This window comes from Streptomyces sp. NPDC004542 (assembly GCF_040610035.1).
Lineage (GTDB): Bacteria > Actinomycetota > Actinomycetes > Streptomycetales > Streptomycetaceae > Streptomyces.
Genome location: NZ_JBEXLP010000039.1, coordinates 1 through 56,796, shown reverse-complemented (window position 1 = coordinate 56,796; position 56,796 = coordinate 1). Strand labels below are relative to the sequence as shown.

The window sequence follows — 56,796 nt, the reverse complement described above, 5'->3', positions numbered from 1 at the left end:
AGGTTGTGGTAGTTGTCCAGTCCGACGAACTGGAACGCCCCGACGCCCGTGTAGTTCGTGAAGGAGTAGACGAGCCCGATCACCGCCGGCCACACGAAGAACAGCGCGAAGAGCACGACATTGGCCGCGATGAGAACGAGCGGCGCAATGATGTAGCGATTGCGTCTCCTGGGCGGGCTCGCGGACACGTCCGAGGCGCGTTTTGTCATCTTCCTGACTCCGTGCTGGTGGAATGGATTGCTGTGGGCTCATGCCCTGGGCCGGGCGGCGTGGTCGAGACGCCGCCGCCCGGCCCGCCGGCCTACGACGCGCCGCCGACCTGCTGGTTGTAGCCGTCCACGATGTTCTGGAGGGCCTTGTCCACCGACTGCTGGCCGTTGACCGCCTTGCCGAGCTCCGTCTTGGTCGGGTCGGTGGTGAGGCTCTTGCCCTTCAGCACCCAGTTGGTCTGCGCGCCGTTGAAGTAGCCCGAGATCGGGGCGTAGAGCGGGATCTCCTCGTTGTAGAGCTTGAACGCCGCCTGCGCCGCGTCGGAGGTGAAGGGGTACTTCGGGGTCAGACCGCTCTCGACCGGCAGGAACCCGGAGGTCTCGACCAGCTCGGTGTACTGCTTCGGGTCGTACACCCAGGACAGGAACTTCTTCGCGGCGGTGGCCGCGGCACCGTTGTTGTTGAAGCCCACCATCATGCCGCCGCTGTTGACGTCACTGGCCTGCACCGGCTGGGCGGGGGTCGGGACGCTCGCCCAGTCGAACTTCTTGATGCTCTCCGCGAAGGAGGCGACCTGCCAGACGCCGGACCAGTAGGCGACCACGTCACCGCTCTGGAACATGGCGGACGGGTCGGCGCCGCTGGTCCACACCGACTTCGGCATGGTCTTGTCGTCGTTCAGTCCGACGAAGTACTTCACGGCCTTCTTGGTCGCCGCGTCCACCGAGAACGTGCCGGAGGAGTCCGCGTGGACGTACTTGCCGCCCATCTCGTACACCATGGCGCGCAGCCGGGACGGCGACTGGTCGAAGGTCAGGGAGTACTTGGCGCCGGTCTTCTCCCGGACCTTGTTCGCCGCCTTGATGAACTCGGTCCAGGTCCAGGTCTTCTGGGGCGAGGTCGGGAAGGAGACACCGGCCTTCTTGAACAGCGTCTCGTTGATGAACAGGCCGGACGCGGTGACGTCCGAGGGGATGGACAGCACCTTCCCGGACGAGTCCTTGGCGAGGAAGTTGGCGTTGATGTTGTAGCTCTTGTCGTTGGCGATGGAGCTGAGGTCGATCAGCTTGTTCGACCAGATCGGGTCCAGCGCCGGCACGTCCGCGACGTCGGGAAGGGCGTTCGCCTGCGCGGCGTTGTGCAGCTTCGTCGGGTAGCCGTCGTAGGGGATGTTGACGAGCTTGACCTTGACGCCGGTTTCCTTCTTGTACTGCGCGACCAGCTTCTTCCAGCCGGCGTCCTGCCCGGGGACCGTGGAGATCCAGAACGTCAGCGACTTCGCGTTGCCACCGGACCCCGAGTCCGACCCCGACCCGCAGGCGGTCAGGAGCAGGGCCGCCGCCGTGGCCACCGCGGCCGCGGGCGCCAGTCGACGGACTGCGCCGCCCGGTCGGCGGGAGCGCCGCACACCCACACAGATCATCATTGATCCCTTCGTCGTAGCGGACGGAGCACGGCGCCGGCCGCTGGCAGTAGCAGGTGCCCGTTTCTTATCACTGTGATGAAAAAACCCACAAGCATCTGACCACTTCTCGTTACCTATCCGATGCTTGACGCCGCCATGGCTGCAGAAAAGGCCTGTTAGTCTCTGGCTTCTAGACAGGCGGGGGCGGCAGACTGACTTTGACATCAGTGCGATGGGTATCTGGGGGAACAGGGGAGTGTTGTGAAACCACGGGCGCCGCGCACCGCGACGACACGGCACGTCACCGCAATCAACCGGACCGCGATCCTCGACGTTCTACGCGAGCACGGACCTCTGTCAAGACGCGATATCCAGGAGCGCACCGGGCTCGGCTCCGCCACCGTGGAACGGCTGTGCTCGGCGCTCATCGAGGAGGGCGCGGTGGAGGTCGCGGGGCAGATGCGCTCCTCGGTCGGCAGGCCCTCGTCGCTGCTGCGGTTCGCGTCGTCGGCCCGCGCCATCATGGCGGTCGACGTCACCGAGTACACGGCACGAGGGCGCGTGGTCAACCTCGGCGGGACCACTCTGTACGAGGAGAGCCTCAGCTTCGATCTGGACGGCGCGGACGCCGGCGCGGCCCGCATCGAAGGGCTGCTCCAGCTCGTGGACCGGCTGTCCTCCGCGCAGACGGGTGTGACGTCGCCGATCATCGCCGTCGGCATCACGGTTCCCGGCATCGTGCACGCGGGAGTGGTGTCGAAGGCGGTGGAACTCGACTGGCGGGAGCTGCCGCTCGCCGACATCGTGTCGGCCCGGTGCGGCCTTCCGGTGCATGTCGAGAACGACGCCAACGCCACCGCCTACGGCGAGTGGTCGAGCGGCGCCCTCGCGGACGCGCACAGTGCCGTCGCCTTCGTGCTCGGGGCGAGGCTCAGCGCGGGAATCCTCAACGACGGGCGTCTGTACCGGGGGCACCGGTCGGCCGCCGGTGAGATCGGTTTCCTGCTGTCCTCCAGCGCGTCGTTCACCCGCTACTTCACGGAGCAGGGGGACATCGAGTCCAGTCTGGCGGCGCTGGTCCTTCCGTTCGCCGCGAGGGAAGGCCTGCACGGCAGGCGCATCGGTCCCGCGTTCCGCGCCATGATGGCCCACTGCCGGGCGGGCGACAGCGAGGCCGGGCGAGCCCGTGACGCGTTCTTCGACCTGATGGCCCTCACCCTCGTCGCCATCTCGGTCGTGCTCTCGCCCCAGGTCATCGTGCTCGCCGGGGCGTTCGCCCAGTACAGCGAGGAGTCCGCCGAGCAGCTCACCAGGCGCCTCGTCGGCCGGATCCCCTGGGTGCCGCGGATCGCGGTGAGCGAGCTCGGCTTCGACGCGGCGATCACCGGCGTGAGCGCGCTGACGATCGAACACGCCCGGTCCGCGACGTACCTCGCTTGACCGGTCACCGGGCGGGAGTACGGACCGGGTCACCGGTCACGGCCCGGATTCCGCGGGCGACGGCGAGCCGGGCCGCGCCGGCCACCGTACCGCGGTCGCCGACCTCGCTGGTGACGACCTCGGTGGGCCAGCTCAGCCGGGCGAGCTCGGCCCGCACCCCGGGCAGGAGCTGCGGCTCGGCGCCGACGGCACCGCCGAGGACGATCAGGCCGGGGTCGAGGACGGCGGTCACCGCGGCGGCGAGCCTGCCGACGTCGGCGGCATGAGCGGCGACCACGGCACGGGCCGTGGCGTGGCCCTGCCCGGAGAGGGCGAAGAGCCGCTTCGCGGTGCGGGGGCGGACGCCGTCGCCGTCCTGCCAGGCCAGGGCCGCGCGGCGCAGCAGGGAGCGGGCCCCCATGTGCCGCTCCAGGGCCTCCGGGCCTGGTTCGCGGCCCTCGTCCCAGGGGTAGGGCAGGCGGGCCACCTCCCCGGCGGCGCCGTTCACGCCGCGCAGCACCCGGCCGCCGACGACGATGCCGAGCCCGATACCCACGCCGATGCGCAGAAAGCCGAAGGTGTCGCGGCCGCGGGCGGCCCCTTCGTGCAGTTCGGCGAGGGCGGCGCAGTTGACGTTGTTCTCCGGGTGGACGGGCACGCCCTCCGGCAGTGCGACGGCCAGGGCGTCGAAGGCGGGGCCGGCCTTGGCCGTGGCCGGACGCATGCCGGTGCCGTCCCGGTCCAGGGCGGTGACATCGCCGACGGCGACGACGACGGCCCGCAGCGGGGCGTCGGCGGGCAGTGCTGCGAGGACCTCGCGGACGGTGCCGGCGGCACCCGGCCGGGTGCCGGCGCTCTGGGCGAGCAGGGTGCCGTCCAGGGCACAGCCGCGCACCCGCGTCCGGGTGGGGCCCAGGTCGACGGCGAGTACGGCACCCGCGGCCCGGCCCAGACCGTAGACGGCGGCGGAACGGCCGGTGGCACCCGAGGCGGTGCCCGAGCGCGCGGCGAGCCCGGCCGCCTCCAGCTCGGCCACGGCCAGGGAGACGGTCGGCTTGGAAAGGCCCGCACCGGCGGCGAGCTGGGGACGGGTCGCCGTGGCCGCCCCGGCCAGTACCTCGAACACCAGACGGGCGCTCTCGCTCAGGTGCATGCTCTCCCCGCTCTCGTGCCGCGGCGAGGGGCCGCGACGATCACCCGGTATCGGGATTCCCCGCCTCTTGACGCACCCTACTTCGTTAGTTAATTTCCTAACGAACCTCACGGTACAGCTCTGCTGCCGTGGTCCGCACGAGGCCGCCTGGGGGTTTCCCGATGCCTCCCGTTCGCCGGGGCACGTTCTGCGGTCGCGGCAAGGCGCGACGACGAAAGAGGATCCGTGCGCAACTCCACGCCCCTGGTGGTCGGCATCGACGTGGGCGGCACCAAGACCCATCTGCGCGCCACAGCGCCGGACGGCCATGTCGCCGACCACGTCCGCACCAGCGGCGGCTGGCGGCCGCACGACCCCGCGGCCGCCGCCGACTGGCTGGCCGTCCTGCTCCACGAGGCACTGCCGGCCGGTGCCCGCCCCTCCGCGCTCGCCGTGGGCGGCCACGCCTGTGAGACACCCCGCCAGTGCGAGGAGATCCGCGCCGCGCTCCTCGAACGCCTCCCGGTGCCCGCGTCGGTGGTGGGCGACGCCGAACTCCTCGTCCCCGCAGCCGGCCTGGACAAGGGCGTCGGCCTGGTGGCCGGCACCGGCTCCGTCGCGGTCGGCCATCTCGCCGACGGCACCCCCGTCCAGGTCGGCGGGTGGGGCGCGGTGCTCGGCGACGAGGGCGGCTCGGCCGGTCTCGTCCGGGAGGCCGCGCGGGCCGTCTGGGCCGCGCACGACCGCGGGGAGCCGCCGGACGCACTGGCCCGCGGCCTGATCGCCGCGTTCGGCGTCGCGGAGGTTCCGGCACTCGGCGCGGCCCTGGAGAGCGCCTCCAGCCCCTCCGCCGCATGGGGCCGGCACGCGCCGGCCGTGTTCGCCGCCGCCGAGGCGGGCTCGGTGCTCGCCCGCACGGTGATCTCCGAGGGCGGCCGGGCGCTGGCCGCGCTGGTCGGACGGCTCGCCGCACGCGGGATCCCGGTGGACGACGTCGTGGTGGCGGGCGGCACCGTCCTCGCCCAGCCCGCCCTGTACGACGCCTTCGCCTCGGCACTCGCCGGTCTCGTGCCCGGCGCCCGGCCCCAGCCCCTGCGGGTGCCGCCGGTCGAGGGCGCGCTGGCGCTGGCCCGCTCGTTGCTGTGAACCGCGTGGCCCGCGTTCACCCGCGGGCCACGTCCCGGCCGCCGGACCCTCGCCGCCGGGACACGGCTTCCTCATAGATCTTCGCTTGTTCGACTTTCCCCCCCACGCGACCGGCACGCCCGGCCCGCACCCGAGGGCCCGCCGGCCGCCTGCTCTCCCAGGCCGCCGGGCCGAACAGCACAAGACAAGAGAGGCACACCTATGCCGTCACCTGCCGGGCACCCCTCCCCTTCCCCGGTCTCCCCGGTCCGCGAACGCGCCGTCGGCCGGCGCGGATTCCTGAAGACCTCGCTCGGCGCCTCGGCGGGCGTGCTCGCGGCGCCGACGTTCGCCGGCTGGCTGGCCGCCGCCGACGCCAAGGCCGCGACCGCCCCCCTCGCGTTCGTCGACGACTACAAGACCAACGTCTCGGCGAACCGCACCCCCGAGACCAACGCGGTGGTCCGCGTCCTCGACGGCTTCGCCCAGGTGTGGAAGACGGGCTCCGCCTGGAACACCGGCGCCGTGCTGCGGCCCGAGGTGCTGCGCGCCAACATGCGCTACTGCGCCCGCGTCACGGCCGCGCGCACGGACGCCGAGGCGAAGGAGGCGTTCATCCACGACCGGCAGCACCAGAGCTACGCGGTGATCGCGGGCCTGGGCCCGCTGGCCGACCTCTACAAGGCGGGCGCCAGGGCGGTCACCTCGATCACCGCCGCCCCCGACGGCACCCCGCCGGCCAAGGTCGAGGACGCCGTGCCCGCCGACGCACCGGCGGGGTCGGCGCTGGGCGCGGGCTCGCACGACTCCGCGCTCGGCAAGGTGGCCGAACTGGTCGACACCGTGCGCGGCCCCTACGCCTCCGGCAACCCGTCCAAGTACGCCTACCAGTACCCGCGCCCGTGGCGCATGAACGAGGACAGCGAGGTCGTCGACACCGGGCGGACGGACGCGCTCGGCTACCCGGTGTACGACTCCAAGGTGATCGTCGCCCCGCAGCTGCTGCGCCAGCGCAGCACCTCCCCCACCGACGACGGCGGCTTCCCCAGCGGCCACACCAACGCCTTCCACCTGGCGGCCCTCGCCCTCGCGTACGCGGTCCCGGAGCGCTTCCAGGAGCTGGTGACCCGCGCCTTCGAGCTGAGCCACACCCGGATCGTGGCGGGCATGCACTCCACCGTCGACGTCATCGGCGGCCGGATCATGGCCACCGCGCTGGCCGCGGCGACCCTCGCCGACCCGGACAACGCCGCGCTCAAGCAGGCCGCGCGGGCCCAGGCACTGGCCTGGTTCGAGCAGCAGACCGGGACCACCGCCGACACCCTGTACGCCTACGCGCACGCGGCCGGCCCCGACAGCGACCCGTACGCCGACCGGGCCGCCAACGCCCGCGCGGTCACGCCCCGGCTGACGTACGTCCTGACCCGGCACGGCCACAGCGCGCCGCTGACCGTGGCCAAGGGCGCGGAGGTGCTGCTGGAGACCCGGCTGCCGTACCTCGACGCGGCGCAGCGGCGCGAGGTGCTGCGCACCACCGGACTGCCCGCCGGGTACGTCCTGCTCGACGGGTTCGAGCAGTGGGGCCGGCTGAACCTGTTCGCGGCGGCGGACGGCTACGGCGCCTTCGACTCCGACGTGACGGTCACCCTCGACGCGGCCGCCGGCGGCTTCTCGGCGGCCGACATCTGGCGCAACGACATCGACGGGCGCGGGGGCCTCACCAAGCGGGGCACCGGCACGCTCACCCTGACCGGCCGCAACCGGTACACGGGCGGGACCGTGCTGGCCGCGGGCACCCTGGTCGCCGGTTCGGAGGAGGCCCTCGGGCACGGTGACGTGCGGGTCGCCGACGGCACGCTGCGCGTGGACGGGCGGGTGCGGGTGCGCGGGGAGTACGGCCAGGACGGCGGCACCCTCGAGGTCACGCTGCGCGCGGGCCGCAAGGCGCCGCTGACGGTGCAGCGGCACGCGGCGCTCGGCCGGGGCAGCGTGCTGTCGCTGAACCTGGACGACGAGCGGCCGCCCGCCGCGGGCAGCACGGTGCCGGTGATCGGCGTGTCCCGGCTGCGCGGCCAGTTCGACCGCGTCGAGCTGAACTCCGACCGGCTGCGCGCCGTACCGGTGTACACGGCAGACGGTCTGTCGGTACGACTCGTGAGGCGGTGACCCGCCCGGTGGCGGGGGCGATGCGACAGTAGGGCCATGAAGCGGCCCTCCGATCGCTCCCGCCACCGGCCGGCGCGGGACACCGCAGGGCGGACGATGACGCGCGAACAGCACTCGGTCCTCGCACCCGAGGCCCCCCGGGCGGACGGCACGGCGCCGCCGGTGGCACCACCCGTGCGGGCGCGCCTGTCCGCCGCGCTGCGCCGCCACCGGCGGTGGCTGGTGCCGCTGCTGGTGGCGCTGCTGCTCGCGCAGATGGCCGTGGCCATGGTGACCACGGCCGTGCGGCAGACGCCCACGATCGACGAGCCGGTGTACGTGGCCACCGCCACCGACTACCTGCGCGAGCACCGCGTGTACTACAACCCCGAGCACCCGCCGCTCGGCAAGCTGGTGATCATGGCGGGGATCGCGGTCGCCGACCCGCACTACGACACGTCGTACCACGCGGACCAGGGCCGGGTGGGCAGCCGTCTGCTCTACGCGTCCGGCAACGATCCATGGCGGCTGATGCTGTGGGCCCGGCTGCCGGTGATCGCGCTGACGCTGCTGTTCGGGCTGGTCGTGCACGCCTTCGCCCGCGAGGCCGCCGGTACGGCGGGCGGGCTGGTGGCCCTCGCCGGGTACGCCTTCTCCCCGGACGTGATCGCGCACGGCTCGCTGGCCACCCTCGACGTGCCGTCCGCCGGGTTCGTCCTGACCTCGGCGTGGCTGGTGTGGCGGGCGCGGCGCCGGCCCCGGCTGTACCTGCCCCTCGCGGGGGCGGCGCTCGGGGCGGCCCTGGCGACCAAGATGAACACGCTGGCCGCGCTGCCGGTGCTGATGCTGCCGGCCGTCCTGGCCGTGGGTCCGCGGGCCGGGGCCGATCGCCGCCGCGCACTGGTGCGGGGGCTGGCAGCGGCGGCCGTCGTGGCCGCCGCCGCGGTCGCCGTCGTGTGGGTGAGCTATCTGGCCGTCGACCCCCGGCTGCGTTTCGCGCCCGCCGACCCCGTGCCGGTCGTCCACGGGCTGCGCGGGCGCCTGGCCGGTCTGCTGCCGTTCCCGCGCGCGTACCGGGACGGGATGCTCGTGCAGTTCTCCCTGGAGGACCGCCCGTGGCAGGGCTATCTGTTCGGGCGGCTCTACACCGGCTCGCTCTGGTACTACCTGCCGGCCGCCCTGCTGGTGAAGACCCCGCTCGGCATGCTGGCGCTGTGGGCGGCCGGGACGGTGGCCGTGCTGCGGGTGCGCCGGCTGCGGCCCGCGGCGCCGTACGTGCTGCTGCCGCCCGCCGTGCTGCTGGCCGCGGCGATGACCGGCTCACGGGACTTCGGCACCCGGTACGCCGTCTTCGTGCCGATGTTCCTGGCGGTCGCGGCGGCCTGCCCGCTCGCGGTGCGACGGCGGTGGGCTCGAGTGGTGACGGGGGCGCTGGTGCTGTTCGTCGCGGTCAGTTCCGTGCGGACGTTCCCGTACTACCTGCCGTACTCCAACGAGGCGTTCGGCGGACCGGCGAAGACGCGTCTGCGGCTGCACGACTCCAACGTGGACTGGGGACAGGACCTGGGCCGGCTCGCCGACCGGCTGGCGGACCGGTACCCGGGCGAGCGGGTCTGGCTGGTCTACAAGGGCAGCGGCGTGCCCGCGTACTACGGCATCCACGCCGCCGATCCGCGCCGGGCGCCGCTGAGCGAGGTGCACGGGCTGCTCGTGGTGTCCGACTCCTCGGCCGCCAAGGCGCGCGGACGGCTGGCCGAACTGATCGGCAGCAGCCGCCCGGTCGACGACGTCGGTCATTCGATCACCATCTACCGTCGCTGAGCGCCGCCCGCCGGCCCCGGTCCTGCGGCGCCGGTCCTGTGCCCCGGTCCTGCGGCCCCGGTCCTGCGGCCCCGGTCCTGCCGCGCCGGTCCTGCGGCGCCGCGGCTCGTCGCGAAGGTCCCGCCGCCGCGCACGCGGGCCGGTCCGGGCGCCCTGCGCGCCCGGGGTGCGGCCCTCGCCGGGTCCCGGTCGTGCGCGCGTCGTGCGGGAGGGCCCGTTGTTCCCGCTCAAGCCCTGGTCACCACGGTCCGTGGGCTATGTTGAGCTTCGTGGGAGACAAAGGAGGCGCACCGGTGCCATCGCCCCAGCAGGCACGCGCGCAGGCGTCCGCGATCACCTCGGGCAAGGCCGTCCCGGAGGCCGACGCGTCCCCGACCTCCCGGCTCCGTGAACTCTTCGACGGCCCCCGGCTGTCGCCCGGGCAGCGTCGTATCGCCCAGTACCTCATCGAGAACATCACCGAAGCCGCGTTCCTGTCGATCACCGACCTCGCCGACCGGGCCGGCGTGAGCCAGCCGTCCGTGACCCGGTTCGCCGCCGCGGTCGGCTTCAGCGGCTACCCGGCGCTGCGGGAGAGGCTCCAGTCGATCGCGCTGGGCACCCTCGCCGGCGGCCCCCTCGCGGCCGAGGAGAACCGCAGCAACGAACTCCAGGCGGCCGTCGACGCCGAGATCCAGAACCTGGAGAACCTGCGGCGGGACTTCGCCGACCCCGGCCGGGTCGTCCAGGTCGGCCGCGAGCTGTCCCGGTCCGCCCCGCTGACCGTGCTGGGCCTGCGCATCTCCGTCTCCCTGGCCGAGTACTTCGCCTACGCCGCACGCCGTATCCACCCCGACGTACGGCTGGTGACCCGGGGCGGCAGCGTGGCCTACGACGCGCTGCTGCAGTCGCGCGAGGCCGGCGGGACGTGGGTGCTGGCCTTCGGCATGCCCCGGCACGCGCAGGAGACCCTCACCGCGATCCGGGTCGCGCGCGGCGCCGGCCTGAAGGTCGCCCTGATCACGGACCTCGCGCTCGGTCCGCTGGCCGACGAGGCCGACGTCACCTTCACCACCGGCACCGGCTCCCGGCTGGTCTTCGACTCCTACGCGGCCCCCGGTCTGCTGGCCGCCGCGCTGCTCCAGGCGATGACCGACGCCGACCCCGAGCGGACCCAGGCGCGGCTGGAGGAGTACGAGCAGGTGGCCGACCAGCACCAGTTCTTCCTGAAGGACTGACGGCGGACTCCGCGAACCGGAGCGTAGCGGGATCATTCAACCTAAAGCGCGCATGAATGTTTTCATACGCCTTGCAAAGCCGACGGCATATATAAATACTGCTCACGGATCGCACCCGGCCCACTCCGGGCGCGTTCCGCACCCAAGGACTCACCTCTCGCACGTGCCCCGAGAAAGCCGACGGAACGCCCATGCGCACGCACCACCGCACGCCGCGCCGGCACCGACGTCCGGGGCCCCTGCACGGACACCCCCAGCCGCCGTCCCCTACCCGCGTCGGCGCCGGGGGAGTTCGATCGGGCATCGCCTGCGCGAGCGCCCGTGGCGGCCCCGGCCATCCCCTAGGCCGGGGCCGCCCCACCTCCGTCGGACCACCCCTCACGACGCCGCACACCCGGAAGCGATGACCATGACCCTCACCACCACGCGCACCGGCCCGGACTGGCCCTGCCAGGTCAAGACGCCCGGAAGCTACGACTGGGAGCGCTCGGCGGCCAAGTGGCTGCGCGAGCTGGTCCCGGCCCGCTACGCGAGCTACCCGGCGCTGATCCGTCATCCCGTGCTGCTCGCCCGGCATGCCCAGATCCAGGTCCAGCACGAGATCCGGGTGGCCCGGACCGCGCTGCAGACCGCGCGCGCCGAACTCCCCACGCTCGGTATGCCCGAGTCGGTCATCGAGCACACGATCAAGATGTACGCGGCCGAGGTGCTCCAGCTCCAGCACATCGCCCGCAGCGTCCGGGCGGTCACCGAGGCGCTGGTCAGGCACAGCACCGGTCGCTGAACCGGCATGAGGGCCGCGCCGGCCCGCGCGGCACCCGGCCCGGGGAACCCCGGCCCGCCTCGGGCGTGATCGGACCGGCTCCGGTGTGCAATGCTCGTTCGCGTGACGAGCGAGCCCCTGCCTCCCGCGCAGACCGGCGTTCCCGACCTGGCGGCGCTGGCCAGAGTCGTGGCGAGGCAGCGCGCGGAGATGGACCGGCTCCAGGAGCAGGCGGCGACGTCGGCGGTCGTGGAGCGGGCCAAGGGCGCCCTGATGGCGCTCACCGGGTACTCGCCCGACCGTGCCCACGACGAACTCCTCCAGCGCGCCAAGGCCGGGAACCGCACGCTCATCGAGGAGTGCTGGCTGACCCTGGGTGCCTTGATGCCGCCGCTGAACGGCTTCGACGAGGCGGCACGACCGGCCGAGCACGCGGGGCCGCGCGCGGTGGGGATCGAGGGACCCCGTGCGGCGGGAGGCGAGGGACCCCGTGCGGCGGGAGACGCGGAGGACGCGGCCGGCCACGAGGCGCCGGCCGGCTCCGGCCCGGCCGGCGGGCCCCTCTGGACCGGCACCGCCCTGCCGACCGCGGGACCCGACGACCGTTCCGAGGCGCTGGGGCAGCTCGGCAGGGCGCTGGTGCGGGTGGGCTCGCCGCGGGAGCTCGCGGTGTGCCTGCTGGAGTGGCTCGGGCCGGAGGCCGGGGCCGACGCCGTCCTGCTCTTCAGGCGCCTGCCGGAGGGCGGGCTCGAACTGATCGGGCACGCCGGTGTGGACAGCACGCTGACCGCCCAGTGGCGCCACGTCCCGCCGCTCGGCCGGCTCGCCCCGCTGGAGGCCCTGCGGAACCGGGAGCCGCGCTGGCTGGAGGACCTGCCCTCGGACCGGACGCGGTACCTGCTGATGGGGGATCCGCCCGAGCGGTGGCGCTCGCGTGCCTGGCTGCCCGTGCCGACCGGGCGGACGGCCGACGTGGCGCTCGGGGTGCTGCGCGCGCACGGTGAACCGTTCACCCCCCGCACGCGCGCGTTCCTGCTGGCCGTCGCCCGGCTCTGCGCCGGCCGGCTACGCGCCTTCGACGCATCGGGTGAGCCCCGCGCCAGCGGCGTCGCCGACGCCGTGCAGACCGTGTTCGACGTACTCCCGGGCACGGCGATCCTGCTCACCCCGCTGCGTTCCGCTGCGGGCGAGGTGGAGGACTACCGCATCGACGCCGCGACGCCGGACTCGGTCGACGTCCTGGGCCGCACCGGACGCGACCTGATCGGCCTGCGCGTGCTGGAGTGCTACCCGTCCGTCGCGGGCGAGTCGCTGTGGCAGGGGTACCTCACGGCGCTGACGACGGGGGAACCGTACGAGGGCGAACCCTTCGCGTACCAGGACATGATGGACGAGGCCGCGCAGACCACCACCTACTCGGTGCGGGCCGCGCGGCTGGGCGACGGACTGGTGGTCAGCTGGATCCGGCACCACCCCTCCGAGCGCCAGGAGCAGCGGCTGGCGGACGTGCAGCGGCTGGGCAACCTCGGCTGGGCGAACTGGAACCTGGTCACCCGCGAGGCCTCGTGGTCGCTCCAGGCGTACTCCGTCCTCGGCCGGGATCCCGCGCGCGGCCCGGTCGCCCTGCAGCGCCTGCCGGATCTGGCACTGCCGGAGGACGCCCCCGCCGTCTCCCGTGCCGTCACCGAAATCCTCCGCACCGGACGGCCGATCGACGTACCGTTCCGGACCAGGACCACGGAGGGAGTCCGGCATCTGCGGGCGGTCGCGGAGGCGGTCGCGGACCAGGACGGCACGCCCGTCGAGGTGCACGGCTTCGTACAGAACCTGACCGCCCAGCGCAGCGCCGAACTGGCGCTGGTGGAGAGCGAGCGGGCGGTGCTGATGCAGCGCGGCATCCTGCAGGCGGAGCGGGCGATGGCCGCCCGGCTGCAGCACGCGCTGCTGCCGCTGCCGAGCGAACCGGTCGAGCTGGCCGGGCTGCGGGTCGACGTGGCGTACGTGCCCGCCCAGTCGGAGATCCATGTCAGCGGCGACTGGTTCAGCGCCATCGAACTGCCCGACCACACCGCGCTGTTCGTGGTCGGCGACGTGGCGGGGCACGGCATCGGCGCGGTCGCCACCATGGCCCAGCTCCGTTTCACCGCCAAGGGCATGGTCAGCACGGGTTCGTCGCTGACCGGTGCGCTGGCCCGGCTGAACATGCTGCTGCTGCACTCCCGGGACAGCCGCAGCACCGCCACCATGGTCCTGGCCCACTACGAGCCCGAGGAGCGCCGGCTCGCCTGGGCCCAGGCGGGGCATCCGCCGCCGCTGCTGTTGCGCGGGGGCGAGGCGCGCTTCCTCGACCGGCCCGCCGGCATCCTGCTCGGGGCGTCCGGCGCGCCGGTCTACCAAGCCGCCGAGTGCCGTCTGGAACCCGGGGACCGGCTGCTGCTGTACACCGACGGCCTGGTCGAACGGCCCGGCGAGGGCCTGGACGCGGGCTTCGCCCGGCTGGCCGCGGCCGTCCTGGCCCAGGACGGCGAAGGCCCCGGTGCCCTGGAGCCCCTGCTCGCCTCGATGCTGGCGGGTGAGCGGCGCGACGACGTGTGCGTGCTGGACATACGGGTACCGGCCGCGAACGGACGGTGACCGGGGACGGACGCCGGGGGCAGGTCCTGGTCGTCGCCGCCGTGGCGCCGGTACCAGCACAGGCCGACGAGAGCGGCCGGCAGGGACACGGCGGGCAGCACCAGGGTGTGGAAGGCGGTCCTGGGCGTGGCCTTCGCTCGTCCGGTGGATCGTCCGCGGGTGCGGGCGGCGGGAGACCGGCCGCGGGACGCCGCCCATGGTGACCCACTCGCGCACCGCAGGAAGTCTTCCCCGCCCCATCCCGGGTGTTCGACCGGGTGCCGCGCCCGGTCAGTCCGCCGGATGACCCGGCTCGATGGCAAGGGCGTCGCCGAGCCGCAACAGGGACCCCGCCCGCCCCTCGCCCCACTGCACGGGGTCGAGGAGGAAGCCGGTGTGGTCGCCGCCGTCGACGTGTCCCCGCACGGTGCCGACGAACCAGGCCGCCGCGTCCCGCAGGACGGCCGCCCCGCCGTGGCCCCGTGTCCACGGCACGCGGGTGAACTTGTCGACCCGGTCGCCGGTCTCCCCGCCGAACAGGGCGGCCAGCTCGTGCTGTTCACGGGTGAGCAGGTGGACGGCGAGGCACTCGGCGTCGAGGGCGACCCGGTAGGTGTGGTTGACCTTGGACAGCCAGACCACGAACCGCACGGGTTCCAGGGAGCACTGCGAGGCGAATCCGACCAGGCAGCCCGAGCGCTCGTCCCCCGCCGCGGCCGTCACCACGTACATGTCCGGGTCGAGCCGGCCCGTGAACACCTCGGAGTCCGCCATGCCCGCCTCACCTCCGTCGCACCGCCCGCCGCTCACCGTCGTACCGGTCCACGGGTGCCCCCGATCCGCCCCCGTCTCACCCGGTGGTGAGGCTGGTACGGGATTCCAGGGAGCGGCGGGTGTCGTCGCCGTAGACGCCGTCCTCGTCGCCCCTGATGCCGTACCAGAGCTGGAAGCGGGCCACCGCCGCGGTGAGTTCGGCGTCGTAGCGGCCGCCGGTGGAGCCGTCGCGGTAGACGTCCGGGATGCGCAGCAGGCGCTCCTGCAACTCGGTGACCTCGGGACCGCTGTCGCCCTCGCGGAGGGTGCCGGCTCCGTCCGGGTCGGCCGCGGCGGTGGGCGTGGCGCCGGCCGGTTCGGTAGGGGTGACGGAGGTCGCGGGCGAGGAGGGCTGGGCGGCGGACGCGGTGTCCTGACGGCCGGGCAGCAGCAGGGCGCAGCCGAAGCCGACCAGCGCGGCCGCGGTGACGGCGACCGCGACGGCGGCGCGGCGCAGTCCGGGGCCGAATCCGAAGGGTCCGGAGCCGGAGCGCCCGGAGCCGGAGCGCCCGGAGGCGGAGGACCCGGAGGCGGAGGACCCGCCGGAAGCGGCGGGCCGCGGCCCGGGCCGGGTATCGAAGACGCGCGGCAGTTCCTCGGTGTCGTCCTCGGCGGGCGGTCCCGCCCAGGGCTCCGGGCCGGACGGACCCGCGAACGCATCGGGGCCGGCCGGCTCCGGGGAGGCCTTGGCCCGGGCCGCGTCCTGCTCCATCTCCCGCATCAGTTCGGCGAGCCGGTCGAGGCGGCGGGGACGCAGGACACGGATGGGTTCGAGGACCGGGCCACGGTCCGGCCCGGCCTGATCGTGCGGTGTCGGCACTACGCTCTCCTTCCGTCCCTGAGCAGAGATACGCACGCACCGCCCGCGAAGTTCAAAAAAGCACTCGGTTCCCCGGAAGCCGCACTCAGTGCCAGGAGATCGGGACGAGTGCTACGTTCGCGCCCATGAGCTCCAGCAGCGCGGCGGCGGCCGCGAAGCCGCCCATGCGGGACGCCCTGGTGGCGGCGGCCTTCCGGCTGTTCCTGGAACGCGGCTACGAACAGACCACGGTGGACGACATCGTGGCGCTCGCCGGGGTGGGCCGGCGCTCGTTCTTCCGCTACTTCCCCTCCAAGGAGGACGTGGTCTTCCCCGACCACGAGCGCTGCCTGGCCGACATGACCGCCTTCCTGGCCGCGAGCGGCGCGGAGCACGAGCCCGTGCGGCGGGTCTGCGACGCGGCCCGGCTCGTCCTGCGGATGTACGCGGAGAACCCCGCCTTCTCCGTGCATCGCTACCGGCTCACCAAGAAGGTGCCGGGGCTGCGCGCCTACGAGCTGTCGGTGGTGTGGCGGTACGAGCGGGCGCTCGCCGCGTACCTGCGGGGCCGTTTCGCCGGCCGGCCCGACGGGACGCTGCGGGCCGACGTGATCGCGGCGGCGGTGGTCGCGGCACACAACAACGCCCTGCGCAGCTGGCTGCGTTCGGGCGGCGAGGACGACGCGAGCGCGGCGGTGGACCGTGCGCTGGAGTACGTGCAGTCCGCCTTCGGCCTGCCCAGCGTGGTGGTGCCGGGCGAACCGCGGGCCGATGACGTGATCGTGCTGGTCTCCCGGCGCGGGGCGCCGCTGTGGCGGGTGGTGCAGGAACTCGAGTCCGCGCTCGGCCGCGGCTGATCCGCCGGCACCCGGGGCCGGCTGACGCAGATTCGGGGTACGGAGTGCCTTTACGAGTGGCACTGAGTGCCATATTCTGTCGGCGTGCACGGTGGCACGGTGAACCGGGCACGCGTGTGCACGGCCCGTGCCGGGCACGCGGATTCCGGCCGAGTGCAGGGAGTTGCCAGCGTGTACCACCATTCGACAGGCGCCGTTCGTCCGGCGGCCGGCTTCGCGACGGGCGTCCTCGACCCCCGGGCCGCGGACTCCGGGGACGCCCTCGTCTTCCAGCGCTGCAACTGGTGCGGCACCGCGATGTACCACCGGCTGCTGTGTCCGGTCTGCCAGGGCAGCGACCTGCGTACCGAGCGCAGCGAGGGCGTGGGCACGGTCCGCCACTCCGGCGTGGTGCACCGCAACACGCCCGCCGCGCGCAATGTGTCGCTGGTCGAGATGGCCGAGGGCTTCGTCGTCCGCGGGCGCGTGATGGGGCCGCCGGTCGGCATCCACAGCGGGGACCGGGTGCGGTTGTCCACGGCGAAGGACCCGGTGCGCGGCGAGCCCGTCTTCCAGTTGCTCGACGAGCCGTACCGCGCCTGGAGCTGACGGCTCCGGCCGGGAACCAGCGCCGCGGGAGCCGCCTTCCGTCGCACAGGCACCCCCCAGCCGCCTCTCACCGTCCTCCGGAACGCGAGGGCCCCCGGGACCGCCGGGGTGTCCGAACTCGGCGTCGGGGGAGGAAAAGCTGTGATCCGTGCCCGGCGAACATGGGTCACCGCCGCGGTGTCGCTCGCGGTGGCGGCAGGATCTCCGGGGCTGGCACAGGCACGACAACGGTCAGGAGCAGGGGCGTTCGCGACCGCGGCCGACGAGCGGCTGCCGCCGGGCCGGCACCTCTCCGGTTCCCGCTCGGCACCCCAACCGGTGTGGCGGTCGGCCGCGCGGGTGCCGATGGGGGGGCGCGCGGGTGGAGTTCCGTGCGTCGGGACGGCTGCTGGGCGTCATCGGAACCGGGGAAGGACGGGCACAGCTTCCGGCTCGGCCTCGACGGCGTACGGCCGGCCGGTCCGACGGACCTCCAGGTCCGGTCGGGTGGGCGGCGGCTGGACGCCGCGCCCGACACCGGGAACCGGCAGCGCGGCGGCCCGGCCCCCGGCCCCGCCGCCGGCGAACGGCGTGACCCCGGTGGCCGGCCGGGTCGCCGAGGGAGCGGCGCTGAAGTGGCGGGTCTCCCTCCCGGAGGCCGCCGACGTCGACCTCGGCACGGCGTTCGCCGCGGTCCCGGTCTTCGGGCCGGAGCTGTCCACCAAGGACGTCGGCCCGGCGTGGCTCGAGGACGCCACCGACGCGTCACCGGACCCGGAGCGGCCGCTGTCCAAGGTCGACGGCCTCTACCTGCGGGTGGACGTCCCGGCGGGCGCGCCGGGCACCGACGTGACCGTGCGGTCCTGGACGGCACCGTGCTGGACGCCTCGTAACGGCGTACGGCACACCGGCGGGGCCGGCCGCCCGGTCAGTTCTCGAGGGTCACCGTGATGCCGACGGTCCCCTCCCGCCCCCGGCGCAGCCGGCTGCCCAGCAGCGTCAGCCGGCCGGCGATGCCGTACTTGCGGGCGATGAGGCCGCGGTAGCGCTCGGTCGTGGCCGCGTCACCGATCTCGGCGGTGCCGGGAACCTGGTCTCCGGTCGGCCGGCCCCGCATGTCGCAGGGGCCCACGAGGACGTCCGCGCGGCGGCGGACGCGCTTGACCTTCCAGGAGTCCGCGGCCGTCCAGACGCCGAGCGCGGCCCCGTCCCGTACCACCCAGACCGGGGTGGCGACCGGGGTTCCGTCCTTGCGGTAGCTGGTGAACAGCAGGTACTTGCCCGCGGCGAGCCGCTCCAGCGACGAGTCGTCCATACCCCCAAGTCTAGGAGGACCGTGTCAGGGCCGCGTCACCCGAGCGCCGAAGCCATCCTCCGCACCCCTTCCGTGATCACCTCGGGCGAGGTCGCCAGGTTCAGCCGTGCGTGCCCGGCTCCGCCCGTGCCGAACGGGATCCCGGAGCTGAGGGCGACCCGGCCGCGCTCCAGGAAGACCTCCGCCGGGTCGTCGCCCGGACCGAGGGCCCGGCAGTCGAGCCAGGCCAGGTAGGTAGCCTCGGCCGGGCGGTACCGGATCGCGGGCAGCTCCTCGGCCAGCAGGCGGGCGAGCAGCCGCCGGTTGTCGTCGAGGCCGGCCAGCAGCGCGTCCAGCCAGCCCGTGCCCTCCCGCAGGGCGGCCGTGTGGGCGATGACGCCGAGGTGGCTGGGGCCGTGACCGACCTCCTCGGGCATCCGGGCCAGGTCCGCGGCGGCCGCCGGTCCGGCGACGGCCAGGGCGGCCTTGAGCCCGGCCAGGTTCCAGGCCTTGGACGCCGACATCAGCGACAGGCCGTGCTCCCCGCCCGGCACGCTCAGATACGGCACGAAGGCGGCTGAGGCGGCGACCAGCGGGGCGTGGATCTCGTCGGCCACGACCCGTACGCCGTACCGGGCGGCGAGCGAGGCGACGGCGGTCAGCTCCTCGGCGGTGTGCACGGTGCCGGTCGGGTTGTGCGGGCTGCACAGCAGGTACGCGGCCCGCCCGCCGCCGGCGACCGCCGTCCGGAAGGCCTCCTCAAGGACATCGAGGTCGATCCGCAGCCCTTCGCCGAGCGGGGCTTCCACCACGCGCCGGTCCATGTGGGTGACGAACTGGAAGAACGGCGGATAGACCGGCGGGTTGACCACCACCGGATCCCCGGGCCCGGTGACCAGCTTGATCATCTCGACGACGCCCAGCATCACGTCGGGCACGATCGCGGTGCGCTCCACGGCGAGCCCGTCCCAGCCCCAGCGCCCGGCGGCGAACGCGGCCAGCGCCTCGGCGTAGGCGGTGCCCGCCGGATAGCCGGTGTCGCCGAGGTCGAGCGCCTCGGTGACGGCGCGGACCACGGCCGGGGCGAGCGGCACGTCCATCTCGGCCACCCACATCGGCAGCACGTCCTCGGGATAGGTGCGCCATTTCATGCTCGTGCGGCGTCGGAGGCGGTCGAGGGTGAGTACGCGCAGCGGGTCCGGTTCACCGGGCGTCTCGTGCGGGATGCTGGTCATGGGCTCAAGATAGGCGGCCGGGGCGGGAGGCGGCACGGTAAGGACGGGCGCGCCCCGGGAGCCGGCCGAAGAAGATCACCGGCGCGGTGAACGCCTCCGCCCCGGGCCACGTATGAAGGACAGGGTGCTCAACGACCGGAGTGCCCCGCGGTGTTGCCGAAGCACCGCGCGTTCGGGGTTCGGGAGCCAGGCATGAGGCACGCACGACGACGGGTCGTCCGGCGGGTGACACAGCTGGCGGCGGTCGGCGGACTCCTGCTGGGAGGCGTCATGGTCACGCAGGCCATGGCGAGCGAGACTCCCGGCACGTCCGCCGCGCCGTCCAGCACCGCGGACCGGGCCGGGAACACCGGCGCCGCCCTGGTGGCGAAGCTCGGCACCTCCCGTACGGCGGGCAGCTGGATCGGCGCCGACGGGCGTCCGGTCGTCGCGGTCACCGACGACGCGGCGGCGGCCGTGGTGAAGAAGGCGGGGGCCGAGGCGAAAGTCGTGCCGCACAGCATGAGCCGGCTGAAGTCGGCCACCGCCGCGCTGCGTTCGGCGCCCCGTGTGGCGGGCACGGCGTGGTCCCTGGACTACCGGACCAACCAGGTCGTGGTGCAGGCCGACACGACCGTGTCGGCCGCCGACTGGAACCGCCTGTCGAAGGTAGCCAAGAGCATCGGCGGCTTCGTGCGCATGGAGCGCAGCCAGGGCACCTTCACCACCCGCCTCAACGGGGCGCAGCCGATCCTGTCGACGGGCGGCCGTTGCTCGGCGGGCTTCAACGTCACCAACGGCCAGAGCGACTTCATCCTCACCGCCGGGCACTGCGGTCCGGCCGGGTCCATCTGGTTCGCCGACAACCAGGGCAACCAGCAGCTCGGCCAGACCCTCAAGACCAACTTCCCGGGCAACGACTTCTCCCTCATCCAGTACGCGAGCGGGAAGGCCGGGGACGGCGCCGACGTGGTCGCCATCGGCAACGGCAACGGCGTCCGGATCACCGGCGCCGCCGACCCCACGGTCGGGCAGCGGGTGTTCCGCAGCGGCAGCACGAGCGGGCTGCACGACGGGACGGTGACCGGGCTCGACGCGACCGTGAACTACCCCGAGGGCACCGTCACCGGCCTCATCCAGACCACGGTGTGCGCCGAACCGGGCGACAGCGGCGGCCCCCTGTTCTCGGAGGGCATCGCGCTGGGGGTGACCTCGGGCGGCAGCGGTGACTGCAAGACGGGCGGTACGACCTTCTTCCAGCCGGTGACCAAGGCCATGTCGGCGCTCGGCGTCCAGCTGATCGTGTCCGCGCAGAACGCCGCGGGCGCCCAGGGCGCCTCGCCCGCGCCGTCCGCCTCGGCCACCCAGAGCACCATCGCGCCCAGCTCGGCCTCCCCCGGCTCGTCGGCCCCGGTCACCGGCACCTCGGACGGCGAGACCCTGCTGGCCCGGCTCACCGACACCAGGAACGTCGGCCCCGGCCTGCTGGTGATCGCAGGCAGCCTGATCGCCCTGGTCGCGACCCGGTACTTCCGCTCGGAACAGGACCGCAGGGCCTATCAGCGGTACTACTCGGCGACCTGGGGCTGACGGCAGGCCCGCGAGGACCGGGCCCGGCCGGAGACGGCAGCGAGAAGGGCACCCGTGCGCTCATAGGTGCCCTGGACGGTGCTGCGGGGTCGGCGAATCAGGCCGCGTGGTCCGACTGAGGGGTGGCGGCGGCCCACTCCAGCACGAGCCGCTGGTATTCCTCGCGCTGCTCGGTGGTCAGTGTGCCGCCCGACCGGAGCCACAGGGCCCGGATCTCCTCGTTGACCTCCGCGGCCGATCGCTCGGAAGCGGCTTCGACAGTGGTGGACATGGTGTGAAGCATATGCCGGTCGGCGTGAAGGCGCCGTGAGCAAGTACGGGGAATCCCGGCATTCCGGACCGTGTTGCTCATCACGTCAAGAGAGCGGCGCGCTACGGCGAGTTCACCTCTCCACAGCACCGAGCACCAGCACCTGGATCGCCAGCACCGCCGCCCCGCGCGCCCAGTCGTGGAAGTCGGAGACCTTCGTCTCCAGCCCGACCGGCGCGGCCAGCGGGTGGCGGCCCGCCCGGACGCCCTCGTGCACCACCGCACCGGCCACGTCCATCAGCCCGACACCTTCCCCGGCCAGCAGGATCTTCTGCGGCATGACGAAGTTGGCGATCTGGGCGACCAGCGTGCCGAGCGCCCGCGCCGCCTCGTCGATCACCCGGGCGGCCATCGGCTCCCCCTCGGCGGCGCGGGCGAGGATCTCCGCGTACGTCGCGTCGTGGCCGGTGGCGGCCCGGATCTGGTACCGGATGCTGGGGATGGTGAGGAGGGACACCGCGCTGCCGCGCGCGCCGTCCGGGGTCAGCGGACCGTGGGGCTGGATGATCCAGTGCCGGCCGAAGCCGCGGTCCTCCTCGGCGTGGGGCACCCGCTTGCCGCCGAGCACCAGTCCGTAGCCGATGCCGGCCCCGATCGTCAGTACCACGAAGCGGTCGAGGCCGCGGCCCGCCCCGAACCAGGTCTCGGCCTCCACCAGGGCGGCGACGTCGTTCTCGACAACCACCGGCAGCCCGGTGCGCTCCTCCACCAGCCGGGCCAGGGGCACGTCGCGCCAGCCGAGGTAGGGGGACTCACCGACCACGGCGCGCTCCCGCACCAGGCCGCCCACACCGATGCCGATGCCCGCGAGCGGGGCGGGGGTACGCGCGGCGAGCCCGGCCGTCATCGCGGCCAGCACGTCGGCCACCTCGCCGGGGTCGTGACCGGTGATCGGCCGGTCGAGCCGGGCGACGACCTCGCTGCGCAGCGTGGTGACGACGCCGTAGACCATGTCGTCGGTGACCTTGAACCCGAGGAAGGCCCGGGAGCCGGTCACGACGTCCAGGGGCTGCGAGGGGCGCCCCTGCCGGGTCCGGGCCGCGGTGCCCGAGTCGGGTACCTCGACCAGCAGACCGGATTCGATGAGGGGTTTGGTCAGCCGGGTGAGGCTGCCCGCCGAGAGCCGCAGGCGCCGGGCCAGCTCGGTGCGCGAGAGGGGGCCGTGGACGAGCACTTCGATCGCCACGGAGCGCTCCGCCGGGCTGAGCGGGTGCCATCCCGCCGTCGAATATTTCCGCATCAGAAATAAGTCTGCCACCCCTTCGGGGTAAGCGGGCACAGTTGGGCGGATTTTCTCGGGCTCTTGACACCCAGATTCTTTCGAATCAAAAGTAACCCCATGACTTTTTCCCTCGGCATCGTCGGAGCCGGACAGTTCTCCGGCCAGTTCGCCACGCTGTTCCAGGCCCACCCGGGCGTCGGCGACGTGTTCGTCACCGACCTGCTGCCCGAGCGGGCCGGGCAGCTCGCCGCCGCGCAGGGGCTCGCGGGCACCTTCCCCTCCTACGAGGCCATGCTGGAGTCGGCGGCGGTGGACGCGGTCGCGATCTTCACCCAGCGCTGGACCCACGGCCCGCTGGTCCTGCGGGCGCTGGAGGCGGGGAAGCACGTGTACAGCGCCGTGCCGATGGCGATCAGCACGGAGGAGATCGCGGCGATCATCGACGCGGTCCGGGCGACCGGGCTGACCTACATGATGGGCGAGACGAGCCAGTACAACCCGGCGACCGTGCACGCCCGCAACCAGATCGCCGAGGGCGCCTTCGGACGGCTGTTCTACGCCGAGGGCGACTACGTCCACGACATGGACCTGGGGTTCTACGACGCCTACCGGTACAGCGGCGGCGAGAACTGGAAGGCGACCGCCAGCTATCCGCCGCTGCTGTATCCCACGCACTCGGTGGGCGGGGTGCTCGGGGCCTGGGGGACGCACGCGGTGAGCGTGTCGGCGATCGGCGTGAGGGACGAGCGCGGGGACGGCGTGTTCGACAAGGAGATCAGCCAGTTCGGCAACGACATCTCCAACGCGACCGCGCTGTTCGAGGTGGCGGGCGGCGGTTCGTTCCGCACCAACGAGTTCCGGCGGGTCGGCTACCCGTCCCACATACGGGAGTCACGGTTCCGGTTCTTCGGCACGGAGGCGAGCATGGAGCAGCTCGCCACGGTCGCGCTGTGGCAGGACAAGCAGGGCGTGAAGGACATCACGGAACTGCTGGAGCCCAAGCCCACGATGTCGCCGGACGACCCCTCGCTCCAGCACATCGCGCCGGAGCTGCGGGCGGCCTTCACCTCCGGGTCGGCGCCGGTGCACGACCGGGCCCGGCTGCCCAGGGAGTTCGACCACCTGCACAACGGCCACGAGGGCAGCCACCACTTCCTGGTGGACGACTTCGTGACCGCCGTGGCCACCCGCACCCTGCCGCCGGTGAACGCCTGGGTCGCGGCCCGCTACACCCTGCCGGGCATCGTCGCGCACGAGTCCGCGCGGCAGGGCGGGATACGGCTGGAGATCCCGGACTTCGGGGACGCGCCCCGGGGATGACGGCTCAGGTGCCCGGCTTGCGGCCGTAGACGTAGACGTCGTCGCCGGTCTTCAGCAGCGACCAGTACTTCTTGGCGTCCTTCGTGGTCATGTTGACGCAGCCGTGCGAGCCCGGCGGATTCCACATGCTGAGGTTCACCGAGTGGAAGGCCTGGCCGCCGTCGAAGAACTGGCTGTAGGGCATCGGGACGTCGTAGAGGCTCGAGACGTGGTCGATGTCGCGCCAGTAGATCTTCTTCAGGCCGGTGCGGGTCTCGAACCCGTCCCGGCCGGTGCGCACCGGCACCGGGCCGTAGACCAGCTTGTCGCCGTCCTGGATCCAGCTCAGCTGGAGACCGAGGTTCACACAGGCGATACGACCCTTGTTCACCGGGCACTTGCCGGCCTTGTTGGGATTGTTCCCGACGGCCTTCTGCTTGTTCATGAGGTCCATCACGCCCCAGGTGACAGGACCGGCGTAACCGATGGCGGGCGTGATGCCGTGCTTGTTCTGGAAGGCCTGGATCGCCTTGCAGTCGGCGGAGGACTGCTTTCCGTCGACCGGGCGGCCGAGGAACTTCTCCACCTGCTTCTGGTACGGCCCCGCCTGTGCCGTACAGCTCGCCGCCTGCGCCGGAGCGGTGCCCAGCGTCAGCGTGAGCGGTGCCACGACCGCGGTCACGGCCAGCGTGACCGCGCTTCGTCTGCGGATGTCCCCCATGTGTGCCCCCTCGCCCTTCTGTCCCGGTCGTCGTTCCCACGACGCCCACTGGGTAGACGCATGTACGGCGACGACGGTTGCACGCACCAGCACGCCCAACAGGCCGGGTAGCGTGCGCGCATGTCCGCGTTCATACAGCAACTCCCCGCCCTGATCGGTGTCGTGATCGGCGCGCTCGGCTCGTACCTGGCGGTGGTACGGGGAGACCAGGCACGGTTCCGCCGCGAACGGGCGGCCCGCTGGGAGGAGCGGCGGCTGGCGGTGTACGCCGACTACGCGCGCACCCTGAAGCAGGCCGTCACCCTGACGTACCGGGTCGCCGCCCACCTCGGCAACGACCCGCACCCGCACCCGCTGTCACCGCAGGAGGCGGCACCCCTGCTGGCCGAGGCCGCGCTCGCGCGGGACCCGGCCGGGGAGGCACTGCTCCTGCTGGGCAGCCCGGCGGTGGTGGAGAAGGCCCGGGTGTGGGTGGTGGCGGCGATGGAGATGGAGCGCTTCCTGCGGGAGCGCACCCACGACCCCGAGGCCTGGCAGGAACTGCTGGAGCGGCAACGGGCCGGCCGCGAGGGCTACTACACGGCCGTCCGGCAGGACCTGGCCCTCCCCCCGGGCCACTCGGCCCGCTGGCCGCTGCCATCACCGACCGGTCAGCGGTAGCCCGTCGTGTCGGCCGGTCTCCCCGCCTCCTGGACCTCCGCCAGGTACCGCCAGGCGTCCGGCCGGCTGCCGTCGAGGTCTGTGAAGTCGTACACCTGGGCCAGGCCTCCGCTGGAGAGGGACGTGCCGTTCAAACGGGCCACGTCCGGGTCGGCGGCGAGGGCGGCGACGGCCCGGCCGATGTAGCGCGGGGTCTCGGAGATGGCGAAGTGGGGCTCGCGGTCCAGGGCGTCGCGCCAGTTGTCCTCCCGTACCCCGAAGGTGTCGAGCATGATCTCCGAGCGCAGCCAGCCCGGGGTCAGGGCCACGGCGGTGGCGCCGCGCGGGCCCAGTTCGTGGCCGAGGGCGAAGGCCATCCGCAGGACGGACGCCTTGGCGAGGTCGTAGAAGAGGTTCACCCGGTAGGTGTCGCGGTTGTGGTCGGCGGTGCCGTCGGTGACCTCGACGACCAGACCGCCGCGGCGGCGCAGCAGCAGGGGCAGGGCGTGGTGGCTGGTGATCACGTGGGTCTCGACGGCGAGGCGGAGCAGCGCCAGTCCCTTGTCGAGGTCGTGCTCCCAGACCGGGGTGTCCCAGGCGAAGAGGTGCTCGGCGCCCCAGATGTCGTTGACCAGGACGTCGAGACGCCCGGACTCCCGGTCGATCCGGTCCACGACGGCGCGGACCTGTGCCGGGTCCAGGTGGTCGGCGGGCACGGCGATGCCCCGGCCGCCGGCCTCGGTGACCAGGTCGGCGGTGTCCTCGATGGTCTCGGGGCGGTCGTACTCCGAGCGTCGCGCGCGCGTGCTGCGTCCGGTGACGTAGACGGTGGCACCGGCCGCGCCGAGCTCCACGGCGATCCCCCGTCCCGCCCCGCGCGTCGCTCCCGCGACCAGTGCGACCCTGTCCTCCAGCGGACCCGGCATGTCCGGCCTCCCGTGCTCGAACGGCTGCTGTCACCGTCCAGGGTCGCCGGGAAGCCGGACATCTTCTGTCGCCTTTCAGTGGCCGCGTTCGATCCACTCCTGCAGGTGGGGTGCCTCGGCCCCGATGGTGGTCGGGTCGCCGTGGCCGGTGAGGACCTTGGTCTCGGGCGGGAGGGTGAGGAGGCGGTCGCGGATGGAGTCGATGATGGTCGGGAAGTGGGACCAGGAGCGGCCGGTGGCGCCGGGCCCGCCCTGGAAGAGGGTGTCGCCGGTGAAGACGGCTCCCAGACCCGGGTCGTACAGGCAGACCGCGCCGGGCGCGTGGCCGGGCGTGTGCAGCACGGTGAGGTCGGCGCCGGCCGCCTCGATGACCTGCCCGTCGGCCAGGTGGGCGTCGGGGTCGCGGTCGGGGTGGGTGAGCTTCCACAGGGGAAGGTCGTCGGGGTGCAGCCAGATCGTGGCGCCGGTGCGGTCGGCGAGGGCGGGCGCGGCGTCGATGTGGTCGTTGTGGGCGTGGGTGCACACGATCGCCGTCAGCCGGCGGTCGCCGACCGCCTCGGCGATGGCGTCGGCGTCGTGGGCCGCGTCGATGACGACGGCCTCGTGGTCGTCGCCGACGATCCACACGTTGTTGTCGACGTCCCAGGTACCGCCGTCGAGGGTGAACTGCCCGGAGGTGACGAGGCGTTCGATACGCGCGGCCATCACAGCACCACCACCGAGCGCAGCACGTCGCCCTGGTGCATCCGCTCGAACGCCTTCTCCACCTCGTCGAGCTGGATGGTCTCCGTGACGAACTTCTCCAGCGGCAGCCGCCCCTGCAGGTGCAGGTCGACCAGCATGGGGAAGTCACGGCTCGGCAGGCAGTCGCCGTACCAGGAGGACTTCAGCGCGCCGCCGCGGCCGAAGACGTCCAGCAGGGGCAGCTCGAGTTTCATCTCCGGGGTCGGCACGCCGACCAGCACGACCGCGCCGGCCAGGTCGCGGGCGTAGAAGGCCTGTCGGTAGGTCTCCGGGCGGCCGACCGCCTCGATGACCACGTCGGCGCCGAAACCGCCGGTCAGCTCGCGGATCGCCTCGACCGCATCGGTCTGCCGGGAGTTGACGGTGTGGGTGGCGCCCAGTTCCCGGGCGGTGTCCAGCTTGCGGTCGTCGACGTCCACCGCGATGATCTTCGCCGCCCCGGCCAGGCGGGACCCGGCGATCGCCGCGTCCCCGACCCCGCCGCACCCGATCACGGCGACCGAGTCGCCGCGGCCGACGCTCCCGGTGTTGATCGCGGCGCCGATGCCGGCCATCACGCCGCAGCCCAGCAGGCCGGCCACCTGCGGGGACACCGACGGGTCGACCTTGGTGCACTGCCCGGCCGCGACCAGCGTCTTCTCCGCGAAGGCGCCGATGCCCAGGGCCGGGGACAGCTCGGTGCCGTCGGTGAGGGTCATCTTCTGCGTGGCGTTGTGGGTGTCGAAGCAGTACCACGGCCGCCCGCGCAGACACGCCCGGCAGTTCCCGCACACGGCACGCCAGTTGAGGATCACGAAGTCCCCGGGCGCCACATCGGTGACACCGTCGCCCACCGACTCCACCACGCCCGCCGCCTCGTGCCCGAGCAGGAAGGGGAAGTCGTCGCTGATGCCGCCCTGCTTGTAGTGCAGGTCGGTATGGCAGACGCCGCAGGCCTGGACCCGCACCACGGCCTCCCCCGGCCCCGGGTCCGGTACGACGATCGTCTCGATCCGCACGGGCTGGTCCTTGCCCGGTGCGATCACGCCGCGTACTTCCTGCGCCATGGTGCCTGGCTCCTTCCGTCGATGCTCCTGCCCCGACCCTACGCGTGACCGATCAGTACCGCAGGAAGCTGGGCGCCGACCGGAGAAATCCTTCTCCACCGGACCCACCAGCGCCTTGGAGCCCCGAGCCGGAGGGGGCGATGACGTCCGATCCGCAGGACGCGGAGGTACGCGGAGCCGGCGGCGACACAGTTCCCGGCGGCCGCGGACCGACGCCCGCCGCGACGAGCGGACTGCGCTTGCCGGGGCAGCCGAGGCGGAGGAGTCTCGGAAGAGGGGCACGGCGGTCCGTTCCTCAGGGGCCGCGGTCCCCTCGGAGGAGGTCACCATGGGCAGCGCGACAGGCTCCACCTTCGACACCGAGACCCTGCGCCGGGGGGTGGAGGGCGGCAAGAACACCCTGCTGTCGCTCTACGCGGACGACGCGGAGATCCGCATCATCGACCGGAACTCCCGGCCCAGTCACCCGAAGGTGCTGCACGGGCGCGGCGAGATAGCCGAGATGCTGGACGACGTGTACAGGCGCGACATGACGCACAAGCTGGACGCCTGTGTCGTGCAGGGCGACCGCGCCGCCTTCAGCGAGTCCTGCGAGTACGCGGACGGCGTGCGTGTCCTCGCCGAGTCGATGATCACCCTGCGCGACGGGAAGATCGCCGAACAGATCATGATCCAGGAATGGGACGAATAGGCGGCAGGGCCGCGCGGGTCCAGGTCAGCTCCCGACCGGCCCGGACCCTCTCGGCCCGTGCGGCCCGGGCACGAAGTCGCCGGCCGCGGCCGGTGGCTGCGGCAGGCCGCCGGGCGGTGTCCGCGGCTCTTCTTCGGCCGGTGCCGCGAGCAACCCTTCACGGCGCACCCCCTCGGACCCGACCCACTTCCCCTACCGGAGCATCGGAGGTGAGATCAGGTCCGGGCCAGTGGCGCACCTGCGTACCCGGCGGACCGTACGGCCCACCATGCCGGTGAAGGCCGTCAGTTCAGCGTCCACTTCTGATTGTCGCCGCTGTTGCAGGACCACAGGATCATCGACGTACCGTTGGTGGTTCCCGCTTCGTTCGCGTCCAGGCACAGGCCCGCGTTGACATTGGTGATCGTGCCGTCACCGTTGACGTTCCACTGCTGGTTGCTCTGGCCGTTGCAGTCCCAGATGACGACCTTGGTGCCGTTGGTGGTGCCGAGGTTGTAGGCGTCCAGGCATTTGTCGCCGTACACCACGAGTTCCTTGCGCAAGGTGTACGTCCAGGACTGGTTCTGGCCGCCGTTGCAGTCCCACAGTTCGGCCTGGGTGCCGTTGGTGAGGGTGTTGTCGTAGACGTCGAGGCAGCGTCCCGACTGCTTGCCGACGACCTGGGTGCCGTTCGTGCCGGGCAGCGGTCTGACCGTGATGGAGTCGAGTGTCGGGGCACCGGAGAAGGTGAGCTTGTTGGACGAGCCACGGGACAGGGCGACCGCGACGGAGACCGTGCCCGCGCTCGAACCGGTGGGCGGGAAGGAGACCGCCGTGCTGCCCTGGCCGTTGACCTGGAGCGTGGCCGTGCGGGCGGTGGAGGCGGTGTTGGTGTAGGAGACGTCGACGGTCTTCACACCGGTGCTGTCCGCCGCCACACCGGTGAAGCTCGACGTTCCCGAGTACGTGCTGCTCGCGGCCTCGGTGCCCTCGGTCACCGTGAGCATCACCGAGCCGCCCGCCGGGACGCCGGCCGTGTAGCTCGTGCCGTACCTGCCCGCGTCGGACCGGGTCCACAGGTCACGGACGGTCGCGGACGCGTCGGTCAGGCCGAGGTCGGACCAGCGCACGGTGATGTCCCGGGCCGCGGAGGTGCGGTTGAGCAGCACGACCGCGCGGTTGCCGCTGCCGGACAGCACCTTGCCGTACACCTGGAGCCCGGTGGTGTCCTCGGCGACCTTGACGCCCTGGAGCCCGCGCGGATCCTGGTCGACGGCGATGACCTCGGGGTTCTTCAGGATGGCGGCGGTCTCCGACGTCATGGTGGTCAGGTTGTTGCCGGCCAGGAGCGGGGCGCCGGAGATCGCCCACAGGTTCATGTGGGTGCGGTTCTGGGCGGCGGTGAAGCCGTCCATGCCGACCATGAGCATGTCCGGGTCGTTGTAGTAACCGGTGTGCTGGGCCGTGGGGTGCAGGGTCTGGTCGAAGTTGGACAGCAGGTTCGTCATCGACGGCTTCTTGCCGTAGTAGATGATGTCGGTGCTGGTCCGCCACATCGGAGCCTGGCCCGGCGCCCAGTTCCAGGGGTTCTGCCTGCCCCAGTTGCAGATCGAAAGGGTGAGCGGACGGCCGGTCGTCGCCGCGGCCTGGGCGACCGCGTCGCTGATGGACCGGTACGCCGTCTTCGCGTCGAGGCCCTCGGCTGCACCGCCGCACCAGTCGACCTTGACGAAGTCGAAGCCCCACTTCGAGAACTGCAGCATGTCCTGGGCGTAGTGGCCCTCGCTGCCCGTGTTGGCGGCGGCGGGGCGGGTGGTCGGGTAGTAGTAGCCGCAGCCGTTCTTGCCCGCGTCGGTGTAGATGCCGGCCTTGAGGCCCTTGCTGTGGATGTAGTCGGCGATGGCGCTCATTCCGCCGGGCCACTCGGACGTGTCGACGGTGATGTCGCCGTCGCTGTCCCGGGTGCCCGGCCACCAGCCCTCGTCGATGTTGACGTACTCGTATCCGGCCGCGGGCAGTCCCGCGGCGACGAACGCGTCGACCTGCTGCTTGATGACGCCGTAGTCGATCGAGGAAGCGAAGCTGTTCCAGGACGCCCAGCCCATGGGAGCGGTGGGGACGGATATCTCACGGGCCGTCGCGGCCTGCGCCGGGCCCGGCTGGGCGAAGAGCAGCGCGGCGGTCGCCGTCAGCGCCAGGGCGAGGGCGCGTACGGCGGCGGCTCTGCAGCGTCGGACGAGGCCTCGCGGGGATCGGGGTGGGGGGTACATGCGGCTCCTCCAGGACGGTCACAGTCTTCCGTGCATACGATATTTCGAACAGAGATCGATGAACCGAACGCTCCGCGCGCCGACCGTAGAGGCGACCGAGGGCCAAGTCAACGGATGCGGCAGGAGTCACCGGCCGCCGCCCGGCAACGCCCGAAGGCGTGAAGTCGACCTTCGCGCCGCGGAGTTCGTGCCTCATGGCGGAGGGGACGGGGGCGACGCGGCCCCGTGCACCGGACTGGGCCACGGCCCGGACCGAGCCGGGCACGAGTTCACCCTGCCCGCTCACACCTGCTGCGCGCCACGTCCGCTGCCCGTGGATCCGCCGGCGCAGGGCCCTCGGCATCCGGACCCGGACGCAGGCCCCTGGCATCCGGATCCGTGCGGACGACGCGGTGGCACCGGTGGCGGAGGCACGTGGACCGGCGGGCCGGCGGGCCGGCGGGCCGGATGAGAAGACCGGACCCGGCGACCGGGCTCAGCGGCCGCGGTGCGGGTCCACCGGCCGCAGGATCCCCAGGAGCTGCCGGACCAGTTCGTCGACCACCTCGTCCAAAGTGGCGTCCACCCATCCCGCGCTCCAGTCGTGGAGGAGGCCGTTGACGCTGCCGATGAACGCGGTCGCGGCGAGGCGGTAGTCGCGGGGGGCCGCGTCCCCGCGGGCAGCGGCCGCGGCGGCCTCGGCGCAGATCAGGTCGACCCAGCGGGCCCGGCGGGCGAGCCGCTGTTCCTCCAGGCGCGGGCTGACGCCGACGATCTCGACGAAGGTGATGCGGATGCGGCGCGGATCGGAGGTGACGTCACGGGCGTAGGCCCGGAAGAGTACGGTGACACGCTCGGCCAGCGGCAGCGTCTGCGCCCCGGCGAGCGCCGCGAGCACCGCCTGCTCGGCCCAGTCGTTGACCTCCAGGTGCAGCGCGGTGAGCACGTCCTCCAGGGTGCGGAACTCCTCGTAGAACTGACGGGTCGACAGCCCCGCCGCCTGGCTCAGCGCGGCGACCGTCGCCCCGCGGAAACCGGGGCCGGCCCCGAACAGCTCCAGCGCCGCGTCCAGGAACCGACGGCGCCGCTCGGCCTGCCGTTCCTCGGCCGACCTGCCGCCGTAACGGCCCTTCGGTGCCCTGAGCCTGCCCGTCACGCTTCCTCGCTCCTTCATCCGGCCGACGGCCAATCTTGTCGTGCACGCATCTTGTCGAGCAGGCCACCCCCTCCTTACCTTCCAGTAAGTTCACTGTGAAAGCGCCCGTGTTCAGTTTTCTCAGAGGAGAGAGCCGTCATGCCTGCCTTCAGATCCAGGCACCTTTGCTCCGTAGCCGCCGCCCTCGTCCTGACCGCCGCCGGCCCCGCCACGGCGGCCTCCGCGGCGTCCGCCGCCTCGGACGCCTCCGCCCTGCGCGAGGTGCTGTTCGTGGGCAACAACTGGGACGGCACCGCGGACGTCATCAAGTCCTCCGGCGACTTCGCGAAGGTCGGCCGGATCAACGTCATCCCGGACAAGGACCAGCGGATGGCGGAGATCAACGCCGATCCGATCAAGTGGATCTACTTCCAGGCGATCCGCAACGGCGTCGGCGAGGGGCACGACCAGTTCGCGGACGACATGTACTCCACGCCCGACGGCACGTCGGTGGTGGTCTCCCGGCCCAGCTTCGCCGACGTGGTCTCCATCGACCTGGCCACCGGGAAGATCAACTGGCGTTTCCCGGTGGCCGGTTACCGGGCCGACCACATGGCCGTCTCCCCCGACGGCACCCGGGTCGCCGTCTCGGCCTCGACCGCGAACAAGGTGCACGTGCTGGACATCGGCACCGGCAAGCAGCTGGGCTCGTTCGCCACCGGCGACAAGCCGCACGAGAACATCTTCAGCAAGGACGGCAAGTACATCTGGAACATGTCCATCGGGGACGTCAACACCTCCCTGGACGACCCGTCCGCCGACTGGACCAAGGGCGACCGCCACATCACGGTGGTGGACGCGACGACCTACAAGCAGGTCAAGATCATCGACATGCGGAGCCGGCTGGACGCCTTCGGCCTGAAGGACTTCTCCGACGCCGTGCGCCCCGCGGTCTTCTCCCCCGACGAGTCGAAGCTGTACTTCCAGGTGTCCTTCTTCAACGGCTTCCTGGAGTACGACGTCGCCTCCGACAAGATCACCCGGATGAAGACCCTGCCGAAGAACCCCGCGACCAGCGAGGACCGCACCACCTGGGTCAACGACTCGCGGCACCACGGCATTTCGATGAACCCCGCGGGCACCAAGCTGTGCGTGGCGGGCACCATGGACGACTACGCGACGGTCGTCGACCGCACCACTCTCCAGGAGGGTCCGCTGGTCACCGCCTCCAAGCCCTACTGGGCCACGGTCAGCGGCGACGGCCAGGACTGCGTCATCTCCGAGAGCGGCGCCGACCAGGTCACGGCCATCGACTTCGCCACCGGCCAGAAGGTGACGTCCGTGGCGGTGGGCGACCATCCGCAGCGTGTCCGGCTGGGACACGTGCAGGCCGACTGGACGGGTCCGTCGGGCAGTTGACCCGCCGGCGACGGCCTCCGGGGTGCGGCGGTGCGCCCCCGGAGGCCGTCGTGGTTCAGAAGCGCGCCGCCGCCCAGGCCGCCAGCTCGGACTTGGCCGCGCTGAGCAGGTCCGCGGAGGGAGCGCTCGTCGTGCCGTTGGTCACCAGCGCGTAGTGCAGGACCCCGGAGTCGCTGTCGGTGAGTAGCAGACGGCGGCTGCCGGTGCCGCCCGGCTCGGGTGCCACACCGACCGGGGCCGAAGCGGTGTACGGCGCGGGCGCGTACCCGGAGCCGAGGTCGGAGACGACCGTGGTCGCCGCGGTGGGGAACGACGCCGGGAGGTGCAGTTCGGTGGGTGCCGTACCGCTGCCCGAGCGCCATACCAGCAGCCCATACTGGCCGGAGCCGACCAGCCGCGACACGCTGGGCAGCGAGCTGGGCACCGGGTTCCAGGTCAGGGTCGTCGAACCGTCCCGGGAGCGGTCCTCGTAGGTGAAGGCGAGCGTGGTGCCCGCCGTCGCGGCCGGGTAGAGCCGGTCGAGGAGCCGGGCGTCCTGACGCAGGGTCACCGCGCCCGAGTCGTCGAGGCGTACGGCGGAGAGGTCCTCGTCGTTCCAGGCGTCGCCGGAGGTGAGCACCTTGCCCGGGTTGCCGTTCATCAGCTCGTGGTGACGGCCGTTGTAGAGGTCCCACTGCCACTGCGTGCCGGACAGCACCGGGCCCGAGGAGGCCGGGGACGACCACCAGCCCGCCCCGGGCAGACGGGAGTCCAGGGCCTGGTACATGGCCTTGAGCACGGTCGGCGCCTTGTCCGCCACCGTCCCGGACAAGGGGTGCCCGAACTCGCTGACCAGTGCGGCGCTCTGCGCGGCCGACGCGCGGTCCCGGACCGTGCCGAAGTCGGTCGCGTACTGGCCGTCGCCGGCCTTGCCCCACATCAGGATGCCGGAGATGGCCTTCTGGTCGTAGAAGTGGGTGTTGAAGACGTAGCGTGAGCCGAGGGTCCCCGCGTCCAGCAGGCCGCCCTGCTGCTTCTGGGAGTCGATGTTGGCGTTCCAGAAGAGGTTCGGCTCGACCAGGGCGGGCTTGTCCTGCCAGCCGGCCGCGTCCATGCGGGCCCGGAACCTCTGGTAGAAGGGCCACAGCAGGTCCCGCTCCCAGGTGCGGCTGGTCTGACCGGACTCGTACGTGCCCGCGTACGGCTCGTTGTACGGGTCGAAGCCGGCCACGCCCGCGAACTCGGCGTCGGTGAGGTGCTGGACGAGGTACGACATGGTCGTCTGCGCCGTGGCGAGGAAGGCGTCCTGGAGGCCGTGGGCGTTGTGCCAGAAGTCGTACTGCGCCGTGGTCACCGCCGAGTTCTGGGTGATGTTCTGTCCCCAGAAGAAGCAGATCCCGCACGACTCCGCGGGGTAGCTCCCGGCCTCCACCGCCCACTGGGGGGCGCCGTCGCCCGTGTACCAGCTTCCGGTGTTGAAGAGGTAGCGGGAGAAGAGGTCCTGGTGGAAGTCGGGGTAGACGCGGATGCCGGCGTCGAGGAAGGCGCGCATCTGGTCGGTGACGGCGGCCAGATAGGCGGTGTCGGCCTGGCCGCGCACGGGTTCGGCGTGCGCCCAGGAGAGCAGGAAGCGGACCGCGTTGCCGCCGCCGAGGGCGCGCAGGGCGGCGGCCGACTTCTGCGCGTCGGCGACGGAGGCGAAGGGCAGGCCGCCGTTCTCCTCCAGCTTGGTCTCGCCGGAGACGTTGTAGCCGCGCAGGACGACCTCGCGGCCCTGGCCGTCGGTGAAGCGGCCGTTCTGCACGGTGAGGGGGGTGCCGTCGAACCAGAGGGAGTCGGAAGGGGTGGCGGCGGTGGCGGGCTGGGCACCCGCCACCGTCAGGAATCCGCAGAGGACAACCAGGACAACGATCAGACGCGCCCGGATTTTCGGCATGTCCACTACAGTCCGATGATGTCAGGACACAGTCAACACCTCTGACTCCCCAGTAAGGTCGGGCTCGGTCACCCCACGGTCACCACGGGTGACGCGGCCGGATTTCTTTGACGAATATTGGCGTGACCGGTGTGTGGTGCGGGGCGGACAGGGGTACGCGGCGCGACAGCAACGGATGGCATGCATGTCCTCCCCGGCACTTCCCGGAAGGAGGTCCGTGACAGCGCATCATCCACAGTGACCGGGCCGTTCCCGTTTCGAGGGGCGGCCCGGGTCTCCTGCGGCGGGGCTCAGCGCCGCGGCAGCCGGTGCAGCGTCACGTCCGTGAGCGCGCCGTCGCCGACCGATGCCGTCAGGTATGTGCAGTGCGGCTGGCGGCGGCGGTCCGTGGGCGAGCCGGGGTTGAGCAGGCGCAGGCCGCCGGGGGCGGTGGTGTCCCAGGGGATGTGGCTGTGGCCGAAGACCAGGACGTCGAGGTCGGGGAAGCGGGCGGCGCAGCGGGCCTCGCGGCCCTGGGCGGGACCGGTCTCGTGGACGACGCCGAAGCGCAGGCCGCCCAGGTCGGCGTGGGCCACCTCGGGCAGGCGGGCACGCAGCCCGGGCCCGTCGTTGTTGCCGTACACGCCGACCAGCCGGCGGCTGCGGCCCTCCAGCAGGTCGAGGGTGTCGGTGTCGACCCAGTCCCCGGCGTGGATCACGACGTCGGCCCGCGGGATCTCGGCCAGGAGCTGGTCCGGCAGGCGCCTGGCGCGCTTGGGGAGGTGCGTGTCGGACATCAGGAGCAGGCGCACGGGGTCAGGCTACCGAGCGGCCGTGGTCACCCGGACCGGGCGAGGCGCCGCACGCCGCGCAGCGCGGTCACCGCGGCGAGCCCGGTGCCGAGGGCGGTGGCGGCGGGATGGCGGGCCAGGGCGGCCTGCCAGGAGCGGTCGTGGGCACGGTCGTCGAAGATGCCGTGGGCGCCGTGGTCGTCGCCGGGCAGCCGGTCGAGGGGTTCGAAGAGGTTGCCACCGCCGGCCGGGGCCTCCTCGTCGGTCTGCTGGGCGTCGAAGCCGGTGCGCGCCAGGTAGCGGTCGAGCAGGGCGGGGGCGAGCCGGTTGGCCCAGATGGTGGCCACGGTGGTGGCGCCGACGTAGTACTGCTTGCGGCGCGGGTGGTCGGCGGCGTACAGCACGCCCCGGGCGGCGACCTCGGGCTGGTAGATCGGGGGGACGGGGCTGGGGTGCCTGGGCAGGCGGGAGCGCACCCAGCCGAACTGCGGGGTGTTGACGGCGGGCATCTGGGCGACGGTGACGTGCACGTTGCTGCCGCGGTGCAGCAGTTCGACGCGGAGCGAGGAGGTGAAGCCGTTGATGGCGTGCTTGGCGCCGCAGTACGCGGACTGCAACGGGATCGCGCGTTCGCCGAGCGCGGAGCCGACCTGCACGACGGTGCCCCGGTCACGCCCACTGCCACCAGCACGCCGTCATGACGTTCGACGCCGACCGGGAGCTGATGCGGCGCGCCCACCTCGACGCCGACGTCCTCGACGAGGGCTGCTGCGGCCTGGCCGGCAACTTCGGTTTCGAACGCGGCCACCACGAGGTCTCCATGGCCGTCGCCGAACAGGGCGTCCTGCCCGCCGTCCGCGAGGCGGCCCCCGGCAGCCTGCTCCTCGCCGACGGATTCAGCTGCCGCACCCAGACGAGTTGCTCGGCGAAGGTGCGGACCTGCCCGGCGAGCCGGCGCACGTCCTGGTCGGCGGGCATCAGCTCGGGCGCGTCGGCCCGGAACACGGCGGTGCACGAGGGTTCCAGGCCGATGACCGGGGTGCCCTCCTCGAGGTAGGGGCGCAGCACGCCGAGGGTGTGGCGCAGCACCTTCTCGGCCATGGTGAGCTGCCCGGTGGAGATCCAGGTCAGGCCGCAGCACACCGGCTTGTCGGGTACGGCGACCCGGAAGCCCGCGTCTTCGAGGACGCGTACGGCGGCCACGGCGATGGACGGGTGGAAGTACGTGCTGAAGGTGTCCGGCCAGAGCACCACGGTCCGCGGGTCGGCCGGGTCGGGCTGCTCGGTGCCGCGCTCGCGCCACCACTGGAGGAAGGAGCGCTCGGCGAAGACCGGCGCCGGCCGGGCCGCGTCGACGCCCGCCAGCCGCTTGCCCAGCCGGGCGAGGCCGGGCGCGTGCAGCGCGCTGTTGACGAGTCGGGGCGAGAGCCGCGACAGCCGCGCCCACACCGGCAGCCAGCCCATCGAGTAGTGGGCGGCGGGGCGTACCCGGCCCTCGTAGTGGTGGGCGAGGAACTCCGCCTTGAGCGTCGCCATGTCGACCCCGGTCGGGCAGTCCGACTTGCAGCCCTTGCAGGCCAGGCACAGGTCGAGGGCGTCACGGACCTCGGTGGAGCGCCAGCCGTCCTGCACCGCGGAGTCCGCGTGCCCGTCGAGCATCTCGAACAGCAGCCGGGCCCGGCCCCGCGTGGAGTGCTCCTCCTCCTTGGTGGCGCGGTACGAGGGGCACATCACGCCACCGGTGTGGCTGCGGCAGTTGCCGATGCCGACGCAGCGCATGACCGCGCGGGTGAAGGAGTGCTCGTCCTGCGGGTAGCCGAACCGCGTCTCGGGCGTGGCGGGGCGCCACGCGGGGCCGAGGCGCAGTTGCCCGTCGACGGGGTTGGGGCGGACGACCTTGCCGGGGTTCATCCGGTCCCGGGGGTCGAAGAGGGCCTTCAGCTCGCCGAACGCGGTCACCAGGCGCTCGCCGAACATGCGGGTGAGCAGTTCGCCCCGGGACTGGCCGTCGCCGTGCTCGCCGGACAGGGAGCCGCCGTAGGACGCCACGAGGTCGGCGGCCCGCTCCACGAACCGGCGGAAGTCCGCCACGCCCTCGGCGGTCTTCAGCCCGAAGGGGATGCGGGTGTGCACACAGCCCTGCCCGAAGTGCCCGTACAGGGAAGGGTGGTCGTAACCGAACTCCCCGAACAGCTGCTTGAGGTCGCGCAGATAGTCGCCGAGCCGTTCCGGCGGGACGGCCGAGTCCTCCCAGCCCTCCCAGGTCTCGCGGTCGTCCGGGGGCCGCGCGGTGACGCCGAGCCCGGCCTCGCGGGCCTTGAGCATCTTCTCCTCGCGGTCCGGGTCGTCGGAGAAGGCGACGTTCGCGTCCTTCTCGCCGCGCCCCACGGCGCGCAGCAGGGCGTGCGCCTGTTCGTCGACGTCGTCCTGGCTGTCGCCGCTGTACTGCACCATCAGCCAACTGTCGCCCTCCGGCAGCACGGCGAGGGAGTCCAGGTAGGCGCCCTCCTCACGCATCAGCTGCGCCATCCGCCCGTCCAGCGCCTCCAGCTGGCTGGGCGAACTGTGCTCCAGCAGGTGCGGCACGTCGTCGGCGGCGGCGCAGATGTCGTCGTAGCCCAGCACCAGCAGCGACTTGTACGGCGGCACCGGGACCAGGTCGAGTTCGGCGCGCAGCACGGTCACCAGGGTGCCCTCGCTGCCGACCAGGGCCTTGGCGACGTCGAAGCAGTTCTCGGGCAGCAGGGAGTCGAGGTTGTACCCGGAGACCCGGCGGGGGATCCGCGGGTAGCCGCGGCGGATGTCGGCGAGGTACTCGGTGACGAGGCGGTCCAGGCCCTCGTACAGGTCGGCGAGCCGGCCGCCCCGGGCGGTGATCCGCTCGCGTTCGGCGGCGGGCGTCGGTCCCACCCAGGCGCGGATGCCGTCGTAGGTGAGGATCTCCAGGCGGCGGACGTTGTCCACGGTCTTGCCGTACGCCTGGGCGGAGGAGCCGCAGGAGTTGTTGCCGATCATGCCGCCGAGCGCGCAGTGGCTGTGCGTGGACGGCTTCGGCCCGAACTGCAGCCTGTGCCCGGCCAGTTCGCGGTTGAGCTGGTCCAGTACGATGCCGGGCTCGACCACGCAGGTCCGGGCCTCGGGGTCCACCGAGACCAGCGCGTCGCAGTACTTGGTCCAGTCGATCACGACGGCGGTGTTGGTGGACTGTCCCGCCAGACTGGTACCGCCGCCGCGGGAGAGGACGGGGGCGTCGAACCGGGCGCAGACCGCCACGGCACGTGCCCCCGCCTCGACCGTGCGGGGGACGACGACGCCGATGGGGACCTGCCGGTAGTTCGAGCCGTCCGTGGCGTACGCCCCGCGGCTGCCCGCGTCGAAGCGGACCTCGCCGTCCACCTCGGCGCGCAGAACCTTCTCCAAGCCGGTCACGTCCGGAGGGGTCATCTGCTCACTTCCTCGCTCTGGGCCGACGTCCTCGCCCGGTCACCGCGGCCGAGTACCCCTGGATCGCCCGGTGGAACGGGGGTTCCTGCCGGCCGTCCGCAACAAAGTGCCCAGATGAGAACCGAACAGCCTCAACTGAACAGTCTTAACTGAACAGCCTCAACTGGACAGCCTCTACTGGACAGCCTCTACTGATCACCATAGAGTGGTCGGCATGGAGCACATCTCCGACTCCGCGGTCCGCACCGCGCGTGACCTGCGGGTGGTCTTCAGCCGACTGCGGCGCCGCATCCGGGAGGTCGCGCGGGACGAGGACAGCAGGGTCCTGACTCCGTCCCAGGAATCGGCCCTCACCCTGGTCGGCAAGCACGGCGCGGCCACGGCCAGCGCCCTGGCCGCCGCCGAGGGCGTGCGGCCGCAGTCGATGGCCACCACCCTGGCCGCACTGGACCGGCACGGCCTGATCCGCCGGGCCCCCGACCCCGACGACGGCCGGCGCCAGCTGGTCACCCTCACCGAGGCAGGCCGGGCCCGGGTCGAGGGAAACCGGCAGGTGCGCGAGGAGTGGCTGGCCCGGGCCTTCCAGGACCGGTACACCGAGGCGGAGCGGAAGACGGTGCTCGAGGCGCTGGCCCTCCTGGAGCGGCTGTCGCAGCCCTGACACCGGGGCCCGCCCGGCCGGCCGCGCGCGATGCCGGACCCCGTTCACACCTGACGCACACCCGTCGGCGGCCGTGCCGGGCCGTCCGCCCGGCCCCCTGCCCTCTCGAAAGGCCCCACCCGTGGCTCTGACCGCTCTTGATCCCCGTACCGCCCTGGTCGCGATCGACCTGCAGAACGGCATCGTGGGCATGCCCACCCGGCCGCACACCGGCCCGGACGTGGTGGGCCGCACGGCGGAACTCGCCGGCGCCTTCCGGGCCCGCGGCCTGCCCGTGGTGCTGGTCCGGGTCTCCTTCGCCCCCGACTGGGCCGACGCCGTTCCCGGCCGCACCGAGCGCCAGGCACGCGGGCTCGCCTTCCCGGAGGGCTGGGACTCCGTGGTCGGTGAACTGGACGGCCACCCCGGCGACATCCGCGTCACCAAGCACAACTGGAGCGCCTTCCACGGCACCGACCTGGACGTCCAGCTGCGCCGCCGCGGCGTCACCCAGATCGTGCTGACCGGCATCGCCACCAGCATCGGCGTCGAGTCCACCGCCCGTGACGCCTACGCCCACGGCTACCACGTCACCCTCGCCACGGACGCCATGGCCGACAGCGACCCCGAGGCGCACCGGAGCAGCGTCGAGCGGATCTTCCCGCGGCTCGGCGAGTCGGGCACGACGGCGGAGGTGCTGGAACTTCTTACCAAGACGCACGGCTGAGCACCCGCCCGGCCCCCTGCCCATGTCGAACGACCGTCCACCCGAGAGACCGGGTTAGCATTCGGCCACGCGCACGTGCCACCCAGGCAACGGGTGGCGAGCAAAGGGGGCTTGGAAACCGGATGCCGGTCAAGGTCAGCGTCGTCGTCCCCGTGTACAACCCCGGGCCCTACATCGAGGACTGCATCGCCTCGCTGCTGCGGCAGTCGCTGCCTCCGGACGAGTTCGAGGTGGTCTTCGTCGACGACGGCTCCACCGACGGCACCCCGGCACGCCTGGACGCCCTGGCCACCGATCACCCGCACGTGCGGGTGATCCACCAGGAGAACTCCGGATGGTCGGGCAAGCCCCGCAACGTGGGCATCGACGCCTCCCAGGGCGAGTTCGTGATGTTCGTCGACAACGACGACTACCTCGGCGACGAAGCCCTCGAACGCATGTATGAGTACGGGGTGGCGAACAAGGCCGACGTGATCGTCGGGAAGATGGCCGGCAAAGGGCGGCCGGTGCCGGTGGAGCTGTTCCGCCACAACCACCCGCACGCCACCTTGGAGAACGCCCCTCTGATCGACAGCCTCACCCCGCACAAGATGGTCCGCCGGGCCTTCCTGGAGCGCACCGGACTGCGTTTCCCGGAGGGCCGGCGGCGCCTGGAGGACCACGTCTTCGTCACCGAGGCGTACCTGCGGGCCGACAACGTCTCGGTGCTCAGCGATTACGTCTGCTACTACCACGTCAAACGGGACGACGCAGCCAACGCGGGCTTGCGGCCCTTCGACCCGGTCGGCTACTTCAAGAACCTCCGCGAGGCCCTGGACGTCGTCGAGCGGTACACCGAACCGGGCCCGCTGCGCGACCGGCTGCTGCGCCGCTGGCTGCGCGTCGAGATGGTCGACCGGATGAGCGGGCGCCGCCTGCTGGCCATGCCGGACGACTACCGCCGGGAGGTCTTCCAGGAGATCCGCGGGGTGGTCCTCGAACGCTTCGGACCCGGCGTGGCCGCCGGACTGCGCCCGGCACAGGGGATCGTCGCCGCGCTGATCCGCGAGGACCGCTACGACGAGGTGATCGCCCTCGCCGAGTGGGACGGCGGTGTCGCCCCCAAGGCCGTCCCGACCGCGGCCACGTGGCGGGACGGCGCGCTGCGGATCGCCTTCACCGCCGAGTACCACCGCGCCGGCCAGGCGCTGACCTTCGCCGCGGACGGCACCGGCGCACCCGCCGACGGCGCGCCCCGGGACCTCGACGAGGCGACCGCCCGGCTCGGCGCGGCCGCCGTGGACGGCTTCGGGAAGGCCACCGCCGACCTGATCCTGCGCGACCGCGCCAGTGCCGCCTCCTTCTTCCAGCGGGTCGAGCTCACCCGCGAGCGCGTTCCGGCCGGGGACGGGCGGATCCGGCTGGTGCTGCGCGCCACGGCCACCGTCGACCCCGCCACAGCGGCCGGCGGTGCCCCGCTGCACGCCGGCCTGTGGGACGCCTACGTCCGGGTCGGCCTGGGCGGCTGGTCCAAGGACTGCCGTCTGGGCCCTGCCCCGCGCCAGGGCCGTCCCGCACCGCCCGCGGGCGCGGTCGCCGGCCGGGTGGTGCTGCCGTACTGGACCAAGCAGTACGAGAACTTCTCCCTGGACGTGGACCGGGCGACCAGGTCGCTGGGCCTGACCGCGCTCACCCCCGAGGACGCGGCGGTCTCCGGCGACGGGCTGCTCAGCCTCGCGCTGCCCCTTTACGTCGCCGACCGCACCGACGTCCTGCTGCGCTGGACCGGCACCGCCGCGGGCGGTCCCCTCCAGGAGCCCGGGACGCTCACCCCCGCGGACGGCAACGGCTCGCTGCTGCGGGCCCCTCTCCCCCTGGCCTCGATGCGGGGGGCGCTGTGGCGGCCTCAGCTGTGCCTGGCGCCGAACGCGCAGCCGCCTCGTTTCCTCGCCCTGCCGCTGGCCCTGCGCGTCAGCCGGGGCGGAGCCGTCGAGGTGACGGGCCCCCCGGTGCCCGGCCCGGTACGACGGCTGCTGCGCACGGTGCGGCGGATCGCGGGCGCGGCCCGGCGCAGGATGACATAGACCGACGAGACCCGGAGGGCGTGACGACGTGCGGGCACTGAAGGTAGCGGACGCCTGGGTGCTGGAACCGAAGGTGTTCCCGGACCCCCGAGGCAGCTTCCACGAGTGGTACCGCGGCGAGGAGTTCCGCGAGGCCACCGGATACGGCCTCGAGCTCGCCCAGGCCAACTGCTCGGTGTCGCGGCGGGGCGTGCTGCGCGGGATCCACTTCGCCGACGTGCCGCCCGGTCAGGCCAAGTACGTCTCATGCGTCCGGGGCGCCGTCCTGGACGTGGTGGTGGACATCCGCGTCGGCTCGCCCACCTTCGGCCGCTGGGAGGCCGTACGCCTGGACGACGACACCCGGCACGCCGTGTTCCTCGCGGAGGGGCTGGGGCACGCCTTCATGGCGCTCACCGACGACGCCACGGTGGTGTACCTGTGCTCGGCCGGGTACGCGCCGAAGCGCGAGCACGGGCTGCACCCGCTCGACCCCGCTCTGGGCATCGCCTGGCCGCAGGACATCGAGCCGCTGCTGTCCGAGAAGGACGCGGCCGCCCCCTCGCTGGCGGAGGCGGAGCGGTCCGGACTGCTTCCCACGTACGCGGACTGCTCCGCCCACTACGAGCGGCTGCGCGCCGGACGGCTCAGCGGCTGACGCCGAGCTGTTCCACCGCGCGGCGCAGGGGCTCGTAGCCGCGGGACCGCTTGGTGCCGCGGTCGCGGGCCGTCACCAGAGGCTTCCAGAAGCCGGCCGACAGCAGGGTCTCCGGCTTGACGGCAGTGGTGCGCTCCAGGATCGACTCGGGCACCTTCTGCGGGTCGGGAACCTGGAACTCCGCGATGATCTCGTCGTACTTGTCCTTCAGCACCGTGTTGTCCGGGTCGGCGCCGAAGACGACCAACTGACCGGTGGGCGCGGTGTCGACCAGGACCGTCATCAGGTCGGGGCGGTGGCGGTTCAGGATCTCGACGAGCTTGTACACGTCCCCGGTCCAGGCGTTGGTGTGCCGGTCGCGGGCGGCCTCGTCCACGTTGCGCGGCAGCATGTCGTCGAAGACGATCACGCTGGCCCAGTCCGAGTGCTTCTCGATGTTGATGAAGTCGCGCAGGGCGTACTCGAACAGGTGCATGCCGTCGATGAACGACAGGTCCAGGGTGGTGCGCTTCCAGTAGCCGAACGGGCTGCGGTTGCGGGCCAGGTTGCGCAGCGGGTGGCGGCCGCCCCGGAGATGCGCGAGGGGGTTGTCCCGGGCGAAGAAGTCGTCACTGGTCGCCTTCGCCAGGTGGACGTCGCAGCGGATCTCCGTGACCACCTTGAACGCGGGGTCGATGGCTATGCTGGGCACCCGCGACAGCGTCAGGCTGCGGCCGTCGTTGACGCCGATCTCCAGGTAGTTGCGGTTCGCGGTGACCTTGTGGAGTTCCCGCAGGAACTCGTGCCGTTTCACTGAGACATCTCCTTGCGGATGTGGGGCAGTGCTTCCTGCAGGGCGGACCGCCAGTCCCTGAGCGGTGTCAGACCGATCTCCCGCCACCGGTCGTGTCCGAGGGCGCTGTAGGCGGGCCGGGGCGCGGGCCGGGGGAAGGCACGGCTGTCGGTGGCCCGTACCCGGTCCGGGTCGGCGCCGGCGAGCCGGAACACCTCCCGGGCCAGTTCGTACCAGCTGGCCTCGCCGGAACTGGTGGCGTGGAAGACGCCGTGCGCGCCGATGTCCCGGGCGAGCCGCTCGCCGAGGTCCGCGATCCGGGCGGCGACGTCCGCGCTCCAGGTCGGCTGTCCGCGCTGGTCGTCGACCACGTCGACGGTGTCGAGGCGGCCTTCCAGCTCCAGCATCGTGCGGACGAAGCTGCGCCCGTGGACGCCGTACAGCCAGGCGGTGCGCACGACGGCGGACGCGCCCGGGAGCTCTTCGAGGACCGCCCGCTCCCCCGCCAGCTTGGTGCGGCCGTAGGCGGTGCGCGGCGCGGGGGGATGGTCCTCCGGGTAGGGGGTGTCGCGCATCTCGCCGGAGAAGACGTAGTCGGTGGAGACGTGGACCAGGCGGGCGCCGCGGGCGGCGCAGGCGCGGGCGAGCAGCCGCGGCCCGTCGCCGTTGACGACGAGCGCCCGGGCCTCGTCGGTCTCGGCGTCGTCGACGGCCGTGTACGCGGCGCAGTTGACCACGACCTCGGGGCGGTGCTCCCCGAACGCCCGGCGGACCGCGCCGGCGTCGCCGATGTCCAGCGCGGCGCGGTCCAGGCCCGTCACGTCCGCGCCGCGCAGCAGCAGTTCCCCGACGGTGTCACGGCCGAGCATCCCGCCCGCGCCGGTGACCAGCCACCGCATCAGGACCCCTGCCGGGCGCGCCGCTTGAGCGGTTGCCACCAGGCGCGGTTGTCCCGGTACCAGGCGACCGTGTCGGCGAGGCCGGTGGTGAAGTCGCGGCGCGGCCGGTAGCCCAGTTCGTCGCGGGCCTTGGTCCAGTCCACCGAGTAGCGCAGGTCGTGACCCTTGCGGTCGGTGACGTACTCCACCCGGTCCCAGTCCGCCCCGCAGGCCTCGAGGAGCAGGCCGGTGAGTTCCCTGTTGCTCAGCTCCGTGCCGCCGCCGATGTTGTACACCTCGCCGGGCCGGCCCTTGGAGCGCACCAGCTCGACGCCGTGGCAGTGGTCGTCGACGTGCAGCCAGTCGCGGACGTTGCGCCCGTCGCCGTAGAGCGGGACCGTGTGGCCGTCGAGCAGGTTGGTGACGAACAGCGGGACGACCTTCTCCGGGAACTGGTGCGGGCCGTAGTTGTTGGAGCAGCGGGTGACGCGCACGTCCAGGCCGTGGGTGCGGTGGTAGGCCAGCGCGAGCAGGTCGGAGGAGGCCTTGGAGGCGGAGTACGGGGAGTTGGGCGCGAGCGGGTGGGTCTCGGGCCAGGAGCCGGAGTCGATGGAGCCGTAGACCTCGTCGGTGGAGATGTGCACGAACGGGCCGACGCCGTGGCGCAGGGCCGCGTCCAGCAGGGTCTGCGTGCCGGCCACATTGGTGCGCACGAACTCGCCCGCCCCCGCGATCGAGCGGTCCACATGGGACTCGGCGGCGAAGTGCACCACCTGGTCGGCCTCCGCCATGAGCTTGTCGACCAGACCGGCGTCGCAGATGTCGCCCTGGACGAACCTGAGGCGCGGATGGGCGGCGGGCAGGTTGGCGAGCGTGCCCGCGTAGGTGAGCTTGTCCAGCACGGTGACGCGCGGCACGTCGGACGCGTCGTCGGCGAGGAGGGTGCGGACGTAACGGGAGCCGATGAACCCGGCGGCGCCGGTGACGAGGAGATTCATGAACGGATCTGCACCTTGCTGTGGTCTCCGATGACGAGTCGGTGGGCACTGGGCAGGCCGTTCGCCGGGGACACCTCGGCGTGCCGGCCGATCAGCGAGGACTCGATCCTGCCCACCCCGTCGAGGGAGGAGTCCCGCAGCACGATGGAGAACTCCAGCTCACTGTCGGTGATCCGGCAGTTCTCCGCGATCGAGGTGAACGGGCCGATGTAGGAGTCGACGACGGTCGTCCCCGACCCGATGACGGCCGGGCCGACGATCCGCGAGTTGACGATCCGCGCCCCCTGCTCGACGACCACCCGCCCGACGGCCTCGGACACGTCGTCCACCTCGCCGTCGATGCGCCGCTCGAGGCCCTCCAGCACGGTGCGGTTGACCTCGAGCATGTCGTCGACGTTGCCGGTGTCCTTCCAGTAGCCCTGGATCACCGTCGAGCGGACGTCGGCGCGGGTGTCGATGAGGTACTGGATGGCGTGGGTGATCTCCAGCTCGCCCCGCCAGGACGGCTTGACGGCCCGCACCGCCTCGTGGATCACGGGGGTGAACAGGTAGACCCCGACCAGGGCGAGATCGCTCTTGGGGTGCTCCGGCTTCTCCTCCAGGCCGATCACCTGCCCGGCCCGGTCGAGTTCGGCCACCCCGAAGGAGCGGGGGTCGGGGACGTGGGTGAGCAGGATCTGCGCGTCGGGGCGGTTCGCGCGGAAACCCTCGACCAGATCGCGGATGCCGCCGACGATGAAGTTGTCCCCGAGGTACATCACGAAGTCGTCGTCGGCGAGGAACTCACGCGCGATCAGCACCGCGTGGGCGAGGCCGAGGGGCCGCTCCTGCGGTATGTAGGTGACCTCGAGGCCGAATGCGGAACCGTCGCCGACCGCTTCCTCGATCTCGGCGGCCGTGTCACCGACGATCATGCCGACCTCGGTGATCCCGGCCGCGGCGATGGACTCCAGCCCGTAGAAGAGCACCGGCTTGTTGGCCACGGGAACCAGCTGCTTGGCCGACGTGTGGGTGATCGGACGCAGCCGGGTACCGGCACCGCCGGAGAGCACCAGAGCCTTCATTTGTCTCACCTTATCGGTGATCGTCCGTGACGGACCTGAAGTTGGCTCACTGGTTGGTGACGGCGGTGTCACTCCGGATGACGTGGGTGCTGCGGGCGGCCCGCCCGGCGGTGGACCGGCTCAGTCCTCGCCGCGGACGATGGTGCCGTCCTGACCCGGGTCCGCCTCCCGCGCGGCACCCCGGTCCAGGACGGCGGGCAGGCAGGTCCGCACTCCCCCGCCCCGCCGCCGGCGGGCCTTCGACCAGCCCGTCTCGGATATGCCGACCACGGGTTTCTCACTGCCGCGCACGGTCACGACGTCTCATCTTCCCTCTGCTGTTCCGCTGCTGGTCCTGAGGCTGCTGCCTCGGGTACGGGCGCTGTGCCGGGTGCTCGTCAGGTGCGCCCGCCACCGCCGCCGCCGAACGATCCGCTCGAACCGGGCTCCCAGCGCGGGCGGCTCTGGTCGGCGGCCCGCTTGGTACCGGTGGGGTTCAGCTGGTGCGGCGTAAGCCGCTCGCTCCCGTCCGTCGCCCGGGGCACCTCGTCCCACTCGCGCGCCTGGCGCTCCTCCTGCACCGGACCGGAGACCGGACGCGTGGGCTGCTCCTCCGGGCGGGGCGGCGCCGATTCGCGCCGCCGCACCCTGAAGCCCAGCCGGAAGGCCCAGATCAGTCCGGCGACGAGGGCGACACCCACGACGAGGATGGCGGTGTACCCGAAGGCGGAGACGCCTCCGGCGGCCTCGTTGATGGCAATGTTCATGGACCGCGGGTACCCGGGCGGGCGCGCCGGATGCCTGGCCGCCGGCTCCGGCGTGGCGCGTGCCCCCGTGCGCCGGGCCGCCGCCGGCGACCGCAAGGTGATCGGCCGGCTCCGCATGGTCACGCCCCAGGTCACGACCGCTCCGGTCCGGCCGCCGCCCGCTGCACCTCCGCCTCGGTCTCGGTCCGGGACCTGCCCGTCTCCTTCGCGTACTCGCCGAGCGCCGTCTGCACCTCGCGAGCCAGGTCGCGCCAGGCCCGCAGAGCCGTCTCGTAGGTCGACGACTGGGCCGCGGTCCACTGTGCCTGGGCCGGAGGGCCGTACGCCTCGCGCAGGGCCATGGCCCTCGCGTGCGCCGCTTCGGCCGCGCGCTGCTTCTCCACGAGCTCTTCGAAGGTGTGTGCCACGGCAGGACCCTAGGCAAGGGGGCGGGACGGACCCCGGCGACCTGCCGTGGGCACCCCCATGCGCACCCGAGTGGCGGGTGGCCCGCGGGGGTCAGCCGTCGAGGCCGAGTTCGGCCCAGACCTGCTTGCCGCCGCTGACCGGGAGCGTGCCCCAGGCCGCCGACACGGCTTCCACCAGCAGGATGCCGCGGCCCCCGGTGGCCTCCCAGCCGACGCTGGTGGGCTTCATCGGGGTGCGGGGCGAGGCGTCGGTGACGGCGACGCGCATCCGCCGGCTGACGAGCGTGAGGTCCAGGCGGACCTGGCCGTCGGTGTGGACCAGGGCGTTGGTCACGAGTTCGGACACGACCAGCAGCACGGTGTCGATGTCGTCGGCGGGCACCTCCCAGGCGCGCAGGGTGCGCCGGGTGAAGCGGCGGGCGTGCCGGGCGGCCTCCGGAACCCGCCACACCGTCCAGCCCTCCCTGAGCGGGCGGACGGCCATGCCGTCGTAGCGCATCAGGAGCAGGGCGATGTCGTCCTCGCGGTGCGCGCCCGCGAGCAGCGCGTCGGCGACGAGGCCCAGGTGGGCGGGGTCGGCGGCGGACAGGTCGTGGGCGAGCCGGTCCATGCCGGCGTCGATGTCGCTCCCGGCGGACTCCACCAGGCCGTCGGTGGTCAGCGCCAGCACGGTGCCGGGCTGGAGCCGGAGCGGGGTCATGGGGAAGTCGGCCCGGCCGAGCACGCCGAGCGGCGGGCCGCCCTCCGTCTCCACGACGGTGACCGAGCCGTCCGGCAGACGCAGCACGGGGGGCACGTGTCCGGCCCGGACGCACCAGGCGGAACCCTCCTCCATGTCGACGTCGACGTAGGCGCAGGTGGCGAAGAGGTCCGTCTCCATGTCCATCAGGAGGCGGTTGGCGTGGGAGACCACGACGTCCGGCGGGTGCCCCTCGGTCGCGTACGCGCGCAGGGCGGTGCGCATCTGGCCCATCAGGGTCGCGGCGCCCGCGTTGTGCCCCTGCACGTCGCCGATGACCAGGGCCACGTGGTGGTCGGGCAGCGGGATCACGTCGTACCAGTCGCCGCCCACCTCCAGCCCTGCGGTGGTGGGCAGATAGCGGGCGACGGCGACCGCGCCGGACAGCTTGGGCAGGCGGCGCGGCAGCAGGGTGCGCTGGAGCATGCCGACCAGTTCGTGCTCGGCGTCGAAGGCGTGCGCGCGCATCAGGGCGTGACCGGCCAGCGTCGCCGCGGCGGTGAGCAGGGCACGCTCGTCGGGGCCGACGTCGTGCGGGCGATCCCAGCCGATCAGGCAGGCGCCCGCCATCCGGCCCCCGGCGGGCAGCGGCAGCACGGCGAGACCGCCGGGGCCGACCTCGGCCAGGGCGGGCTCCAGCTCACTGCCCGCGGGCCAGATCTGGATCCGGCCCTCGCGCAGGGCGGCGGCCAGCGTGGGCATCTCCCGTACCGGCGCGTCGGGCCACTCGGTCCGCCACTCCGCGCGCCACAGCTCGGGCCAGACCTCCGGTTCGGGCGGGTCGAGGACGGTGACCACCAGGCGTTCGTTCTCCAGCTCGGCCAGGGCGATCCGGTCGGCCTGCAACGGCCGGTGCAGGGCGGCGACCACGGCCTGGCTGACGTCCTTGACGGTGCCGGCGGTGGCGAGCGCGGCGGCGAGGCGCTGCACACGGGCTACGTCGGTGACGTCGGAACGCAGCGTGGAGACGTCCGCGACGGTGCCGGCCAGACGGGCCGGCCCGCCCTCGCCGCCGGGCAGCAGCCTGCCGCGCAGCCTCAGCCACCTGGGCGGCCCGGACGGCTGGCGGATGCGGAACTCCAGCTCGCGGTCGCCGAGGGACATGTGGTCGGCCTCGACGGCCGACATCAGCGCGGGCAGGTCCTCCGGCACGGCCCGGCCGAGCAGGGTCTCCACCTTGCCGTCGAACTCCGACCGGTCGATCCGGAACAGGTCCAGGATCCCGTCGCCGACCTCGATGCGGCCGGTGTCCATGGCCAGGCTGAAGGCGTCCGCGGGCAGCTCGCCGGTGTCGGCGGCGCGGGCCGGGGCGCGCCAGGCGACGGCCTCCGCGATCAGTTCCAGGCAGGCGCGGTCCTCGGTGCCGAAGCCGCCGGGGCTCTCGGTGACGGCGAGCAGGCAGCCGCCGGCGTCCAGAGGGACCGGCAGGGCGGCCAGGGAGAAGTCCGGGCTGGGGGTGCGCCGCGCCTCGGGGCAGCCCGCGAGTTCCTCGGGCCCGAGCCACACCGGCCGCCCCTCGCGGTGCGCCTCGGCGGCCGGGGCCCGGCCGTCGGCGGGATAGCTGTCCCGCAGCCCGTACAGCGTGCGCGGCAGGCCGGCCGACTCCATCAGACACAGGGAGACGCCGTCCGCGCCGGGCGCGTACACCCCGGCGAACGCCGCACCGGCGAAGACGAGTGCCTGTTCGAGGACGCGGCGCAGCCGGTCGGGCGCACCGGGATCGGCGGTGACCGTCTCGAGGGCAAGTTCGGCACGCTCCGTTCTCGTTCTGCGCACCGCAGCGCCCTCACTGACCACGTTCGCCATTACAGCGCTTATGGGGGCACTGCGCAGCCCCTGTGACGATGCGCGGGAGTCCGAGGGGGCGGGCGGCGTTCGAAACGCACCGAACATGTCTTGACCCATGCGTTCCGCACGGCGATCTCGTGACAGCGGTGACTGTCCGCGACCACCGGGCCCTGGAAAGGTCGTTGCGAGCCAAGGAGGGGAAGGCGGGGAAGGCATGGACAAGCGGTACGAGGTGTACGCGCTCGCCGACAGACACTTCTACGACACGCCCGACCGGCTGTCCGCGGCCGGTCCGGACGCCGCGCCGCTGTACGACACGGCGCGGCGCACGGTCCCGGAGGGCTGGCACGCGGGACGCACCGGCGACTGGCTGACCCTGACGCCGCTCGACGCCGACGGCGCGCCGCTGCCGTCGCCCGCGCAGGGCTGGAAGATCCACGCCTCGGCGACGCGGGCCGACGCGGAGCGGATCGCCGCGATCGTGTGGGACTACTGCGTACCGCGCCGCATCCCGTTCAAGTTCGTGCCGGCTCCGCATCTGCTGCACCTGCGCAACGCCAAGTACGCGGGCCGCGACACCAGCGGCAAGTTCGTCACCGTCTACCCGGCCGACGAGGAGCAGCTGCACCGGGTGCTGAACGAGCTCGGGGAACTGCTCGCGGGCTTCGAGGGACCGTACATCCTGACCGATCTGCGCTGGCACGACGGTCCGCTGTACGTCCGTTACGGCGCCTTCGCGCGCGCCTATGTGGTCGACGAGCGCGGCTCGCTCGTCCCGGCGGTGCGCGACGGCGAGGGCCGGCTGGTGCCGGACCGGCGCGCGCCGTCCTTCCAGGTGCCGGAGTGGGTGACGCTGCCGTCCTTCCTCGAGCCGCATCTCGCGGCCCGCAACACCACGACGGTCGGCGAGCTGCCGTACCGCATCGAGAAGGCGCTGCACTTCTCCAACGGCGGCGGCGTGTACGCGGGCACCGACACCCGCGACGGGCGCCGGGTGGTGCTCAAGGAGGCGCGGCCGCACGCGGGACTCGCCGCCGACGGCGCGGACGCGGTGGCGCGGCTGGAACGCGAGAAGGCCGCGCTGGAACGGGTGGCCGGGACCGGGGTGGTCCCCGAGGTACGGGACTGGTTCACGCTGGGCGAGCACCGCTTCCTGGTCATGGACTTCCTGGAGGGGCAGCCGCTCAACTCCTTCTTCGCCAAGCGGCACCCGCTGCTGACCGCGGACCCGGACCCGGAGGCGGTCGCCGGCTACACGGCGTGGGCGCTGCGCATCCACCGGGCGGTCGAGGAGGCCGTGGCGGCGGTGCACGCGCGCGGGCTGGTCTTCAACGACCTGCACGTGTTCAACATCATGGTCGCGCCGGACGACGAGTCGGTGTTCCTCATCGACTTCGAGGCCGCCGCGCCGGCCGAGGAGATGGGCCGCCAGGTCGTCGCCCACCCCGGCTTCTTCGCGCCGCCCGACCGCCGCGGCAAGGACGTCGACCGCTATGCGCTGGCCTGCCTGCGGCTGGCCCTGTTCCTGCCCGTGACCACGCTGTTCGTGGTCGACCGGGGCAAGGCGGCCCATCTGGCCGAGGTCATAGCCGAGCAGTTCCCGGGCGTGCCGCGCGCCTTCCTGGACGAGGCGGTCGCGGAGATCACCCGGGACGCGGCGGGCGCGGCCCGCGCGGTGGGGCCGATCCAGCCGGTGCAGCCCGGCGACTGGCCCTACAGCCGGGACTCCATGGTCAAGGCGATCCTCGCCTCGGCCACGCCGGAACGCGACGACCGGCTCTTCCCCGGCGACATCGCCCAGTTCGGCGACGGCGGCGGCCTCGGCCTGGCGCACGGCGCGGCGGGTGTGCTGTACGCGCTGGCCGAGTCCGGCGCGGGCCGCCACGAGGAGGGCGAGCGCTGGCTGCTGGCCCGCACCGCACCGCCGCCGGCCGGCACCCCGCTCGGGCTGTACGACGGTCTGGCGGGCGTCGCCCACGTCCTCGGCCGGCTCGGGCACCGGCAGCGCGCCCTCGACCTGGTCGACGGCATCCTCCGGGAGAAGTGGCAGCACCTCTCCTCCGACCTGCACGGCGGACTGGCCGGCCTCGGCCTGGTCCTGGACGATCTGGCGCGCACGACCGGCGAGCGGGAACTCGCCGACCGCGCCGCCGAGGCCGCGGACCTGCTCGTCGGCCGTCTCGCCGAACCGGTCCCGGACGGCGCCAGACGGCGGGCGGGGCTGCTGCGGGGCGCCACCGGACCGGCGCTGTTCCTGCTGCGCCGGTACGAGGCGACCGGGGAGCCCCGGCTGCTGGCGGCCGCCGCCGAGGCGCTGCGCCGCGACCTGGCGCGCTGCGTGGTGCAGGACAGGACCGGCGGCCTGGAGGTGGACGAGGGCTGGCGCACCCTGCCCTACCTCGGGGACGGCAGCGCCGGCATCGGTCTGGTCCTCGACGACTTCCTCGCCCACGCCACCGGCGACACCGGGGAGTTCGAACGGGCCCGGGCCGGCATCCTCGCCGCCGCCACCTCCCGCTTCTACGCGCAGCCCGGCCTCTTCCAGGGCCGCGCCGGAATGATTCTGCACCTCAGCCGCACCACCGCGCCGGGCGCGACACCGTCCCGGCTCGGCGCACAGATCGCCGGGCTCGGCTGGTTCGCCATGGCCTACCAGGGCCAGCTGGCCTTCCCCGGGCACCAGATGATGCGGCTGTCCATGGACCTCGCCACCGGAACGGCCGGGTGCCTGCTCGCGCTCGCGGCGGCCCTCGACGGCGAGCACATCGCGCACCTGCCGTTCCTCCCGCCGTCACCGGCGGCCCCCGCACGCGGCTCCGCGACCTGACGGAGTCGTGACACCACCCCGTCCCCGCCAGGGGCCCGGGAGAAAACCGACAACCGACCGAAAGGAACACCAAGATGGCACTCCTCGACCTGCAGACCATGGAGTCCGACGAGCTGGGCGGCGGCGGCGCGAGCACGGCGAGCCTGCTCTCCTGCGTCTCGGCGGCCAGCGTTCTGCTCTGTCTCTGACCGCACCGCTCCCACGGCTCCGGGCGGCCCTGTCCTGCGGGAGAGGGGCCGCCCGGGGCTTCACCCGTGACCGCTTCCCCGATGCCTCCTGACGTACTCCTTCCTCGATGGGAGGCCCGCAGCCCGATGACGACCCGCGCCGACGACGATCCGGTGGCCGCCCCGACCCGCGCACTGCTGCGCGGGGCGAACCGGCACGACGCGGCCCGCTGCGCCGCCCTGTGCGCGGTGAGTTGCGCCGGGACCGCCGCTGGGCTGCTGCTTCCGGCCGTACTCGGCCGGACCCTCGACCTGCTGCTGGCGCACGGCCCGGCGGCCCGCTGGGTGTGGTGGTGCGTCGGGCTGGTGGCGCTGCTCGCCGTCCTGGACGGCTGCGAGAGCGTCCTGACCGGCACCGTCGACGCGCGGGCCACGGCGTGGCTGCGGCGGCGGTTCGCCGGGCACGTGCTGGCGCTGGGCCCGCGCGCCACGGACCGCTTCGGTGCGGGCGACCTCGTCGCCCGCCTGGTGGGCGGCGGCGCGCAGGCCGGGACGGCGCCCGGCGCCCTCGCCGCGCTGCTCGCCGCGCTCGCCGGGCCCGTGGGGGGCGTGGTGGCGCTCGGCCTCATCGACTGGCGGCTGGCGGCCGTCCTGCTGGCCGGCGCGCCGCTCCTCGCGCTGCTGCTGCGCGCCTTCGCCCGCGACACCTCCAGTTGCGTGGCGGACTACCAGCGGCTGCAGGGCGGGATCGCGGCGGCGCTGGCGGAGGCGGTCGGCGGCTCCCGCACGATCCGCGCGGCGGGCACCGAGGAGCGGGAGACGGCGCGGATCCTGCGCACGCTGCCGGAACTGTCCCGCGCGGGCCACCGGATGTGGCGGGTCCAGGGGCGGGCCGCGGCACGGGCGGTGGCCGTGGCGCCGCTGCTGCAGCTCGCCGTCGTCGCCCTGGCCGGGTTCCTGCTCACCCGGCACCGGCTGTCCGTGGGCGAGGTGCTCGCCGCTTCCCGGTACGCCGTGCTCGCGGGCGGTGTGGGCGTGCTCGTCGGCCGGGTCGCCGCGCTGTCCCGGGCCAGGGCCGCGGCGCGCCGACTGGGCGAGGTGCTGGCCGAGCCCGCGCCCGCGTCCGGCACTCGCCGGCTGCCGCCCGGCCCCGGGCGCCTCCAGCTGCGCGGTGTCACCGCCCGGCGCGGCGGGCGCACCGTACTCGACGGCGTGGACCTGGACGTCCCCGGCGGCACCCTCCTCGCCGTGGTCGGCCGCTCCGGTGCGGGCAAGTCCCTGCTCGCGGCCCTCGCCGGACGGCTGGCCGACCCGGACGCCGGTGAGGTGCTGCTCGACGGCGTGCCGCTGCGCGAGCTCGCCCACGACGACCTGCGGGCGGCCGTCTCCTACGCCTTCGAGCGCCCCGCCCTGCTCGGTACGACCATCGAGGACACCATCGCCCTGGGCCGGCCCGACCTGCCTCCCGGCCGGGTCCGCGCCGCCGCCCGCCGGGCCCGCGCCGACGCCTTCGTGCGCCGGCTGCCGCACGGTTACGCCACCGCCTGCCGGGACGCCCCCCGCTCCGGCGGTGAGTCGCAGCGCCTCGGCCTCGCCCGGGCCTTCGCCCACGGCGGGCGGCTGCTGGTCCTCGACGACGCCCTCTCCAGCCTCGACACGGTCACCGAGCACCATGTCACCGAGGCCCTGCTGACCGGCGACACCCGCCCCACCCGGCTGCTCGTCGCCCATCGCGCCGCCACGGCGGCCCGTGCCGACGCGGTCGCCTGGCTGGACGGCGGGCGGTTACGGGCGGTCGGGCCGCACGCGCGGCTGTGGCGGGATCCCGCGTACCGGGCGGTGTTCGGTGTCGAGGAGGGGCTGTCACGGTGACGGTGCGGGCGCTGGGACCGCTGCGGTGGCGGGTGCTGGCCCGGCTGGCCGGCTGGTCGGTGCTGGAGGCGGGCCAGACCTTCCTGGTCGGGTACGCGCTCGCCCGGGCCCTCGACGAGGGGTTCCTGGCCGGCCGGGCCCGGGCCGGACTGCTGTGGCTCGGCCTTGCGGCGCTGGGCGTGGCCGTCGGGGCGTACGGGACCGGACGGGTGTACGGGGCCGTCGCCGCGCTGGTCGAGCCGGTGCGGGACCGGCTCGTGGCACGGGTGGTGGCGCGCGGGGTGCGGGAGGCGGACGGCGCGACGCTCTCCGGGCTCACCCAGCAGGTGGAGATCGCGCGGGACACCCTCGCGGGCCTGGTGATGGTCTCGCGTTCGTTCGTCTTCACCGCGGCGGGTGCCCTCGCCGGCCTCTTCTCCCTCTCTCCGCGGCTCCTGCTGGTGGTCGCGCCGCCGCTGCTCGCCGGGGTCTGCCTGTTCGCCGTGACGCTGCGTCCGCTGGCCCGGCGGCAGGAGGCCTTCCTCGTCGCCGACGAGGACCTCGCCGAGCAGTGGGGCACGGTCTGCCCCGGGCTGCGCGACGTGACGGCGGCGGGTGCGCAGGCGCAGGCCGGCGCCGGGCTGCGGGCGTGCGTGGACGCCGAACTGCGGGCCGCCCGCTCCCTGGCCCGCTTCGGCGTCCTGCGGGTGGCGGCCCTGGCCCTCGGCGGACAGCTGCCCGTCGTCCTCCTCCTCGCCACCGCCCCCTGGCTCCTCGCCCACGACGTCACCCCCGGCGCCCTGGTCGGCGCCCTGGCCTACGTCACCCAGTCCCTCCTCCCCGCCCTGCAGAACCTCATCCACGGCCTCGGCGCCAGCGGCTCCCGCCTGACCGTGGTCCTGCGGGAGCTGGGCACGACCACCGCCGAACTCGCCCCGACCCGCGGACCGGTGGACGAGGCGCTGGCCAAGGTCGCGAGCGGATGGGCGCCGCGCGAGT

48 protein-coding genes and 2 pseudogenes (1 of these 50 only partly in view) are annotated in these 56,796 nt (G+C 73.1%); 23 read left to right on the top strand and 27 right to left on the bottom strand.

All coding sequences use genetic code 11. The features are described 5' to 3' along the window. Window positions 1-209, bottom strand: the beginning of a protein-coding gene (locus ABZX30_RS21810; protein ID WP_355935729.1) for a sugar ABC transporter permease. The gene continues 703 nt to the left of window position 1, outside the view; only the first 209 of its 912 coding nucleotides appear in the window; its start codon is at window positions 207-209; its stop codon lies beyond the left edge, outside the window. A gap of 92 nt (window positions 210-301) precedes the next feature. After that, a complete protein-coding gene (locus ABZX30_RS21805; RefSeq protein WP_355935726.1) occupies window positions 302-1,633 on the bottom strand; it encodes an extracellular solute-binding protein in 1,332 nt (443 codons plus the stop codon). A gap of 243 nt (window positions 1,634-1,876) precedes the next feature. On the opposite strand from ABZX30_RS21805, the gene ABZX30_RS21800 reads away from it, so the two are divergent. Further along, complete coding sequence (locus ABZX30_RS21800; protein ID WP_355935724.1) at window positions 1,877-3,055, top strand: ROK family protein; 1,179 nt, start codon at window positions 1,877-1,879, stop codon at window positions 3,053-3,055. Between the two features lie 4 nt (window positions 3,056-3,059). On the opposite strand, the gene ABZX30_RS21795 is transcribed toward ABZX30_RS21800, so the two are convergent. Next, complete coding sequence (locus ABZX30_RS21795; RefSeq protein ID WP_355935721.1) at window positions 3,060-4,187, bottom strand: ROK family protein; 1,128 nt, start codon at window positions 4,185-4,187, stop codon at window positions 3,060-3,062. 225 nt (window positions 4,188-4,412) lie between these two features. Between ABZX30_RS21795 and ABZX30_RS21790 the strand changes: the two genes are divergently transcribed. The 6 genes from ABZX30_RS21790 to ABZX30_RS21765 all read left to right on the top strand — a co-directional run bounded on the left by ABZX30_RS21790 (window position 4,413) and on the right by ABZX30_RS21765 (window position 13,871). Continuing rightward, window positions 4,413-5,312: a BadF/BadG/BcrA/BcrD ATPase family protein gene (locus ABZX30_RS21790; RefSeq protein ID WP_355935718.1), complete on the top strand. Its 900-nt coding sequence runs from the start codon at window positions 4,413-4,415 to the stop codon at window positions 5,310-5,312. 201 nt (window positions 5,313-5,513) lie between these two features. Continuing rightward, window positions 5,514-7,457, top strand: a complete 1,944-nt coding sequence (locus ABZX30_RS21785; RefSeq protein WP_355935715.1) for a phosphatase PAP2 family protein — start codon at window positions 5,514-5,516, stop codon at window positions 7,455-7,457. 96 nt (window positions 7,458-7,553) lie between these two features. Beyond that, window positions 7,554-9,257 (top strand): phospholipid carrier-dependent glycosyltransferase, encoded by a 1,704-nt coding sequence (locus ABZX30_RS21780; RefSeq protein ID WP_355935713.1) that lies wholly within the window; start codon window positions 7,554-7,556, stop codon window positions 9,255-9,257. Between the two features lie 293 nt (window positions 9,258-9,550). Beyond that, window positions 9,551-10,474: a MurR/RpiR family transcriptional regulator gene (locus ABZX30_RS21775; protein ID WP_355935710.1), complete on the top strand. Its 924-nt coding sequence runs from the start codon at window positions 9,551-9,553 to the stop codon at window positions 10,472-10,474. Window positions 10,475-10,877: 403 nt separating this feature from the next. Continuing rightward, entirely contained in the window at window positions 10,878-11,258 is a 381-nt protein-coding gene (locus tag ABZX30_RS21770; RefSeq protein WP_355935707.1) for a hypothetical protein, read from the top strand. Between the two features lie 102 nt (window positions 11,259-11,360). Then, window positions 11,361-13,871: a SpoIIE family protein phosphatase gene (locus ABZX30_RS21765; RefSeq protein WP_355935704.1), complete on the top strand. Its 2,511-nt coding sequence runs from the start codon at window positions 11,361-11,363 to the stop codon at window positions 13,869-13,871. A gap of 270 nt (window positions 13,872-14,141) precedes the next feature. On the opposite strand, the gene ABZX30_RS21760 is transcribed toward ABZX30_RS21765, so the two are convergent. Both ABZX30_RS21760 and ABZX30_RS21755 read right to left on the bottom strand, forming a co-directional pair. Then, a complete protein-coding gene (locus tag ABZX30_RS21760) occupies window positions 14,142-14,624 on the bottom strand; it encodes a flavin reductase family protein (protein WP_355935701.1) in 483 nt (160 codons plus the stop codon). Window positions 14,625-14,700: 76 nt separating this feature from the next. After that, window positions 14,701-15,483, bottom strand: a complete 783-nt coding sequence (locus ABZX30_RS21755; protein ID WP_355935698.1) for a peptidoglycan-binding domain-containing protein — start codon at window positions 15,481-15,483, stop codon at window positions 14,701-14,703. A gap of 125 nt (window positions 15,484-15,608) precedes the next feature. On the opposite strand from ABZX30_RS21755, the gene ABZX30_RS21750 reads away from it, so the two are divergent. The 3 genes from ABZX30_RS21750 to ABZX30_RS21740 all read left to right on the top strand — a co-directional run bounded on the left by ABZX30_RS21750 (window position 15,609) and on the right by ABZX30_RS21740 (window position 17,837). Continuing rightward, the gene (locus tag ABZX30_RS21750) at window positions 15,609-16,319 is read left to right on the top strand and encodes a TetR family transcriptional regulator (RefSeq protein WP_355935696.1); all 711 of its coding nucleotides are present in this window, start codon (window positions 15,609-15,611) and stop codon (window positions 16,317-16,319) included. Between the two features lie 171 nt (window positions 16,320-16,490). Beyond that, a complete protein-coding gene (locus ABZX30_RS21745; RefSeq protein WP_355935693.1) occupies window positions 16,491-16,907 on the top strand; it encodes a zinc ribbon domain-containing protein in 417 nt (138 codons plus the stop codon). 570 nt (window positions 16,908-17,477) lie between these two features. Next, window positions 17,478-17,837, top strand: coding sequence for a hypothetical protein (locus ABZX30_RS21740; protein ID WP_355935691.1), 360 nt, complete (start codon window positions 17,478-17,480; stop codon window positions 17,835-17,837). Here the strand turns inward: ABZX30_RS21740 and ABZX30_RS21735 are convergent. Next, a complete protein-coding gene (locus ABZX30_RS21735; RefSeq protein ID WP_355935688.1) occupies window positions 17,815-18,201 on the bottom strand; it encodes a PPOX class F420-dependent oxidoreductase in 387 nt (128 codons plus the stop codon). The two genes, ABZX30_RS21740 and ABZX30_RS21735, sit on opposite strands and share 23 nt — an antisense overlap. Window positions 18,202-18,236: 35 nt before the next feature. After that, window positions 18,237-19,415 (bottom strand): aminotransferase class I/II-fold pyridoxal phosphate-dependent enzyme, encoded by a 1,179-nt coding sequence (locus tag ABZX30_RS21730; RefSeq protein ID WP_355935686.1) that lies wholly within the window; start codon window positions 19,413-19,415, stop codon window positions 18,237-18,239. Window positions 19,416-19,607: 192 nt separating this feature from the next. Here ABZX30_RS21730 and ABZX30_RS21725 point away from each other — a divergent pair, with 192 nt between their 5' ends. Further along, a complete protein-coding gene (locus ABZX30_RS21725; protein WP_355935685.1) occupies window positions 19,608-20,984 on the top strand; it encodes a S1 family peptidase in 1,377 nt (458 codons plus the stop codon). Between the two features lie 97 nt (window positions 20,985-21,081). Here ABZX30_RS21725 and ABZX30_RS21720 read toward each other — a convergent pair whose 3' ends face one another. Next, complete coding sequence (locus ABZX30_RS21720) at window positions 21,082-21,267, bottom strand: hypothetical protein (RefSeq protein WP_355935683.1); 186 nt, start codon at window positions 21,265-21,267, stop codon at window positions 21,082-21,084. A gap of 100 nt (window positions 21,268-21,367) precedes the next feature. Continuing rightward, window positions 21,368-22,534 (bottom strand): ROK family transcriptional regulator, encoded by a 1,167-nt coding sequence (locus ABZX30_RS21715; protein ID WP_355935680.1) that lies wholly within the window; start codon window positions 22,532-22,534, stop codon window positions 21,368-21,370. A gap of 99 nt (window positions 22,535-22,633) precedes the next feature. On the opposite strand from ABZX30_RS21715, the gene ABZX30_RS21710 reads away from it, so the two are divergent. After that, on the top strand, window positions 22,634-23,836 hold the full coding sequence (locus tag ABZX30_RS21710; protein WP_355935678.1) for a Gfo/Idh/MocA family oxidoreductase: 1,203 nt from the start codon (window positions 22,634-22,636) through the stop codon (window positions 23,834-23,836). A gap of 4 nt (window positions 23,837-23,840) precedes the next feature. Here the strand turns inward: ABZX30_RS21710 and ABZX30_RS21705 are convergent, their stop codons facing one another. Then, window positions 23,841-24,536, bottom strand: coding sequence for a L,D-transpeptidase family protein (locus tag ABZX30_RS21705; protein WP_355935675.1), 696 nt, complete (start codon window positions 24,534-24,536; stop codon window positions 23,841-23,843). A gap of 120 nt (window positions 24,537-24,656) precedes the next feature. On the opposite strand from ABZX30_RS21705, the gene ABZX30_RS21700 reads away from it, so the two are divergent. Then, the gene (locus ABZX30_RS21700) at window positions 24,657-25,196 is read left to right on the top strand and encodes a hypothetical protein (RefSeq protein WP_355935673.1); all 540 of its coding nucleotides are present in this window, start codon (window positions 24,657-24,659) and stop codon (window positions 25,194-25,196) included. Here the strand turns inward: ABZX30_RS21700 and ABZX30_RS21695 are convergent. From ABZX30_RS21695 to ABZX30_RS21685, 3 genes are all read right to left on the bottom strand, one after another. Next, window positions 25,187-26,101: an SDR family oxidoreductase gene (locus ABZX30_RS21695; protein WP_355935670.1), complete on the bottom strand. Its 915-nt coding sequence runs from the start codon at window positions 26,099-26,101 to the stop codon at window positions 25,187-25,189. The two genes, ABZX30_RS21700 and ABZX30_RS21695, sit on opposite strands and share 10 nt — an antisense overlap. Window positions 26,102-26,176: 75 nt before the next feature. Next, a complete protein-coding gene (locus ABZX30_RS21690) occupies window positions 26,177-26,806 on the bottom strand; it encodes an MBL fold metallo-hydrolase (protein ID WP_355935667.1) in 630 nt (209 codons plus the stop codon). Continuing rightward, window positions 26,806-27,891: an S-(hydroxymethyl)mycothiol dehydrogenase gene (locus tag ABZX30_RS21685; protein ID WP_355935664.1), complete on the bottom strand. Its 1,086-nt coding sequence runs from the start codon at window positions 27,889-27,891 to the stop codon at window positions 26,806-26,808. The genes ABZX30_RS21690 and ABZX30_RS21685 overlap by 1 nt, the downstream gene beginning before the upstream one ends. Window positions 27,892-28,219: 328 nt before the next feature. Here ABZX30_RS21685 and ABZX30_RS21680 point away from each other — a divergent pair, with 328 nt between their 5' ends. Beyond that, window positions 28,220-28,582 (top strand): nuclear transport factor 2 family protein, encoded by a 363-nt coding sequence (locus tag ABZX30_RS21680; protein ID WP_355935662.1) that lies wholly within the window; start codon window positions 28,220-28,222, stop codon window positions 28,580-28,582. A 284-nt stretch (window positions 28,583-28,866) separates the two neighbouring features. Here the strand turns inward: ABZX30_RS21680 and ABZX30_RS21675 are convergent, their stop codons facing one another. Continuing rightward, entirely contained in the window at window positions 28,867-30,831 is a 1,965-nt protein-coding gene (locus ABZX30_RS21675) for an RICIN domain-containing protein (RefSeq protein ID WP_355935659.1), read from the bottom strand. A gap of 475 nt (window positions 30,832-31,306) precedes the next feature. Then, on the bottom strand, window positions 31,307-31,966 hold the full coding sequence (locus ABZX30_RS21670) for a TetR/AcrR family transcriptional regulator (RefSeq protein ID WP_355935656.1): 660 nt from the start codon (window positions 31,964-31,966) through the stop codon (window positions 31,307-31,309). Window positions 31,967-32,104: 138 nt separating this feature from the next. Here ABZX30_RS21670 and ABZX30_RS21665 point away from each other — a divergent pair, with 138 nt between their 5' ends. After that, a complete protein-coding gene (locus tag ABZX30_RS21665; protein WP_355935654.1) occupies window positions 32,105-33,364 on the top strand; it encodes a YncE family protein in 1,260 nt (419 codons plus the stop codon). 55 nt (window positions 33,365-33,419) lie between these two features. On the opposite strand, the gene ABZX30_RS21660 is transcribed toward ABZX30_RS21665, so the two are convergent. The 4 genes and pseudogenes from ABZX30_RS21660 to ABZX30_RS21645 all read right to left on the bottom strand — a co-directional run bounded on the left by ABZX30_RS21660 (window position 33,420) and on the right by ABZX30_RS21645 (window position 39,493). Further along, the gene (locus ABZX30_RS21660) at window positions 33,420-35,279 is read right to left on the bottom strand and encodes a cellulase family glycosylhydrolase (protein ID WP_355935652.1); all 1,860 of its coding nucleotides are present in this window, start codon (window positions 35,277-35,279) and stop codon (window positions 33,420-33,422) included. Window positions 35,280-35,569: 290 nt separating this feature from the next. Beyond that, window positions 35,570-36,070 carry a metallophosphoesterase gene (locus ABZX30_RS21655; RefSeq protein ID WP_355935649.1) on the bottom strand — a complete coding sequence of 167 codons (501 nt, stop codon included), beginning with the start codon at window positions 36,068-36,070 and terminating at the stop codon, window positions 35,570-35,572. A gap of 26 nt (window positions 36,071-36,096) precedes the next feature. Beyond that, window positions 36,097-36,723: pseudogene (locus tag ABZX30_RS21650) on the bottom strand (SDR family NAD(P)-dependent oxidoreductase); the annotation flags it as partial. Further along, window positions 36,719-39,493 (bottom strand): FAD-linked oxidase C-terminal domain-containing protein, encoded by a 2,775-nt coding sequence (locus ABZX30_RS21645; protein ID WP_355935646.1) that lies wholly within the window; start codon window positions 39,491-39,493, stop codon window positions 36,719-36,721. The gene ABZX30_RS21645 and the pseudogene ABZX30_RS21650, both read right to left, overlap by 5 nt. 214 nt (window positions 39,494-39,707) lie before the next feature. Here ABZX30_RS21645 and ABZX30_RS21640 point away from each other — a divergent pair, with 214 nt between their 5' ends. The 4 genes from ABZX30_RS21640 (at window position 39,708) to rfbC (ending at window position 43,560) form a co-directional block, all read left to right on the top strand. After that, window positions 39,708-40,154 (top strand): MarR family transcriptional regulator, encoded by a 447-nt coding sequence (locus ABZX30_RS21640; protein ID WP_355935644.1) that lies wholly within the window; start codon window positions 39,708-39,710, stop codon window positions 40,152-40,154. A 121-nt stretch (window positions 40,155-40,275) separates the two neighbouring features. Next, the gene (locus ABZX30_RS21635) at window positions 40,276-40,860 is read left to right on the top strand and encodes a hydrolase (protein ID WP_355935642.1); all 585 of its coding nucleotides are present in this window, start codon (window positions 40,276-40,278) and stop codon (window positions 40,858-40,860) included. A gap of 122 nt (window positions 40,861-40,982) precedes the next feature. Next, window positions 40,983-42,923, top strand: coding sequence for a glycosyltransferase (locus tag ABZX30_RS21630; protein ID WP_355935639.1), 1,941 nt, complete (start codon window positions 40,983-40,985; stop codon window positions 42,921-42,923). Between the two features lie 28 nt (window positions 42,924-42,951). Further along, window positions 42,952-43,560 (top strand): dTDP-4-dehydrorhamnose 3,5-epimerase, encoded by a 609-nt coding sequence (gene rfbC, locus ABZX30_RS21625; RefSeq protein WP_355935637.1) that lies wholly within the window; start codon window positions 42,952-42,954, stop codon window positions 43,558-43,560. On the opposite strand, the gene ABZX30_RS21620 is transcribed toward rfbC, so the two are convergent. The 8 genes from ABZX30_RS21620 to ABZX30_RS21585 form a co-directional block, all read right to left on the bottom strand. Next, entirely contained in the window at window positions 43,550-44,353 is an 804-nt protein-coding gene (locus ABZX30_RS21620; RefSeq protein WP_355935634.1) for a class I SAM-dependent methyltransferase, read from the bottom strand. The genes rfbC and ABZX30_RS21620 overlap by 11 nt on opposite strands. After that, complete coding sequence (gene rfbD, locus ABZX30_RS21615) at window positions 44,350-45,231, bottom strand: dTDP-4-dehydrorhamnose reductase (protein WP_355935632.1); 882 nt, start codon at window positions 45,229-45,231, stop codon at window positions 44,350-44,352. Before rfbD ends, ABZX30_RS21620 begins: the two co-directional genes overlap by 4 nt. Next, complete coding sequence (gene rfbB / locus ABZX30_RS21610) at window positions 45,231-46,208, bottom strand: dTDP-glucose 4,6-dehydratase (protein ID WP_355935630.1); 978 nt, start codon at window positions 46,206-46,208, stop codon at window positions 45,231-45,233. The genes rfbD and rfbB overlap by 1 nt, the downstream gene beginning before the upstream one ends. Beyond that, on the bottom strand, window positions 46,205-47,272 hold the full coding sequence (locus ABZX30_RS21605) for a glucose-1-phosphate thymidylyltransferase (protein ID WP_355935628.1): 1,068 nt from the start codon (window positions 47,270-47,272) through the stop codon (window positions 46,205-46,207). The genes rfbB and ABZX30_RS21605 overlap by 4 nt, the downstream gene beginning before the upstream one ends. A gap of 120 nt (window positions 47,273-47,392) precedes the next feature. Beyond that, on the bottom strand, window positions 47,393-47,569 hold the full coding sequence (locus tag ABZX30_RS21600; RefSeq protein WP_355935627.1) for a hypothetical protein: 177 nt from the start codon (window positions 47,567-47,569) through the stop codon (window positions 47,393-47,395). An 80-nt stretch (window positions 47,570-47,649) separates the two neighbouring features. Continuing rightward, window positions 47,650-48,018, bottom strand: a complete 369-nt coding sequence (locus tag ABZX30_RS21595) for a DUF6479 family protein (RefSeq protein WP_355935625.1) — start codon at window positions 48,016-48,018, stop codon at window positions 47,650-47,652. Window positions 48,019-48,149: 131 nt separating this feature from the next. Further along, entirely contained in the window at window positions 48,150-48,425 is a 276-nt protein-coding gene (locus ABZX30_RS21590; protein WP_355935623.1) for a hypothetical protein, read from the bottom strand. Between the two features lie 91 nt (window positions 48,426-48,516). After that, window positions 48,517-50,970, bottom strand: coding sequence for a SpoIIE family protein phosphatase (locus ABZX30_RS21585; RefSeq protein ID WP_355935621.1), 2,454 nt, complete (start codon window positions 50,968-50,970; stop codon window positions 48,517-48,519). 196 nt (window positions 50,971-51,166) lie between these two features. On the opposite strand from ABZX30_RS21585, the gene lanKC reads away from it, so the two are divergent. The 4 genes and pseudogenes from lanKC to ABZX30_RS21565 all read left to right on the top strand — a co-directional run. Further along, window positions 51,167-53,779 carry a class III lanthionine synthetase LanKC gene (gene lanKC / locus ABZX30_RS21580; RefSeq protein ID WP_355935620.1) on the top strand — a complete coding sequence of 871 codons (2,613 nt, stop codon included), beginning with the start codon at window positions 51,167-51,169 and terminating at the stop codon, window positions 53,777-53,779. A 74-nt stretch (window positions 53,780-53,853) separates the two neighbouring features. Continuing rightward, window positions 53,854-53,967 carry a SapB/AmfS family lanthipeptide gene (locus ABZX30_RS21575; protein ID WP_355935618.1) on the top strand — a complete coding sequence of 38 codons (114 nt, stop codon included), beginning with the start codon at window positions 53,854-53,856 and terminating at the stop codon, window positions 53,965-53,967. 126 nt (window positions 53,968-54,093) lie between these two features. Beyond that, a complete protein-coding gene (locus ABZX30_RS21570; protein ID WP_355935616.1) occupies window positions 54,094-55,818 on the top strand; it encodes an ABC transporter ATP-binding protein in 1,725 nt (574 codons plus the stop codon). Then, a pseudogene (locus ABZX30_RS21565) lies at window positions 55,815-56,796 on the top strand (ABC transporter ATP-binding protein); the annotation flags it as partial. The gene ABZX30_RS21570 and the pseudogene ABZX30_RS21565, both read left to right, overlap by 4 nt.

Bases quoted from the DNA above. Each gene is read 5' to 3' on its own strand.
- ABZX30_RS21805 (WP_355935726.1), bottom strand. From the start codon at position 1,633: ATGATCTGTGTGGGTGTGCGGCGCTCCCGCCGACCGGGCGGCGCAGTC.
- ABZX30_RS21795 (WP_355935721.1), bottom strand. From the start codon at position 4,187: ATGCACCTGAGCGAGAGCGCCCGTCTGGTGTTCGAGGTACTGGCCGGG.
- ABZX30_RS21785 (WP_355935715.1), top strand. From the start codon at position 5,514: ATGCCGTCACCTGCCGGGCACCCCTCCCCTTCCCCGGTCTCCCCGGTC.
- ABZX30_RS21780 (WP_355935713.1), top strand. From the start codon at position 7,554: ATGACGCGCGAACAGCACTCGGTCCTCGCACCCGAGGCCCCCCGGGCG.
- ABZX30_RS21770 (WP_355935707.1), top strand. From the start codon at position 10,878: ATGACCATGACCCTCACCACCACGCGCACCGGCCCGGACTGGCCCTGC.
- ABZX30_RS21760 (WP_355935701.1), bottom strand. From the start codon at position 14,624: ATGGCGGACTCCGAGGTGTTCACGGGCCGGCTCGACCCGGACATGTAC.
- ABZX30_RS21750 (WP_355935696.1), top strand. From the start codon at position 15,609: ATGAGCTCCAGCAGCGCGGCGGCGGCCGCGAAGCCGCCCATGCGGGAC.
- ABZX30_RS21735 (WP_355935688.1), bottom strand. From the start codon at position 18,201: ATGGACGACTCGTCGCTGGAGCGGCTCGCCGCGGGCAAGTACCTGCTG.
- ABZX30_RS21730 (WP_355935686.1), bottom strand. From the start codon at position 19,415: ATGACCAGCATCCCGCACGAGACGCCCGGTGAACCGGACCCGCTGCGC.
- ABZX30_RS21725 (WP_355935685.1), top strand. From the start codon at position 19,608: ATGAGGCACGCACGACGACGGGTCGTCCGGCGGGTGACACAGCTGGCG.
- ABZX30_RS21720 (WP_355935683.1), bottom strand. From the start codon at position 21,267: ATGCTTCACACCATGTCCACCACTGTCGAAGCCGCTTCCGAGCGATCG.
- ABZX30_RS21715 (WP_355935680.1), bottom strand. From the start codon at position 22,534: ATGCGGAAATATTCGACGGCGGGATGGCACCCGCTCAGCCCGGCGGAG.
- ABZX30_RS21710 (WP_355935678.1), top strand. From the start codon at position 22,634: ATGACTTTTTCCCTCGGCATCGTCGGAGCCGGACAGTTCTCCGGCCAG.
- ABZX30_RS21705 (WP_355935675.1), bottom strand. From the start codon at position 24,536: ATGGGGGACATCCGCAGACGAAGCGCGGTCACGCTGGCCGTGACCGCG.
- ABZX30_RS21700 (WP_355935673.1), top strand. From the start codon at position 24,657: ATGTCCGCGTTCATACAGCAACTCCCCGCCCTGATCGGTGTCGTGATC.
- ABZX30_RS21695 (WP_355935670.1), bottom strand. From the start codon at position 26,101: ATGCCGGGTCCGCTGGAGGACAGGGTCGCACTGGTCGCGGGAGCGACG.
- ABZX30_RS21690 (WP_355935667.1), bottom strand. From the start codon at position 26,806: ATGGCCGCGCGTATCGAACGCCTCGTCACCTCCGGGCAGTTCACCCTC.
- ABZX30_RS21685 (WP_355935664.1), bottom strand. From the start codon at position 27,891: ATGGCGCAGGAAGTACGCGGCGTGATCGCACCGGGCAAGGACCAGCCC.
- ABZX30_RS21680 (WP_355935662.1), top strand. From the start codon at position 28,220: ATGGGCAGCGCGACAGGCTCCACCTTCGACACCGAGACCCTGCGCCGG.
- ABZX30_RS21675 (WP_355935659.1), bottom strand. From the start codon at position 30,831: ATGTACCCCCCACCCCGATCCCCGCGAGGCCTCGTCCGACGCTGCAGA.
- ABZX30_RS21665 (WP_355935654.1), top strand. From the start codon at position 32,105: ATGCCTGCCTTCAGATCCAGGCACCTTTGCTCCGTAGCCGCCGCCCTC.
- ABZX30_RS21660 (WP_355935652.1), bottom strand. From the start codon at position 35,279: ATGCCGAAAATCCGGGCGCGTCTGATCGTTGTCCTGGTTGTCCTCTGC.
- ABZX30_RS21645 (WP_355935646.1), bottom strand. From the start codon at position 39,493: ATGACCCCTCCGGACGTGACCGGCTTGGAGAAGGTTCTGCGCGCCGAG.
- ABZX30_RS21640 (WP_355935644.1), top strand. From the start codon at position 39,708: ATGGAGCACATCTCCGACTCCGCGGTCCGCACCGCGCGTGACCTGCGG.
- ABZX30_RS21630 (WP_355935639.1), top strand. From the start codon at position 40,983: ATGCCGGTCAAGGTCAGCGTCGTCGTCCCCGTGTACAACCCCGGGCCC.
- rfbD (WP_355935632.1), bottom strand. From the start codon at position 45,231: ATGCGGTGGCTGGTCACCGGCGCGGGCGGGATGCTCGGCCGTGACACC.
- rfbB (WP_355935630.1), bottom strand. From the start codon at position 46,208: ATGAATCTCCTCGTCACCGGCGCCGCCGGGTTCATCGGCTCCCGTTAC.
- ABZX30_RS21605 (WP_355935628.1), bottom strand. From the start codon at position 47,272: ATGAAGGCTCTGGTGCTCTCCGGCGGTGCCGGTACCCGGCTGCGTCCG.
- ABZX30_RS21595 (WP_355935625.1), bottom strand. From the start codon at position 48,018: ATGAACATTGCCATCAACGAGGCCGCCGGAGGCGTCTCCGCCTTCGGG.
- ABZX30_RS21585 (WP_355935621.1), bottom strand. From the start codon at position 50,970: ATGGCGAACGTGGTCAGTGAGGGCGCTGCGGTGCGCAGAACGAGAACG.
- lanKC (WP_355935620.1), top strand. From the start codon at position 51,167: ATGGACAAGCGGTACGAGGTGTACGCGCTCGCCGACAGACACTTCTAC.
- ABZX30_RS21575 (WP_355935618.1), top strand. From the start codon at position 53,854: ATGGCACTCCTCGACCTGCAGACCATGGAGTCCGACGAGCTGGGCGGC.
- ABZX30_RS21570 (WP_355935616.1), top strand. From the start codon at position 54,094: ATGACGACCCGCGCCGACGACGATCCGGTGGCCGCCCCGACCCGCGCA.